56 protein-coding genes and 2 tRNA genes (2 of these 58 running past the window's edge) are annotated in these 56353 nt (G+C 62.0%); 31 read left to right on the top strand and 27 right to left on the bottom strand.

The window, feature by feature from the left end; translation table 11 throughout:
* Window positions 1-695, top strand: partial view of a primosomal protein N' gene (locus AB8A23_RS05680; protein ID WP_439060181.1) — the end only. Its footprint begins 1504 nt before the window's first position; 695 of the gene's 2199 nt are visible here — the last part of the coding sequence; its start codon lies off the left edge, out of view; its stop codon occupies window positions 693-695.
* 192 nt (window positions 696-887) lie between these two features.
* Here the strand turns inward: AB8A23_RS05680 and AB8A23_RS05675 are convergent, their stop codons facing one another.
* Window positions 888-1379, bottom strand: coding sequence for a septal ring lytic transglycosylase RlpA family protein (locus tag AB8A23_RS05675; RefSeq protein ID WP_175369293.1), 492 nt, complete (start codon window positions 1377-1379; stop codon window positions 888-890).
* Between the two features lie 694 nt (window positions 1380-2073).
* Here AB8A23_RS05675 and AB8A23_RS05670 point away from each other — a divergent pair.
* From AB8A23_RS05670 to AB8A23_RS05650, 5 genes are all read left to right on the top strand, one after another.
* Window positions 2074-2634, top strand: a complete 561-nt coding sequence (locus AB8A23_RS05670) for a F0F1 ATP synthase subunit delta (protein ID WP_089263247.1) — start codon at window positions 2074-2076, stop codon at window positions 2632-2634.
* A complete protein-coding gene (gene atpA, locus AB8A23_RS05665) occupies window positions 2634-4169 on the top strand; it encodes a F0F1 ATP synthase subunit alpha (RefSeq protein ID WP_068730144.1) in 1536 nt (511 codons plus the stop codon). Before AB8A23_RS05670 ends, atpA begins: the two co-directional genes overlap by 1 nt.
* Window positions 4170-4290: 121 nt before the next feature.
* Complete coding sequence (locus AB8A23_RS05660) at window positions 4291-5166, top strand: F0F1 ATP synthase subunit gamma (protein WP_068730146.1); 876 nt, start codon at window positions 4291-4293, stop codon at window positions 5164-5166.
* A gap of 76 nt (window positions 5167-5242) precedes the next feature.
* Window positions 5243-6685, top strand: a complete 1443-nt coding sequence (gene atpD / locus AB8A23_RS05655; protein ID WP_439060183.1) for a F0F1 ATP synthase subunit beta — start codon at window positions 5243-5245, stop codon at window positions 6683-6685.
* 120 nt (window positions 6686-6805) lie between these two features.
* Window positions 6806-7213: a F0F1 ATP synthase subunit epsilon gene (locus tag AB8A23_RS05650; RefSeq protein WP_120287630.1), complete on the top strand. Its 408-nt coding sequence runs from the start codon at window positions 6806-6808 to the stop codon at window positions 7211-7213.
* Window positions 7214-7256: 43 nt separating this feature from the next.
* Here the strand turns inward: AB8A23_RS05650 and AB8A23_RS05645 are convergent, their stop codons facing one another.
* The 10 genes from AB8A23_RS05645 to AB8A23_RS05600 form a co-directional block, all read right to left on the bottom strand.
* On the bottom strand, window positions 7257-7751 hold the full coding sequence (locus AB8A23_RS05645) for an RNA pyrophosphohydrolase (RefSeq protein WP_439060185.1): 495 nt from the start codon (window positions 7749-7751) through the stop codon (window positions 7257-7259).
* A 7-nt stretch (window positions 7752-7758) separates the two neighbouring features.
* Window positions 7759-8262, bottom strand: a complete 504-nt coding sequence (locus AB8A23_RS05640) for an RNA pyrophosphohydrolase (RefSeq protein ID WP_068730156.1) — start codon at window positions 8260-8262, stop codon at window positions 7759-7761.
* A 105-nt stretch (window positions 8263-8367) separates the two neighbouring features.
* Window positions 8368-9576 (bottom strand): divergent polysaccharide deacetylase family protein, encoded by a 1209-nt coding sequence (locus AB8A23_RS05635; protein WP_439060186.1) that lies wholly within the window; start codon window positions 9574-9576, stop codon window positions 8368-8370.
* Between the two features lie 145 nt (window positions 9577-9721).
* Window positions 9722-11098 carry a S41 family peptidase gene (locus AB8A23_RS05630; protein ID WP_120287632.1) on the bottom strand — a complete coding sequence of 459 codons (1377 nt, stop codon included), beginning with the start codon at window positions 11096-11098 and terminating at the stop codon, window positions 9722-9724.
* Window positions 11095-12399 (bottom strand): murein hydrolase activator EnvC family protein, encoded by a 1305-nt coding sequence (locus AB8A23_RS05625; protein WP_439060187.1) that lies wholly within the window; start codon window positions 12397-12399, stop codon window positions 11095-11097. The genes AB8A23_RS05630 and AB8A23_RS05625 overlap by 4 nt, the downstream gene beginning before the upstream one ends.
* A 126-nt stretch (window positions 12400-12525) precedes the next feature.
* A complete protein-coding gene (gene rlmH / locus AB8A23_RS05620; protein ID WP_439060188.1) occupies window positions 12526-13008 on the bottom strand; it encodes a 23S rRNA (pseudouridine(1915)-N(3))-methyltransferase RlmH in 483 nt (160 codons plus the stop codon).
* A gap of 46 nt (window positions 13009-13054) precedes the next feature.
* Complete coding sequence (gene rsfS / locus AB8A23_RS05615) at window positions 13055-13456, bottom strand: ribosome silencing factor (protein WP_420882365.1); 402 nt, start codon at window positions 13454-13456, stop codon at window positions 13055-13057.
* A gap of 324 nt (window positions 13457-13780) precedes the next feature.
* The gene (locus AB8A23_RS05610; RefSeq protein WP_256461223.1) at window positions 13781-14410 is read right to left on the bottom strand and encodes a nicotinate-nucleotide adenylyltransferase; all 630 of its coding nucleotides are present in this window, start codon (window positions 14408-14410) and stop codon (window positions 13781-13783) included.
* 30 nt (window positions 14411-14440) lie between these two features.
* The gene (locus tag AB8A23_RS05605; protein WP_439060189.1) at window positions 14441-15733 is read right to left on the bottom strand and encodes a glutamate-5-semialdehyde dehydrogenase; all 1293 of its coding nucleotides are present in this window, start codon (window positions 15731-15733) and stop codon (window positions 14441-14443) included.
* A 77-nt stretch (window positions 15734-15810) separates the two neighbouring features.
* The gene (locus AB8A23_RS05600) at window positions 15811-16785 is read right to left on the bottom strand and encodes a LysR family transcriptional regulator (protein WP_439060191.1); all 975 of its coding nucleotides are present in this window, start codon (window positions 16783-16785) and stop codon (window positions 15811-15813) included.
* A gap of 82 nt (window positions 16786-16867) precedes the next feature.
* On the opposite strand from AB8A23_RS05600, the gene AB8A23_RS05595 reads away from it, so the two are divergent.
* From AB8A23_RS05595 to AB8A23_RS05570, 6 genes are read left to right on the top strand one after another with little or no spacing between them, the layout of a single operon-like run.
* A complete protein-coding gene (locus tag AB8A23_RS05595) occupies window positions 16868-17881 on the top strand; it encodes an ABC transporter substrate-binding protein (RefSeq protein WP_231078678.1) in 1014 nt (337 codons plus the stop codon).
* Window positions 17881-18609 (top strand): pyrimidine utilization protein B, encoded by a 729-nt coding sequence (gene rutB / locus AB8A23_RS05590; protein WP_089263220.1) that lies wholly within the window; start codon window positions 17881-17883, stop codon window positions 18607-18609. Before AB8A23_RS05595 ends, rutB begins: the two co-directional genes overlap by 1 nt.
* Window positions 18610-18616: 7 nt before the next feature.
* Window positions 18617-19003, top strand: coding sequence for a pyrimidine utilization protein C (rutC, locus tag AB8A23_RS05585; protein ID WP_093757765.1), 387 nt, complete (start codon window positions 18617-18619; stop codon window positions 19001-19003).
* 1 nt (window position 19004) lies between these two features.
* On the top strand, window positions 19005-19796 hold the full coding sequence (locus tag AB8A23_RS05580; RefSeq protein ID WP_439060194.1) for an ABC transporter permease: 792 nt from the start codon (window positions 19005-19007) through the stop codon (window positions 19794-19796).
* A 31-nt stretch (window positions 19797-19827) separates the two neighbouring features.
* Window positions 19828-20628, top strand: coding sequence for a pyrimidine utilization protein D (rutD, locus tag AB8A23_RS05575; protein WP_093757766.1), 801 nt, complete (start codon window positions 19828-19830; stop codon window positions 20626-20628).
* Window positions 20625-21440: an ABC transporter ATP-binding protein gene (locus AB8A23_RS05570; protein WP_439060196.1), complete on the top strand. Its 816-nt coding sequence runs from the start codon at window positions 20625-20627 to the stop codon at window positions 21438-21440. The genes rutD and AB8A23_RS05570 overlap by 4 nt, the downstream gene beginning before the upstream one ends.
* A 56-nt stretch (window positions 21441-21496) precedes the next feature.
* On the opposite strand, the gene AB8A23_RS05565 is transcribed toward AB8A23_RS05570, so the two are convergent.
* From AB8A23_RS05565 to AB8A23_RS05550, 4 genes are all read right to left on the bottom strand, one after another.
* Window positions 21497-21572, bottom strand: a tRNA-Thr gene (locus tag AB8A23_RS05565).
* Between the two features lie 154 nt (window positions 21573-21726).
* Window positions 21727-23442, bottom strand: a complete 1716-nt coding sequence (locus tag AB8A23_RS05560) for a heme biosynthesis protein HemY (RefSeq protein WP_439060197.1) — start codon at window positions 23440-23442, stop codon at window positions 21727-21729.
* A gap of 7 nt (window positions 23443-23449) precedes the next feature.
* Window positions 23450-24613: a COG4223 family protein gene (locus tag AB8A23_RS05555; protein WP_439060199.1), complete on the bottom strand. Its 1164-nt coding sequence runs from the start codon at window positions 24611-24613 to the stop codon at window positions 23450-23452.
* Between the two features lie 56 nt (window positions 24614-24669).
* Window positions 24670-25416, bottom strand: a complete 747-nt coding sequence (locus tag AB8A23_RS05550) for a uroporphyrinogen-III synthase (RefSeq protein WP_439060201.1) — start codon at window positions 25414-25416, stop codon at window positions 24670-24672.
* Between the two features lie 145 nt (window positions 25417-25561).
* Here AB8A23_RS05550 and tsaD point away from each other — a divergent pair, with 145 nt between their 5' ends.
* The 4 genes from tsaD to AB8A23_RS05530 are packed head-to-tail and all read left to right on the top strand — an operon-like array spanning window position 25562 to window position 28721.
* On the top strand, window positions 25562-26635 hold the full coding sequence (gene tsaD / locus AB8A23_RS05545) for a tRNA (adenosine(37)-N6)-threonylcarbamoyltransferase complex transferase subunit TsaD (RefSeq protein WP_439060570.1): 1074 nt from the start codon (window positions 25562-25564) through the stop codon (window positions 26633-26635).
* A gap of 10 nt (window positions 26636-26645) precedes the next feature.
* Window positions 26646-27626 carry an NAD(P)H-dependent glycerol-3-phosphate dehydrogenase gene (locus AB8A23_RS05540; protein ID WP_439060203.1) on the top strand — a complete coding sequence of 327 codons (981 nt, stop codon included), beginning with the start codon at window positions 26646-26648 and terminating at the stop codon, window positions 27624-27626.
* Window positions 27627-27633: 7 nt separating this feature from the next.
* The gene (locus tag AB8A23_RS05535; RefSeq protein WP_093757772.1) at window positions 27634-28047 is read left to right on the top strand and encodes an EVE domain-containing protein; all 414 of its coding nucleotides are present in this window, start codon (window positions 27634-27636) and stop codon (window positions 28045-28047) included.
* On the top strand, window positions 28044-28721 hold the full coding sequence (locus tag AB8A23_RS05530; RefSeq protein WP_439060205.1) for a class I SAM-dependent methyltransferase: 678 nt from the start codon (window positions 28044-28046) through the stop codon (window positions 28719-28721). The genes AB8A23_RS05535 and AB8A23_RS05530 overlap by 4 nt, the downstream gene beginning before the upstream one ends.
* Here AB8A23_RS05530 and AB8A23_RS05525 read toward each other — a convergent pair whose 3' ends face one another.
* A complete protein-coding gene (locus AB8A23_RS05525) occupies window positions 28722-29828 on the bottom strand; it encodes a DNA topoisomerase IB (protein WP_439060207.1) in 1107 nt (368 codons plus the stop codon).
* A 351-nt stretch (window positions 29829-30179) separates the two neighbouring features.
* On the opposite strand from AB8A23_RS05525, the gene acs reads away from it, so the two are divergent.
* From acs to AB8A23_RS05510, 3 genes are all read left to right on the top strand, one after another.
* Complete coding sequence (gene acs, locus AB8A23_RS05520; RefSeq protein ID WP_439060208.1) at window positions 30180-32129, top strand: acetate--CoA ligase; 1950 nt, start codon at window positions 30180-30182, stop codon at window positions 32127-32129.
* A gap of 40 nt (window positions 32130-32169) precedes the next feature.
* The gene (locus AB8A23_RS05515) at window positions 32170-33291 is read left to right on the top strand and encodes a Kelch repeat-containing protein (protein ID WP_439060210.1); all 1122 of its coding nucleotides are present in this window, start codon (window positions 32170-32172) and stop codon (window positions 33289-33291) included.
* 273 nt (window positions 33292-33564) lie between these two features.
* A complete protein-coding gene (locus AB8A23_RS05510; protein ID WP_175369311.1) occupies window positions 33565-34080 on the top strand; it encodes a L,D-transpeptidase in 516 nt (171 codons plus the stop codon).
* 62 nt (window positions 34081-34142) lie between these two features.
* On the opposite strand, the gene AB8A23_RS05505 is transcribed toward AB8A23_RS05510, so the two are convergent.
* Both AB8A23_RS05505 and AB8A23_RS05500 read right to left on the bottom strand, forming a co-directional pair.
* Entirely contained in the window at window positions 34143-34658 is a 516-nt protein-coding gene (locus AB8A23_RS05505; RefSeq protein ID WP_244628355.1) for a thermonuclease family protein, read from the bottom strand.
* Window positions 34659-34769: 111 nt separating this feature from the next.
* Window positions 34770-35000 (bottom strand): DUF1674 domain-containing protein, encoded by a 231-nt coding sequence (locus AB8A23_RS05500; RefSeq protein ID WP_115033144.1) that lies wholly within the window; start codon window positions 34998-35000, stop codon window positions 34770-34772.
* A 195-nt stretch (window positions 35001-35195) separates the two neighbouring features.
* Between AB8A23_RS05500 and AB8A23_RS05495 the strand changes: the two genes are divergently transcribed.
* The 3 genes from AB8A23_RS05495 (at window position 35196) to purH (ending at window position 40104) form a co-directional block, all read left to right on the top strand.
* Window positions 35196-36536 carry an RsmB/NOP family class I SAM-dependent RNA methyltransferase gene (locus tag AB8A23_RS05495; protein ID WP_184512479.1) on the top strand — a complete coding sequence of 447 codons (1341 nt, stop codon included), beginning with the start codon at window positions 35196-35198 and terminating at the stop codon, window positions 36534-36536.
* Window positions 36537-36719: 183 nt separating this feature from the next.
* A complete protein-coding gene (locus AB8A23_RS05490; RefSeq protein WP_439060571.1) occupies window positions 36720-38411 on the top strand; it encodes a heparinase II/III family protein in 1692 nt (563 codons plus the stop codon).
* A 100-nt stretch (window positions 38412-38511) separates the two neighbouring features.
* The gene (gene purH / locus AB8A23_RS05485) at window positions 38512-40104 is read left to right on the top strand and encodes a bifunctional phosphoribosylaminoimidazolecarboxamide formyltransferase/IMP cyclohydrolase (protein ID WP_092141028.1); all 1593 of its coding nucleotides are present in this window, start codon (window positions 38512-38514) and stop codon (window positions 40102-40104) included.
* Window positions 40105-40207: 103 nt separating this feature from the next.
* Here the strand turns inward: purH and AB8A23_RS05480 are convergent, their stop codons facing one another.
* The 3 genes from AB8A23_RS05480 to AB8A23_RS05470 form a co-directional block, all read right to left on the bottom strand.
* Window positions 40208-40603 (bottom strand): nuclear transport factor 2 family protein, encoded by a 396-nt coding sequence (locus AB8A23_RS05480; RefSeq protein ID WP_439060213.1) that lies wholly within the window; start codon window positions 40601-40603, stop codon window positions 40208-40210.
* A gap of 1 nt (window position 40604) precedes the next feature.
* Window positions 40605-41501 carry an MBL fold metallo-hydrolase gene (locus AB8A23_RS05475; RefSeq protein WP_439060214.1) on the bottom strand — a complete coding sequence of 299 codons (897 nt, stop codon included), beginning with the start codon at window positions 41499-41501 and terminating at the stop codon, window positions 40605-40607.
* Window positions 41502-41573: 72 nt separating this feature from the next.
* On the bottom strand, window positions 41574-42218 hold the full coding sequence (locus AB8A23_RS05470; protein ID WP_439060216.1) for a DsbA family protein: 645 nt from the start codon (window positions 42216-42218) through the stop codon (window positions 41574-41576).
* A 116-nt stretch (window positions 42219-42334) separates the two neighbouring features.
* On the opposite strand from AB8A23_RS05470, the gene AB8A23_RS05465 reads away from it, so the two are divergent.
* Window positions 42335-43255 carry a LysR family transcriptional regulator gene (locus AB8A23_RS05465; protein ID WP_175369319.1) on the top strand — a complete coding sequence of 307 codons (921 nt, stop codon included), beginning with the start codon at window positions 42335-42337 and terminating at the stop codon, window positions 43253-43255.
* Here AB8A23_RS05465 and AB8A23_RS05460 read toward each other — a convergent pair.
* Window positions 43252-44643 carry an MFS transporter gene (locus AB8A23_RS05460; protein ID WP_439060218.1) on the bottom strand — a complete coding sequence of 464 codons (1392 nt, stop codon included), beginning with the start codon at window positions 44641-44643 and terminating at the stop codon, window positions 43252-43254. The genes AB8A23_RS05465 and AB8A23_RS05460 overlap by 4 nt on opposite strands.
* Before the next feature lie 106 nt (window positions 44644-44749).
* Between AB8A23_RS05460 and ggt the strand changes: the two genes are divergently transcribed.
* Window positions 44750-46495 carry a gamma-glutamyltransferase gene (ggt, locus tag AB8A23_RS05455; protein ID WP_439060220.1) on the top strand — a complete coding sequence of 582 codons (1746 nt, stop codon included), beginning with the start codon at window positions 44750-44752 and terminating at the stop codon, window positions 46493-46495.
* 7 nt (window positions 46496-46502) lie between these two features.
* Here the strand turns inward: ggt and AB8A23_RS05450 are convergent, their stop codons facing one another.
* A complete protein-coding gene (locus tag AB8A23_RS05450; protein ID WP_439060221.1) occupies window positions 46503-47168 on the bottom strand; it encodes a glutathione S-transferase family protein in 666 nt (221 codons plus the stop codon).
* 107 nt (window positions 47169-47275) lie between these two features.
* On the opposite strand from AB8A23_RS05450, the gene AB8A23_RS05445 reads away from it, so the two are divergent.
* The 5 genes from AB8A23_RS05445 to panE all read left to right on the top strand — a co-directional run bounded on the left by AB8A23_RS05445 (window position 47276) and on the right by panE (window position 51877).
* On the top strand, window positions 47276-47881 hold the full coding sequence (locus AB8A23_RS05445) for a DUF2239 family protein (RefSeq protein WP_439060223.1): 606 nt from the start codon (window positions 47276-47278) through the stop codon (window positions 47879-47881).
* 88 nt (window positions 47882-47969) lie between these two features.
* The gene (locus tag AB8A23_RS05440; RefSeq protein WP_439060225.1) at window positions 47970-49334 is read left to right on the top strand and encodes an MATE family efflux transporter; all 1365 of its coding nucleotides are present in this window, start codon (window positions 47970-47972) and stop codon (window positions 49332-49334) included.
* 103 nt (window positions 49335-49437) lie between these two features.
* Window positions 49438-50052, top strand: coding sequence for a 2-hydroxychromene-2-carboxylate isomerase (locus AB8A23_RS05435; protein ID WP_309941617.1), 615 nt, complete (start codon window positions 49438-49440; stop codon window positions 50050-50052).
* 12 nt (window positions 50053-50064) lie between these two features.
* A complete protein-coding gene (locus AB8A23_RS05430) occupies window positions 50065-50802 on the top strand; it encodes an SDR family oxidoreductase (RefSeq protein WP_184512486.1) in 738 nt (245 codons plus the stop codon).
* Between the two features lie 151 nt (window positions 50803-50953).
* Window positions 50954-51877, top strand: coding sequence for a 2-dehydropantoate 2-reductase (gene panE, locus AB8A23_RS05425; protein ID WP_439060227.1), 924 nt, complete (start codon window positions 50954-50956; stop codon window positions 51875-51877).
* A gap of 55 nt (window positions 51878-51932) precedes the next feature.
* On the opposite strand, the gene AB8A23_RS05420 is transcribed toward panE, so the two are convergent.
* The 4 genes from AB8A23_RS05420 to AB8A23_RS05405 all read right to left on the bottom strand — a co-directional run bounded on the left by AB8A23_RS05420 (window position 51933) and on the right by AB8A23_RS05405 (window position 54811).
* Window positions 51933-52523 (bottom strand): c-type cytochrome, encoded by a 591-nt coding sequence (locus tag AB8A23_RS05420; RefSeq protein WP_175369328.1) that lies wholly within the window; start codon window positions 52521-52523, stop codon window positions 51933-51935.
* A 76-nt stretch (window positions 52524-52599) separates the two neighbouring features.
* Complete coding sequence (locus tag AB8A23_RS05415) at window positions 52600-53868, bottom strand: PQQ-dependent sugar dehydrogenase (protein WP_184512489.1); 1269 nt, start codon at window positions 53866-53868, stop codon at window positions 52600-52602.
* A gap of 258 nt (window positions 53869-54126) precedes the next feature.
* On the bottom strand, window positions 54127-54576 hold the full coding sequence (locus AB8A23_RS05410) for a hypothetical protein (protein ID WP_170849625.1): 450 nt from the start codon (window positions 54574-54576) through the stop codon (window positions 54127-54129).
* 160 nt (window positions 54577-54736) lie between these two features.
* Window positions 54737-54811: transfer RNA gene (locus tag AB8A23_RS05405), tRNA-Gly, on the bottom strand.
* 298 nt (window positions 54812-55109) lie between these two features.
* Between AB8A23_RS05405 and trxA the strand changes: the two genes are divergently transcribed.
* Both trxA and AB8A23_RS05395 read left to right on the top strand, forming a co-directional pair.
* Window positions 55110-56048 (top strand): thioredoxin, encoded by a 939-nt coding sequence (gene trxA / locus AB8A23_RS05400; RefSeq protein ID WP_439060229.1) that lies wholly within the window; start codon window positions 55110-55112, stop codon window positions 56046-56048.
* A gap of 30 nt (window positions 56049-56078) precedes the next feature.
* Window positions 56079-56353 carry the 5' portion of an LON peptidase substrate-binding domain-containing protein gene (locus AB8A23_RS05395; RefSeq protein WP_068730203.1) on the top strand. 400 nt of this gene lie beyond the right edge of the window, so the window shows 275 of its 675 coding nt (coding positions 1-275); its start codon is at window positions 56079-56081; its stop codon lies beyond the right edge, outside the window.

The raw sequence follows: 56353 nt of genomic DNA, 5'->3' as shown, positions 1-56353 counted from the left end.
AAGCGGCGAGCCTGTTCCCGGACGCGCGCACCATGGTGCTGTCGAGCGATCTTATTACGTCGATCGATGCGATGCGCACGGAGCTGGCCGAGATCGCAGAGGGCCGTGTCGATGTCATCATCGGCACGCAACTCGTGGCCAAGGGCCATAACTTCCCGCGGCTCAATCTGGTTGGCGTCATCGACGCCGATCTGGGCCTCGGCAATGGCGATCCGCGCGCCGCGGAACGCACCTATCAGATGCTCAATCAGGTCATCGGCCGCGCCGGACGTGAACAGGGCCGCGGCGTCGGCTATCTGCAGACCCATCAGCCGGAACATCCGGTGATGAAGGCGCTGATCGCAAACGACCGCGAAGCGTTTTACGCCAGCGAGATCGAGGCCCGCGAGCGCGCGGGCTATCCACCCTTCGGACGGCTGGCGAGCCTGATCATCTCAGGCGGGGACCGGCCAACCACGGAGGGCTATGCGCGCAAGCTCGCCGCCGTAGCACCGATCGACGAGCGCATCATGGTGCTCGGCCCCGCCGAAGCACCGCTCGCCGTGATCAAAGGTCGCTATCGCTTCCGACTGCTGGTGAAGTCGGCGCGCAATGTCGACCTGTCGCACTATCTCCGCGACTGGCTCGCGCATGGGCCAAAGACGACCGGCAATCTCAAGCTCGAAGTGGATGTCGATCCGCAAAGCTTTCTTTGAGCTTCGTCATTCCGGAAGGCTCACTGTTGCGAGCGAACCTGGAATGACGGTGTGAACTGACAACGCAAAAACAAAAAAAAAGCCTGCTGTCTTTTGATGACAGCAGGCTCTTTTACTCAACGCTTACTCTACTCAATACACACACAACGCTACTGAACTTGGAAGATCAGGGACGCGACGCGCTTGTCTTGCTTACATGACTTCCGCAACGACTCGGCCGACACCACGGCCGGTCAGACCGATCGCGCTCGCTGCGCCCTTGGACAGGTCGAGCACCCGGCCACGGATGAACGGGCCGCGATCGTTGACGGTGACGACAACGCTGCGACCGCCATGGGTAACGCGCAGCTTGGTGCCGAACGGCAGCGAACGATGCGCGGCGGTCATCGCATTCTGATTGAAGCGCTGACCCGACGCAGTGCGGCTGCCGGACTCATTGCCGTAATAGGACGCAACACCCGAGAAGCTACGGCCGCCGGTGGTCGGCGCGATCGACGCATTGGCATCGAACAGCGACGGCGAAGCCTTGGCGACGTGATGGTGCTTGTGGTGATGGCGATGGTGCCGGGATTTGGCCGAAGCCTCAGAAACCGTTCCCCCGAGAACAAGAGCGGCAGTCATGACAGCGATTGCCGTACGCGGCCGGGCGATAGCACCCAGCGTCGATTTTCCGTAACGCAGCATAAGTTGTTGTCCCTCAGACAGTATTGCCACAAATGTGGCAAGTGGACCCCCGTCCCAATTTCACTGGCTGAGCGTTTGACGACGTAATGAGGCGTAAAATAGGCAACGCAATCGTTCCATGACCAGATGAAATATCTTGTGATGGAACAGAACATGCCTAATGAGCCGCTTTAATGAATTTTTAACTATTAAGTATACTGCACATTACATAACTATACTGAATAGCTAAGTGATCGCCGTGCATGGATAGCATTCGGTAAGTAAATGTTAAGAAGCCCGAAACGGTGACATGAAACGCGCACGCCGCGCTGCCCGCCGCGATTTCAATTGCCGGCTCACCGTACTCGACGTTGCGTGATTCAAAAGAATCGGCACCGTGTACCGTCATGCGGAATAAGAAATTCCGCCTCGGAGATGGACGATGAAACACTCCGTCAGCGACCCGATTGGCGCGTCACATCTCCCTGAAATGATTCTTTGCGAGGGCCTGCGACAAGGCATCATCAAACGCTTTCGTCGCGTTGCACCAGCGCGCGGGCTATGTTAGCAAAGCCGCGATTTGAACGGGTCACGACATTTTGTTGTGACCTCAAAATCGAAGTCCCGCTTGAATTCCAAGGACTTGGATCGCTAGGCGCCACATTCAGGCGATAGTTATTCCCTTGCGAGTTTGACAGCCTGAAGAGCGCAATTCGTGGCAACACAAGATCCGTCGGTTTCGGGAATGTCCGGTCGTTATGCAACGGCTCTGTTTGAGCTGGCGCGTGACGAAAAGTCCGTCGATGCGGTGAAGGCCGATCTCGACAAATTCGCAGCGATGCTGGCCGACAGCGCCGACCTGGCGCGACTGGTTCGCAGTCCGGTGTTCTCTGCAGAGATTCAGGGCAAGGCCCTCGCTTCGGTTCTGGAGAAAGCCGGAATTACCGGCATCACCGCCAACTTTCTCAAGGTTCTCACCGCCAACCGCCGCCTGTTCGCCATTGGCGACGTGGCCCGCGGCTTCAATGCGCTGGTAGCCAAGTTTAAGGGCGAAGCCACGGCTGACGTCACCGTCGCCGAGCCGCTCAGTGACAAGAATCTCGACGCTCTCAAGACCGCGCTGAAGTCAGTGACGGGCAAGGACGTCGCGCTCAACGTGAAAGTCGATCCGTCCATCATCGGCGGGCTTGTCGTCAAGCTCGGCAGCCGCATGGTGGACAGCTCGCTTCGCACCAAACTCAACTCGATCAAGCACTCGATGAAAGAGGCAGGCTGATGGACATCCGCGCCGCAGAAATTTCCGCGATCCTCAAAGACCAGATCAAGAATTTCGGCCAGGAAGCTGAAGTTTCTGAAGTCGGACAGGTGTTGTCCGTCGGCGACGGCATTGCCCGCGTCTACGGCCTCGACAACGTCCAGGCTGGTGAAATGGTCGAATTCGAGAACGGCACCCGCGGCATGGCGCTGAACCTCGAAACCGACAACGTCGGCGTCGTTATTTTCGGCGCTGACCGCGAAATTAAGGAAGGCCAGACTGTTAAGCGCACCCGCTCGATCGTGGACGCGCCGGTTGGCAAGGGTCTCCTCGGCCGCGTGGTCGACGCGCTCGGCAATCCGATCGATGGCAAGGGTCCGATCCAGGCCGACAAGCGTATGCGCGTCGACGTCAAGGCACCGGGCATCATTCCGCGCAAGTCGGTCAACGAGCCGATGGCAACCGGCCTGAAGTCGGTCGACGCTCTGATCCCGGTCGGCCGTGGCCAGCGCGAGCTGATCATCGGTGACCGTCAGACCGGCAAGACCGCAATCGCGCTCGACACCATCCTGAATCAGAAGTCGCTGAACGTTGCTGGCGCTCCCGAGAGCCAGAAGCTGTACTGCGTGTACGTCGCCGTCGGTCAGAAGCGTTCGACCGTCGCTCAGTTCGTGAAGGTGCTCGAAGAGCAGGGTGCGATGGAATACTCCGTCGTCGTCGCTGCGACCGCTTCCGATCCGGCTCCGATGCAGTACATCGCGCCGTTCACCGGCTGCACGATCGGCGAATTCTTCCGCGACAACGGCATGCACGCCGTCATCATCTATGACGATCTCTCGAAGCAGGCCGTCGCTTACCGTCAGATGTCGCTGCTGCTGCGCCGTCCGCCGGGCCGCGAAGCCTATCCGGGCGACGTGTTCTATCTTCACTCGCGTCTGCTCGAACGCGCTGCGAAGCTCAATGATTCCCAGGGCAATGGTTCGCTGACGGCGCTGCCGGTCATCGAAACCCAGGCCAACGACGTGTCCGCCTACATTCCGACCAACGTGATTTCGATCACTGACGGTCAGATCTTCCTTGAAACTGATCTGTTCTTCCAGGGCATCCGTCCTGCCGTGAACGTCGGTCTGTCCGTGTCGCGCGTCGGCTCCGCCGCGCAGACCAAGGCGATGAAGAAGGTCGCCGGCAAGATCAAGGGTGAGCTCGCGCAGTACCGTGAAATGGCGGCCTTTGCGCAGTTCGGCTCGGACCTCGACGCTTCGACCCAGCGCCTGCTGAACCGAGGCGCACGTCTGACCGAACTCCTGAAGCAGCCGCAGTTCTCGCCGCTGAAGATGGAAGAGCAGGTTTGCGTGATCTGGGCCGGCACCAACGGCTATCTCGACACTCTGCCGATCGCCAAGGTTCGGGGCTTCGAAGACGGTCTTCTGTCGCTGCTGCGCGGCAAGAACGTTGAGATCCTCAACGCGATCCGCGACAGCCGCGATCTCAAGGATGACGTCGCCGCCCAGCTCAAGGCCGTCGTCGAAGGCTTCGCGAAGACCTACGCTGCTTAATACTGTCAATGAATGGCCGGCTCCCGCCGGCCATTCGCGTTGATGTCCGGCACGAGGTCGGGCGTTTCGAACGAGAGGTTCGCGATCGGCCAAACGGCCAGATCGCCGGGGTGGACTGAGAATGGCCTCACTTAAAGACATGCGCGTCCGCATCGCCTCGACCAAGGCGACGCAGAAGATCACCAAGGCGATGCAGATGGTCGCAGCGTCGAAGCTGCGTCGTGCGCAGACCGCTGCCGAAGCTGCACGACCTTACGCCGAGAAGATGGATACCGTGATCGCCAGCATTGCCGGCGCTACAACGGCAGGCTCCGGTCCGGCGCTGCTCGTCGGCACCGGCAAGGATCAGGTTCATCTGCTGCTGGTCTGCACCGGCGAGCGTGGCCTGTGCGGCGCTTTCAATTCCTCGATCGTCCGTCTGGCGCGCGAACGCGCACTGGCGCTGATGAACCAGGGCAAGACGGTCAAATTCTTCTGCGTTGGTCGCAAGGGCTACGAGCAACTGCGCCGTAATTTCGACAAGCAGATCGTCGGTCATCTCGAATTGCGTTCGGTGCGTCAGCTCGGCTTCGTCAATGCCAACGACATCGCCAAGAAGGTTCTCGAACTCTTCAACACTGGCGAATTCGACGTCTGCACGCTGTTCTATTCCCGCTTCAAGTCGGTGATCGCGCAAATCCCGACCGCCCAGCAGATCATTCCCCTGGTGGTCGAGGCGCCTAAAGCCGATGCCGGCCCAACGCCGAGCTACGACTACGAGCCCGCCGAGGATGAGATCCTCGACGGCCTGCTGCCGCGCAATCTTGCGGTGCAGATCTTCCGCGCTCTGCTCGAGAACAACGCTTCGTTCTACGGCGCGCAGATGAGCTCGATGGACAACGCTACGCGCAACGCCGGCGACATGATCCGCAAGCAGACATTGATCTACAACCGCACCCGCCAGGCGATGATTACGAAGGAGCTGATCGAAATCATCTCCGGCGCCGAGGCGATCTAACAACAACCTTCCGGCCTCATGGGCCGCCGTTCAAGTTTCGGACTTCCGAGTCCTTGAAGTTTATGGAGAAGTTTTCATGGCCGCATCCGCCAACCAGACCGGACGTATCACCCAGGTCATCGGCGCCGTCGTCGACGTGCAGTTCGAAGGCTACCTGCCCGCAATTCTGAACGCGATCGAAACCAAGAACGGTGGCAACCGCCTGGTTCTCGAAGTCGCCCAGCATCTCGGCGAATCGACGGTCCGCACCATCGCGATGGACACCACCGAAGGTCTGGTCCGTGGTCAGGAAGTCACCGACACTGGCTCGCCGATCCAGGTTCCTGTTGGCGTCGGCACCCTCGGCCGTATCATGAACGTGATCGGGGAGCCGATCGATGAAGGCGGTCCGATCGCTTCGGAAGGCAACCGCGCTATCCATCAGGAAGCGCCGATGTATACCGAGCAGTCCACCGAGGCTGAAATTCTCGTCACCGGCATCAAGGTCGTCGATCTGCTCGCGCCTTACGCCAAGGGCGGCAAGATCGGCCTGTTCGGCGGCGCCGGCGTCGGCAAGACGGTTCTCATTCAGGAACTGATCAACAACGTCGCGAAGGCGCACGGCGGCAACTCGGTGTTCGCCGGCGTCGGCGAGCGTACCCGCGAAGGTAACGATCTCTATCACGAGTTCATCGAGTCCAAGGTGAACGCCGATCCGCACAATCCGGATCCGACCGTGAAGTCGAAGTGCGCTCTCGTGTTCGGCCAGATGAACGAGCCTCCGGGCGCCCGCATGCGCGTTGCTCTGTCCGGTCTGACCGTCGCCGAGCACTTCCGCGATCAGGGCCAGGACGTGCTGTTCTTTATCGACAACATCTTCCGCTTCACCCAGGCAGGTTCGGAAGTGTCGGCGCTGCTCGGCCGTATTCCTTCGGCGGTGGGTTATCAGCCAACGCTCGCGACTGACATGGGCGCGCTGCAGGAGCGTATCACCACCACGCATAAGGGTTCGATCACCTCGGTGCAGGCCATCTACGTTCCGGCCGACGACTTGACCGATCCGGCGCCTGCTACCTCGTTCGCCCATTTGGACGCGACGACCGTGCTCAACCGTGCGATTTCGGAAAAGGGCATCTACCCCGCAGTGGATCCGCTCGACTCCACCTCGCGCATGCTGTCCCCGCTGATCGTCGGCCAGGAGCACTACGAGACCGCGCGTATGGTTCAGCAGGTGCTGCAGAAGTACAAGTCGCTGCAGGACATCATCGCCATTCTCGGCATGGACGAACTGTCGGAAGAGGACAAGCTGGCCGTGGCCCGCGCCCGCAAGATCGAGCGCTTCCTGTCGCAGCCGTTCTTCGTCGCTGAAATCTTCACGGGTTCGCCGGGCAAGTTCGTCGAGCTCGCCGACACCATCAAGGGTTTCCGCGCGATCTGCGAAGGCAAGTACGATCATCTGCCGGAAGCCGCCTTCTACATGGTCGGCGCGATCGAAGAAGCCGTCGAGAAGGGCAAGAAGCTGGCTGCGGAAGCCGCTTGATCAAAGAAGATTGCCGCTGTCGGGCTCTGCCCGGCAGCGAATTGAATTGTTCCGACTGCAGATTCTGACTGATAGACCGCGGACCGTGTTCGCGGGTGACAGCCAAGAGAGTAGCTACCGATGGCCACGTTCCACTTCGATCTCGTCTCACCGGAAAAGCTCGCTTTCACGGGTGAAGTCGAGCAGGTCGATATTCCCGGCGCCGAGGGCGATGTCGGCGTGATGGCCGGCCACGCGCCTGTGGTAGTCGCGTTGCGCCCGGGCATCATGACTGTCACCACCGGTGGCAAGCATGAGAAGATCATTGTGCTCGGTGGCCTTGCCGAAGTCTCGGACAAGGGCTTGACGGTTCTTGCTGACGTCGCAACCTCAATCGCCGAGCTGGACCGCGAAGCTTTCGCCAAGGACATCGCCGAGATGGAAGAGAAGCTGGCCGAGAAGGAAGGCTCCGCTCTGGACCGCGCTATCGAGCGCCTCGACCACTTCAAGGTCATCCAGCAGCACATCACCTCGACGGCGATGCACTAAGCGCTATAGCCCGGGTAGCGCTTCGTTTCGTCAGGGCTTCGCCTCAGACAAATTTCGCAAAACTCTCGGCCACGGCGCGATAGACCTCCCGCCGGAACGGCACCGCGAGATCCGCGACGCGATCCAGCCGCTCCCAACGCCAGGCGTCGAATTCAGGCGGTTGACCGTTGCGCGGCGTGAGCGGATCGACTTCGGCATCATCCCCGGTGAATTTCAGTGCAAACCACTTCTGCCGTTGCCCGCGGAACTGCGCAAAGCGATGGCTGGGGTTCTCGAACGGGATGAAGTCATAGGTCATCCAGCCGGTCTCGCCGAGATAGTCGGCATGACTGACGCCAGTCTCTTCCCATAATTCGCGCATCACGGCGACGCGGGGATCTTCGTCGGGATCGATACCACCCTGAGGCATCTGCCATTCCAGGCCCGGCAGAATGATCTCCGGCCCGTCATCCTTGAAGCGGCGGCCGATCAGAACTTTGCCGTCGGCATTGAACAGTGCGACGCCCACATTGGGGCGGTAGGGCCGGTTGTCCGTCATTCCAGTACTAGCCGTCCGCCAGACCGGCAAATTCCTTCACCACCCGCTCATAGACGGGGCGCTTGAACGGCACGATCAGCTCCGGAAGGTTCTTCATCGGCTCCCAGCGCCAATTGATGAACTCGGCCTTATGGCCACCCGGGGGGTGCGTGACGTTGATTTCCTTGTCATCGCCGGTGAAGCGTACGGCGAACCATTTCTGCCGCTGGCCGCGATAGCGACCCTTCCAGGCCCGCCCGGCCACCGTGCGGGGAATGTCGTAGATCAACCAGTCCGGCACTTCGCCGAGCTTCTCGACCGATTGGACACTGGTTTCTTCATAGAGCTCGCGCTTGGCTGCCTCCCAGGTGTCCTCACCGGGATCGACGCCGCCCTGCGGCATCTGCCAGACATGCATGTCATCGACGTGCTCGATACCGCCGGCACGTCGGCCGATAAAGACGAGCCCTTGCGGGTTGATCAGCATCATTCCGACGCAAGTTCGATAGGGCAGGTCTTCGTAGCGCGCCATTCCGTCAATGCCTCTCGCGTCCGTTCGAGCACTCTTTACGCAGCGATTCGACCTTGCTGAATCGCAGCGATTCGGCCGTGCCGAATTCACCCTAGCCCAAAGACGCTAGCTTGATTTTGATTTCAGCATCGCGGTTGTCAATGGCACCAGCATGACCCCGCGGCTTTCAAGGGTTTTCGCCCAGGCGCTGATACGTTCGATCGAGATCGGCAGCGCCGAAGCGACGCCGACAGCCACACCCCGCTCCTTGGCCAGCCCCTCGAGCCGCGCTAGCGCCTTGTCGATGTCTGCGGAGGTCGGCACCGCGTCGATGGCAACATCGGAGCGTGCGAAGGGCATGCCCTGCCCTTCGGCGGCTGCGGCGGCAACGCTGCGCGGCGTCGAGCCATCGTCGAACAATGCAAGCCCGCGTTTGCTGGCCTCACGCGCAATGGGTTGCATCGCCGTGTCAGTGGCGATGAAGCGCGCGCCCATGAAATTGGCGACGCCGACATAGCCCTGGAAGCGGCTCATATGCCACATCATGCGATCGAGGTTCTGCTCGGCCGTAGCCGAGGACAACAGCGTCTGCGGGCCGGGATCGTTGTCGGGATAGTCGAACGGTTCCATCGGCAGCTGCAGCAGCACCTCGTGGCGCTGCGCACGGGCGCGCTCGACCAGTTTGCCGGGATCCGAGCCATAGGGCGTGAAGCCCAGCGTCACGGCCGGCGGCAGCTTCATGATGGCATCGGTGGTCTTGGCTGCACCGACGCCGAGGCCGCCAATAACGATGGAAATGCTCGGCATCTTCATCGCCCTGGCGCGCTCGGCCTCGGAGCCCGCGGCATAGGCCGTGACCGGCTTCAGCGCGCCGATGGCGATGGGCACCATGCCGTGGCGGGATTTCTCCAGCAGTTTCTGATCGATCCCCGTCATGACCGGCGGCGACACATCGGCCGCAGCGTTGTCCGACCCCTCGCTCGACACCACGACATCCTTACGGGCGCCGCTGGAGCCGTCGATGATGGTAATGGTCTTCTGGCCGGGAACCTCGGGTGCCTTGGCCGTCTCGGGCGTACCGTGCTTGACCTCGACCGGCGGCTTGGCGGCGACCTTCTGATCATCAGTCGCGGCAGGTGCCTTTATCGCTACGCGCGCTACCGGCTCGCCGCCCATCGGGTTATTATTGAAGATGGCAACACCGAGAAAACCGAGCAGCAGCAAGGCGAGGATCGTGGCAAGCGCCTGCGTTCCGGAAAAAGGCAGCCGGAACCGCCGCTTACGCGTCGATTTTTGTCCAAGCGGGGCGCTCAGATCGTCCGCCGACACTGCCATGGATCTCCCGAATCAGCCGACCGGACAATAACACGCCCGGTCGCGGCCACGGCACCCGGAAGGGCGCGGGATCACCTGGAAGGATTGCAACAAAAAGAGCGACCCGAAGGCCGCCCTTTCCGCAGAATTGATGCGTATTCGCAGATCAGTTCGGCTTGGCGGCCGCCTTATCGTCTGCTGGCTTGTCCGCAGCAGCAGCGGCTCCCGGCGGCGGCGTGATGATTGCGTTCGACGTCACCTTGATGCCGTGGAGCAAATCGGCAGCGGCCTTCAGCGCCTTGTCATTCTTGGCATCCGGCGGCACATAGGACTGCGAACCGGTCTTCTCGTCGCCATCGTTCTTCAGATGGCCACGGAGCGAAGCCTCGCCCTTGATGTCGCGGGACTTCAGCTCATCCGGCACGTCCTGCACGATTTCGATGTCCGGGACGATGCCCTTGGCCTGGATCGACTTGCCCGACGGCGTGAAGTAACGCGCCGTGGTCAGACGCAGCGCACCGTTGCCGGAGCCCAGCGGGATGATGGTCTGCACCGAGCCCTTGCCGAACGAACGCGTACCGATGGTGGTCGCACGCTTGTGATCCTGCAGAGCGCCGGCGACGATTTCCGATGCCGAAGCCGAACCGCCATTGATCAGCACGACCACCGGCTTGCCCTTGGTCAGATCGCCAGCATGCGCCGTGCGGCGCTGGGTTTCTTCAGCGTTACGACCGCGGGTCGAGACGATCTCGCCACGCTCGAGGAACGCGTCGGAAACGGTGACGGCTTCTTCGAGCAGACCGCCGGGATTGTTGCGGAGGTCGATGATGTAGCCCTTGACCTTGTCCGCGCCGATTGCCGCGGTCTGAGCCGCGATCTCGCGCTTCAGGCCTTCGGTGGTCTGTTCGTTGAAGGTCGTAATGCGGATGTAAGCGATATCGTCGCTTTCAACGCGAGCACGCACCGAGCGAACACGGATGTTGTCGCGCACGAGGGTGACGTCGAGCGGATTGTCCTGACCCTTGCGGATGATCTTCAGCTTGATCTTCGTATTGACCGGACCGCGCATCTTCTCGACGGCCTGGTTCAGGGTGAGACCCTGCACGGCTTCTTCGTCGAGACTGGTGATGATGTCGTTGGCCATGATGCCGGCCTTCGATGCCGGGGTATCGTCGATCGGCGACACCACCTTTATCAGACCGTCTTCCATGGTGACTTCAATGCCGAGCCCACCGAACTCACCGCGGGTCTGCACCTGCATGTCGCGGAAGCTCTTGGCGTCCATGTAGCTGGAATGCGGATCGAGACCGGTGAGCATGCCGGAGATCGCCGACTCGACCAGCTTGCTGTCGTCGGGCTTCTCGACATAGTCGCTGCGGACGCGCTCAAACACGTCGCCGAACAGGTTGAGCTGGCGGTAGGTATCCGAGGTCGCTGCGCGGGCACTGGTGCCCATGAACACGGCGCGTGGCTGAGTCACGAAGAGCGTCAAGGCGGCGCCAGTGGCAGCACTCAGCAGAATTATGGAAGTCTTGCGCATCATCCGCGAACCTTTTCGCCTTCGTTAGCGGCCCACCATGGGCCTGGATCAATGGGAGTCCCGTCTTTCCGGAACTCGATATAAAGCACAGGCTGGCTGGCATTGGCCGCAAGGACGGATGCTACCCGGGATGTTGATCCCATGACAGCGATCGGTTCCCCGGTAAGGACGAACTGACCAATGTTCACCGAAATACGCTCCATCCCGGCGATCAAGACATGATACCCGCCCCCGGCATTGAGGATCAAGAGTTGTCCATAGCTACGGAACGGACCGGAATAAACAACCCAGCCGTCACACGGTGTTGTGACCTGCGCACCCGACCGTGCGGCTAGTGACATGCCCTTTTCGACGCCACCGACACCGTCGGAACCGCCGAAATTGCGAATTTTAACCCCGTTGACCGGAAGTGCGAGCATGCCCTTTGCCGATGCAAAGGCGATCGCCGGACTGAGTCTGCCGGGGTCCTTGAAGGCGCCGATATTCGGCTTGCCGTTGCTGAGCGCCGCCGGCGTGCCCTGCAGACTGGCTGTGGCTGCTGCCTTCGCTGCCGCCTTGGAATCCTGCTCCATCTTCGCGATCAGGCCCTGCAGACTGTCGACCTGACGGGACAACGTCAGCGCACGCGCGGCTTCCGCTTCCATGTCCTTTTCAGCAGCCGACTGCTGCTTCTGGCGCTCCTCGGTAAAGGACGCGAGGCGTGTCTGTTCTTCCTTGAGCTTGTCGCGATCGCCGGCAAGCTGATCGCGCTCGGTCGAGATCGCCTTGCGCAAATTCACGAGTTCGCTGAGGTCAGCCACCAGTTGCTCGGCGCGCGCGCGCATCTCGGGCACAACGGAGCCGAGCAGCATCGCGGTGCGCAGCGACTTCAGCGCATCTTCGGGACGCACCAGCAAAGCCGGCGGCGCACGGCGGCCGGCGCGCTGCAAGGCGGACAACACTTCGACGATTTCGCCGCGGCGCGATTCCAGCGTGCCGCGGATCTTCTGCTCGCGCGCATCCAGCGGCCGCAATCGTACTTCGGCATCGTCGATCCGGGTTTCGACGCTGCGGACGCGGGCGGCAATATCGATGAGCTGCTGACTGAGCTTGCCGCGATCCTGTCCGATCGCCGCGATATCGGCTTTCAATTTCGCCTGCAGCTCCGCAGCGCTCTTCTGCTGCGCGCGGACCGCTTCAAGCTCCTGCTCGCGTTGACGAATGATATCGGGTGACGGCGCATTCGCTTGCTGGATCGGCGCAGCGGTTTGCGCACGGACTGACGTCGTCATCAAACCTGCAAGAGTCGCTGATACCAGCATCATGGATAACGACGATGCGTTCGACATCCCGCGGCGAACGGCGTCGTGTTCAGATGGAATGGACCGCGGTGACAGCATCGTGGTTTCGACAGCGCCTTCTTTCAAACGCGATACGCTCAATATAGCGAGCTAAACGCGGTGATACGGGTGGCCAGCTAAAATTGTAGCGGCCCGGTAAATCTGTTCCAGAAGCATGACGCGAACCATTTGATGCGGCCAGGTCGCCGAGCCGAATGCAATGCTCAGTTTGGCTTTGCGCCGCAATTCGGGCGAAAGTCCGTCCGCCCCGCCGATGACAAAAACATTATGTGGCACCGATTCGTCCCGCCACTTCCCGATATGGCGAGCAAAACTGGCGCTGTCGACGCTGCTGCCACGCTCGTCGAGCGCTACTAATACAGCCTTTTCCGGAATCAGCGCCGAAATCGCCGCTGCTTCCTCATTGATCCGGGTCACCGCATCGCGTGCGCGGCTTTCCGAAATTTCATGAATCGCAAGGCCGCGAAACCCGAGCTTGCGGCCAATATCGTCGAAACGATCACGGTACCGTTCCGCGAGCTCGCGTTCCGGACCCTGCTTGAGCTTGCCGATGGAAATCACAAGAAGATGCATCAGCGCAGACTAGCACGCGTCGCGCCGTTGCCGAATTCCCGCTGGCTCAAACAGCCTTCAGATCGATCCGCGGTTCATCCGACGGGCTCTGCGTCCACAAACGTTCCAGATTGTAGAATTCGCGAACTTCAGGCCGGAAGACATGCAGGATGACTTCGCCGGTATCGATCAGCACCCAATCGCAATTGGACAGGCCTTCGACATGCAGCTTCTTCTGACCGGCTTCCTTGAGACCTTTGGCGACATTTTCGGCCACCGCGCCGACATGGCGGTTCGACCGGCCGGTGGTCACAACCATGTAATCGGAGAAAGCCGACTTGCCGCGCAGGTCGATGGTCACCGTTTCCTCGGCCTTCATGTCGTCAAGGCGGGCGAGAACGAGATTGAGCGTTTCGGTCGCGCTATCGCGCACTGCCGCAGCTGATTTCTTCGCCTTGGGCGAAGCAATCTTCTTCGGAATGACAGCCTTCGGTGCAGCTTTTGCAGCAGCGGGTGTCTTGGCTGCAGCCTTCGGCTTTGCGGTTTTGGTTGCGGCAGCCTTTTTAGGCGCGGCAGCCTTCTTTACCGAAGCGGACTTCTTGGGTGGGGCAACCTTTGACGGGGCTTTCTTGGCGCCCGTCTTGGACAATACAGAAGTGGCCAGAGGACCATTCCTTTCACTGTATTGGGACGCCGAATCCGACGCCCGGTGAGATCAATTATGCATGTGGGAATGCCGGATTCAATATTCCAGCGCCCGCCCTATAACACTTATCGGGCGAGTGTTGTGGAATTACGTCTTCCAGCTGCCATCCGGGTTCCGCAGCCGGGTGGAGGACAGATTCAGCTTCAAACCGGTCAAAAATACCCATGCGGGGGGCTTCAGGTCGGCCAATGACCCAGCGTCCTGCTCCGGTATCCGGTAACGGCCGAGGGCCTGGGCGGCGGTCGATGCCAGTCCCTGGAAGCTCTGCGGCGGTCGGTCGATGACCGCAAAGGGAACCTCTCCGGCAATCACCTGCCAGCTCTCCCAGCGATGAAACTGGGCGAGATTGTCGGCACCCATGATCCAGACAAATCGTGCTTGCGAACATCGACGTCGGAGGTAGCTGATGGTGTCGACGGTATAGCGCGTACCAATGACACTCTCGAGACAGGTGATATCGATGCGCGGGTGATCGGCCATCGCCTTCGCAGCCGCCGCGCGCTCGGCGAGATCGTGCAGATTGCGTTGATCCTTCAGCGGATTGCCCGGCGACACCAGCCACCAGACGCGATCCAGCTGCAGCCGTTTCATCGCGAACAGGCTGATAGCCCGATGCGCGGCATGCGGCGGATTGAACGATCCGCCAAGCAGACCGATCCGCATACCGGGACTATGTGGGGGTATGCCCTGCGCCGGCGGGACTGAATGCAAATCCAATTCAGTCTCCACGCGCCGAAACGCACATCATCACGGCCTGGTCTGTCCGGTGCCGTGAATGCGATATTTGAAACTGGTGAGCTGCTCGGCACCGACCGGGCCGCGCGCATGGAATTTGCCGGTGGCGATTCCGATTTCGGCACCGAAGCCGAATTCACCGCCGTCGGCGAACTGCGTCGAGGCGTTATGCAGCACGATCGCCGAATCCACCTCGTTGAGAAACTTCGTGGCCACCGCGACGTCCTCGGTCACGATCGCATCGGTGTGATGCGAGCCGTGATCGCGAATATGCGCGAGCGCATCATCGACACCATCGACGACCCTGGCCGAGATGATCGCATCTTCGTATTCGGTGTCCCAGTCCTCGTCCGTTGCAGGCTTGACGCGCGCATCGGCCTGCTGCACGGCAGCGTCACCGCGCACCTCGCAGCCGGCATCAATCAGCATTTCCACCAGCGGCTTGAGATGCGTACCCACGACTGCGCGGTCAATCAGCAACGTTTCCGTCGCGCCGCAGACACCGGGCCGGCGCATCTTCGCGTTCAGCACGATCGACTTCGCCATATCGAGCCTCGCGGCGTGATCGACATAGACGTGATTGACGCCTTCGAGATGCGCGAACACCGGCACGCGCGCTTCAGCCTCGACGCGCGCGACCAGACTCTTGCCGCCGCGCGGCACGATCACATCGACCCCGCCATTGAGTCCGGTCAGTAGCAACCCCACCGCCGCACGATCGCGGGTTGGCACCAGCGTAATCGCAGCCTCAGGCAGACCGGCTTCGCGCAGGCCCCGCACCAGACATTCGTGAATCGCACGACAAGACCGGAAACTGTCGGAGCCGCCGCGCAAGATCACGGCATTGCCGGACTTCAGGCACAGTACGCCGGCATCCGCCGCAACATTCGGACGGCTTTCGAAAATCACCGCAACGACGCCGAGCGGTACGCGCACGCGCTCGATGGTCATGCCATTCGGCCGCTGCCAGCTTTCGGTGACGGCGCCGACGGGATCGGCGATGTCATGGATCACACGGATGCCATCGGCCATCGCATGCACGCGGGCTTCGGTCAGGGTCAGCCGATCGATAAAGGCCGATGTGGCGCCATTGGCGCGCACCTCGGCGACATCCTCGGCATTGGCCGCCAGAATCGCAGGCACACCGGCACGGATAGCGCGCTCCATGGCCGCAAGCGCCCGGTTCTTCTGTTCCGTTGGGGCCACCGCCAACGCACGCGCAGCCGCACGGGCGCTCCGGGCGAGGTCGTTCATCAGGACAGGCAGATCAGCCGATCCGTCGATGGCTTTCAGCGAGGCGGTCATGGCGGGCTCAAATGGGCGGAATGGGAATTCACGACCCCAAAATAGGGATTCACGGGAGCAAGGTCAAAGCGTGTTCGCTACCATCCTGCCGCTGTGCGCTCGCGGATCGATTGCGCCACGAGCTGGATGCCGCGGTAAAGCGCGCGACCGGCCGGCGACAGGTCACGCCCGACGCGACGGATCAGATACAGATCGCGCTCGATGACCGGATCAAGCAGCCTGCGGAAGGTCAGCACGGGGTGGTCCGTCGCCGGCAACGCCAGACCTGGCAATGGCGCCACGCCGACGCCGGCCTCGACCATGGCGAGCAGGGTCGCCGGGTGTTCGGCCTCATGCAGCGGGTTGCTACGCCCCAGTTCCTGCAGGCCGCGTTCCATTTCCAGCCGGATCCCGGTGCCGGTCGCCATTGCGATCACGCCTGCAGCGACGCCGTCCATCCAGTTCACGGTGCTTTGTGACGCCAGCTGATGATCCCGCCGCATTACCAGCGCAAAACGATCCGTCAGCAGCTTCGTCGCGTCAAGATCCGCATCCTCACCCGGCACATTGGCGATGCCGAGCTCGGCGTCGCCGCTGCGCAGCCCGGCAATGATCTGATGCCGTGACACTTCCTTGAGCGTCACGCTCACCATGGGATATTCGCGCTGGAAGTTCGCCAACACCACCGGCATCAGACGCAACGCCACCGACGGCACGCAGGCCACCGTAACATGGCCGCGGCGATGCTCGCGCAGATCGCGTAAATCCTGAATTTGGTGATCGAGATCCGCCAGCAGGCGTTGGATCCCCGGCAGGAATTCGGCACCGACCTTGCTGAGTTGAACGCTGCGCGTCGTCCGGTCCAGCAGCCGGACCTGCAGCTCGTCCTCGAGCTGGCGAACGGCCTGGCTGAGGGCGGACTGGGAGACGCCAAGTTTCCGCGCAGCCCGGCTGAAGCTGCCGGCCTGAACCACCTCGGCGAAGGCACGGAGTTGCCGGAGGTCAATATTCATAAGCATTACAGATAAATATATCTGTTTTTCCCGACTTGTTAATGAAATTAACGGGTGCAAGAATTTTATGCTAAAACCAGCTGCGGCTAAAAACTATGCAGCACACCATCTGACATCGGCAATGGCGGCGAGGGACAGAGGCATGATCGACAGGCGCAACCTACTCAAATATTCGCTCATTGGCGCCGCAGCGGCCCCGTTTGCTGGCCTGGGAGGCCCGGCCTTTGCCGCCGGCCGCAAGGTGCTGGTGTCGGAAGCCATCCGGCTCGGCATGTATGCCTCGCTCTATGTCGCAACCGACAAAGGCTTGTTCACCAAGCACGGCCTCGACACCGACCTGTCGACCGCGGGCGGCATCGCCCTGCCGGTGCCGATCCTGCTGTCCGGCCGCGGCCAGATCGGCGTCACCAGCCCTGGCATGTCGGTCAACGCCACGCGTGAAGGCGGCAAGCTCAAGAATATCGCCAAGATCGTCGGCGGCGTATCGATGTGGGGAATGACCCGCCCGGACACCAAGATCACCACCATCGATGATCTCCGCGGCAAGACCATCGCGACGCTGAAATTTCCGTCCTCGACGATCCAGGTCCCGACTTACGCGATGAAGACGGTTGGCAAGTTCGACCCCAAGGAAGCGGGCGTCACCTTCCTGGAATTGCCACCGGGCGCCCAGGCCGCAGCCGTCAAGGATGGCCGTGCCGACATCGCCACCGCATTCGAATGGGACATCAGCATCGGCGCCGAACAGTTTGGCCTCGTACCGTCGCTATCATTCGCCGATCTGCTTGGTCCGCTGTGTTTCACGACGGCCATGGCCACCGAAGACGTGATCGCCTCCAACCCGGAGGCGGTGCAAGGCTTCTGTAACGCCATCGCCGAGGCGCAGAAGATGATGCACGAGAACAATGCTGTCTTCACCGAGGTCGCAGAGAAGTACTTTCCGAAAGTCTCGCCGTCGGTGGTCGGAAATGCGACGAAGAACTTCTTTGGCAGCAAGACGGCTATCCCGAAAAACCCCACCATCTCCGCCGAGGAATGGGATCGCGCGATGTTGCTGGAACAAGGCGGCGGCGCAGTCTCAACGACGCTTCCCTATGCACAAATGGTCGACAATCGCTTCGCCGAGAAAGCGACCAAAGAATTCGGATTGGCGTGATGTCGGTCTCAACCAGCTTTCCGCCTGAACGGCGCTACGTCACCTTGCCCGCACGCCCCGAGCCGTTGCGGCTCGCGGTCGAGGAGACCGCAGTCATCGTGGTCGACATGCAGAACGCCTACGCGTCGCCGAACGGCTATCTGGATCTCGCGGGCTTCGACGTGACCGGCGCCAAGGCAGCGATCGTGGCCGTCAAGGAGACGCTGGAGGTCGCGCGCGAGGCCGGCGTCACTGTGATCTATTTCCAGAACGGCTGGGACGCCGACTATGTCGAGGCCGGCGGTCCGGGCTCCCCGAACTGGCACAAATCGAACGCACTCAAGACCATGCGCGCGCGCCCGGAATTGCAAGGCAGCCTGCTCGCCAAGGGTGGCTGGGACTACGCGCTCGTCGATGAACTCCAGCCGCAGCCCGGCGACATCGTGGTACCGAAGCCGCGCTACAGCGGCTTCTTCAACAGCCAGTTCGACAGCATCCTGCGCGCGCGCGGCATCCGCAATCTCGTCTTCTGCGGAGTTGCCACCAATGTTTGCGTGGAATCGACTCTGCGCGACGGCTTCCATCTCGAATATTTCGGCGTGATGCTCGAAGACGCGACGCATCAGGCCGGCCCCGACTACGTCCAGAAGGCGGCTGTCTTCAACATCGAAACCTTCTTCGGCTGGGTTTCCAGCACAGCCGATTTCCGCCGCGCATTCGCGCAGACTGAAACCTCCACGAAAGCCTGAGGATCCCATGACAGATCGCGCGATTATTCCGCCCGGCACTCATCCGCCGCTCGCACCTTACTCGCCCGGCATGATGGCCGACGGCGTGATCTATGTGTCCGGCACGCTGGCCTTCGACAAGAACAACGACGTCGTTCATGTCGGCGATGCGGCGGCGCAGACCCGGCACATCCTTGAGACGATCAAGAGCGTGCTGACTGCCGCAGGCGCCACGATGGCCGATGTCACCTTCAACTCCATCTTCGTAACCGATTGGGCCAATTACGGCGCCGTCAATAAGGTCTATGCCGAATACTTCCCCGGCGAGAAGCCGGCTCGCTACTGCATCCAGTGCGGACTGGTGAAACCGGATTGCCTCGTCGAGATCGCGTCGATCGCACACAAGCGAGCTTGATGTGACGACCATCGAAGCCACCCAAGCCAATGTCGCGCGGCGGCTGATACCGCCGGTCCTGCGGATCGCGCTGCTGCAAGTGGCACTGCTAGCTCTGTTACTTGCTGCCTGGGAAATTGCGATCAGCTTCAAATGGATCGCGGTCTATCTCTACGGACGGCCAAGCGGCATCTTCGCCAAGGCCTCTATTCTGATCGCCAACGGAGAACTCCTGCGCGATGCTGCGCTGACTGCCTGGGAAGCCATCGCCGGATTCCTGATCGGCACTATTGCCGGCAGCGCCGTCGGGCTGCTGCTCTGGCTGTTTCCCACCAGCGCGGCGGTGCTGCGCCCCTATCTCATCGCGCTCAACGGCTTGCCGAAGATCGCACTCGCACCCTTGATTATCGTGTGGTTCGGAATCGGCATCTCGTCGAAGATCGCCATCGCCGCCATCATTACCTTCATCGTCGCGGTGATCACCGCGCAACAGGGCGCCAAGGAAGTCGATAGCGACCTGATCAAGTTGATGCGCTCGCTCGGTGCCAGCCGATGGAAGACCTGGCGTACTGTCGTCATTCCGGGCGCCATGCCGTGGATCGTGTCCGCCTTCCGTCTCAATGTCGGCTTCGCGCTGATCGGCGCAGTCGTCGGCGAATACATCGCCTCGAAAGAGGGCCTCGGCTACATGATCTATTATGCCGGCGTGCTCTACGATTTGAACGCCGTGTGGGTCGGCATCGCCGCGCTCATGGCCGTGGCGCTACTGATGTACGGCGCGATCGACATTCTCGAACGCCGCCTGCGCTTCTGACTTTCCATCGCTCGAACCCGCAAGACAACCCATGCCCTATGCAAGCGGCGGTGACGCCGACATCTATTACGAAACTCATGGACACGGAACGGCGATCCTCATGTCGGCCGGCATGGGCGGCAGCGGATCGTTCTGGGCGCCGCAGGTCGCAGCACTCGCGCAGCGCCACCAGGTCATCCTCTACGACCACGTCGGCACCGGCCGCAGCGCTGATAACACCGCGCCGCCACGATCAATCTCGGGCATGGCCGACGACATCGCGCATGTGCTCGACCATGCCGGTGTCAGCAATGCACATGTGGTGGGCCATGCCATCGGCGGCATCGTCGGAATTGAACTTGCCCTGCGCGACCCCGCGCGCTTGCGCAGCCTGGTGGTGGTGAACGGCTGGGGTCGCGCCGATCCGTTCCTGCGGCGCTGTTTCGAAGTGCGCAAACAGATCCTGAATCAGTCCGGCCCGAAAGCCTATGTGCGTGCGCAGCCACTGTTTCTCTATCCGCCGCGATGGATTTCCGACAATGCCGCGCAGCTCGACGCGGAAGAAGAGCGCATCCTCGCGCACTTCCCGACAGCGGCGACGATGAATGCGCGGATCGACATGTTTCTCGCCTTCGACCCCGGCGACGCTCTCGCGACCATTGCAACGCCGACACTGCTGGCCTCATCGCGGGACGACAGCCTAGTGCCGGCCTATCTCTCGCAACAACTGGCTGCCGCCATTCCCGGCGCGCGCGTTCACGAAGTGGAATGGGGCGCCCATGCCTTCACCGCCGTGACCCCCGATGTTTTCAATAACATGCTACTCGGCTTCTGCAGTGAGGTGGACGCATGAACGCCATGACACCAATCGCCACGTCGTCGTCGTCCACATCCGCTGTGCTCAAGGCCGAACAGGTCGGCGCATCCTTCGGAAGCGGCAAGCAGTATGTTGAAGCCATCCGCGACGTCAGCTTTGAACTGCGACAAGGCGAAACCTTGGCCATCGTCGGCCCGTCCGGCTGTGGCAAGTCCACATTGTTCAATGTCATCGCCGGTTTGCTGAAACCGACCCGCGGCCATGTGGAGGTCGCAGGCATCCGCGTCGACGATGCTGCAGGACATGTCGGCTACATGCTTCAGAAGGATCTGTTGCTGCCGTGGCGTTCCGTCATCGACAATGTGATGCTCGGCTTGGAGGTACGCGGCGTGCCGCGGCAGACGTCGCGCGACATCGCCATGAAATTGATCCGCGCCTACGGCCTAGCCGGTTTCGAGAACGCCAAGCCCGCAACCTTGTCAGGCGGCATGCGCCAGCGCGTGGCCATCATGCGCACGCTGGCATTCGATCCGCAGGTGATCCTGCTGGATGAGCCGTTCTCGGCGCTGGATTTCCAGACCCGGCTGCTGCTGCAGGCCGACGTATCACGCATCATCGCCGAAAACGGCAAGAGCGCCATTCTGGTCACCCATGACATCGGCGAAGCCATCGCCATGGCCGACCGCGTTCTGGTGCTCAGCGCACGCCCGGCGACCGTGCGGGCGCTGCATGTCATCGATCTGCCCAAAGCAGGCCGCGATCCCGTAGCGCTGCGCACCGACGCTGCCTTCCAGGCCTATTTCGCCAAGATCTGGGCCGACCTGGAAATGCCTGCCACCGCCGCGTAAGGCACCAAAGCTGCGACTGACTGTTGCGACTGAAACGGATCGCGCCGGAGCGCAATTGGTGCCGCAAACAGGACTCGAACCTGTGACCCCGTCATTACGAATGACGTGCTCTACCAACTGAGCTATTGCGGCGAACCAAGCGGCGATTCGGCTTTTCGGCCGAAAACGCTGGGGCATCTGATATCGCCCGGGGCGTTGCTTTGCAAGAAGCGGCGGCGAATCTGGCGACCGAAAAGCGCGACCAACCACCCACTGAAACCGGCCATTTGGGCCTGAATCGGGGCTGTTATCCGCCCCAGCGCCGTAGAAACCCGCGCCAACCGCCCTGTTGCTGGCCTGCATTCAGCTCGGCGAATTCATCGCGATAATCGTCCGCCTCGTCCACGCCCGGATCGTCCGGGGGCCTGACGATGGGAATGACGGCCGGAATAGCCACCGCGGGCTTCGCGGCGCTGGCGATATCGCTGCGGTCGCGGAACAGCGGTGGCGGCGCGGGGGCCGGTTTCGGGAGCGGCGGCGGCGCTTCGGCGGGCTCGGGCGCGGCATCGGCCACCGGCTCGGGCTGTGCTGGTACTTCAGGTTCCACCGCGAGGTCCTGAGCCGGCGCGGAGGGTGTGACTTCGACCGGCACGGGCACCACGGGTTTTGGCATCGCGGGCGGCGGAGCCAGCACGGTTTCGCGCAAAATCTCGGTCTCGATCGTCGAGGCCCTGTCCGACGGCAGTGCGGCCAGCGGCGTCTGCCACTGGAACGCATCAATTCGGCCGGTAACCGGCGACACCGGCCGCCAGCGATCCGACACATAGCCGTCCGCCGTCCAGACCGGATCATGCAACGCGCGCACGGCACGCAATGTCCAGGCGCGGGCGCGGCCGCTGTCGCCATGTTCGGTACGTTCGATTTCCGCCATCAGCATCGCAACGCGCTGGGTGGAGTCGGTCGTGAACGGCGCCAGTGTTTCGCGGGCGCGCGTGAATTCGGCGGCATCGATGGCCGCACGGGCGATCGCCAGCGCGCCTTCGATATGGCCTGGCGCTTTGGACGCCAGCGTCTCGACACGCACCAGCCGCTGCCGCGCGGAATCGCCGAGCTTCACATGAGCATAGGCGTCGGCGAGATCCGGATGCGGCTGCGCCAGCCACGCTGTCTCGATGATCTTCATTGCCCGACGGGTCTGATGCGCCTCGCTCTGAAATCGGCTGGCGAGAACGGCGGCCGGCACCAAAGTTGGCGCAAGCTTGATCGCCTCGGTCACGCTGTCGCGGGACAGATCGCGATCTTGTGTCTCAAGCTCCAGCGCACGCGCGGTGAGCAGCACGCCGCGCTGCCGACGAAACGCCGCGCGATCGATCAGGCCAGAGGCAAAATTGTTGTCGAGGATTTTCAGCGCGCCGGTCCAATCGCTCTGCGCGCAGCGGAAGCCAAGAACGGCTTGCGACGCCCATGTCGATGCCGGCGATAATTTAAGCGCTTCTTCGGCAATCGTTACGGCGGCAACGGGATCGTCGCTGCGCTGCGCTTCGATGAACAGACCGCGCAGACCCAGCAGCCGCGTATCGCCACGCTCAGCCATCGCCTGAAACGCACGATGCGCACCGGCGCGATCGCCATCGAGCTGGGCGGACTGGGCATGCAGCAACAGAGCGAGCGGATCGTCAGTCGTCAAACGTTTGGCGATATCGGCATGACGCCGCGCGGCGTGGCCATCGCCCTGCCCGATCGCCAGCAGACCATGCGTGATGGCCTGACGTCCGCGCGCCTGACGCTTTTCATGGCGACGACGGCGCATTCGCTTCGGCGCGCCCCACAAACCACGCAGGAGCGACCAGGCGAACACCACCGCGACGATTGTCAGGCCGAGCACCAGCACAAACACCGGCACCGACGGCGAAGCGCGCCAGACGCCCCAGGATATAACGACATCGCCGGGCTGATCGGCGACCCAGGCGGCGCCAGCGGCCGCAAGTGCTATCAACACAAGAAACAGAATGATGCGGAACATCGGATTCCTATGGCGCTGGTTTGGAAAGCGCCGCCATCGCGTCGGCTGCGAATTGACGTGAAGCCGCCAGCGCTGCATCGCGCATATCGACTCTATCGAGCCAGGGCTGAACCACGGCACGATCCGCTGGCGACAGCGTCAGCAATTCACGCCTGGCCGTGGCGATATCGTTGCTGCGCGCAGCCGCGGACGCGCGTGACACGGCGCCGCTGTTGCTACCTGCGCCGACAGCATCGGTGCGCTCGATGCGCACCAGCTTGGCCGCGCCGGCCTGCAGACGATCCATGAAACCTGCGCCTACCGCAGGCGTGTCCGCCGGAGCGGGTGTGAGCTTCGGTAACACTGCAAGCAGTTCACGGCTGAGCGCGACTGCGTTTGGTACGCCCGTCGTTGCAAACGCATCGAGCGGCTTCAGCTGATTGGCATTGCCGGCAAGCGGTTTGACCACCGCAAGCGCCGCCGCAAAGGGTTCACCTTGACGCACCGACGTATCGAGCAGTGATGCCGCAACGACACGGCGCAAGACCGTGTCATCGAAAGGTTTGGTATTCTGTTGGGCGGCCGAAGACTTCAACTCGCCGGCTGCACGTTCGATCTGCCCGAGCCGCTCATTGATCGGCCCGAGATCGACCACACCGGTCGCGGTGCGCGGCGCGGATTTGAGTTGATTGATGTCGGCGACGACACGATCCGATTGTGTCTTCGCGGCAGTGAGATCGCCGCGCAATCCCGCGATGGATTTCTCGAGCGTATCGATCCGCGTTGCCAGCCCCGTATCCGGCGCAGCGACCGGGCGCGCTTCGATCTGCGCAATGCGAGAGGTCAGCGCATCGACATCTGCCTTATCGCTCGATGCAATGCCGCTCAGGCCGAACCATGCAATTCCGGCGACAAGCGCACCGGCAACCGCGCCAACGGCGACGGGAACCAGGACAGGTGCACGCGCAGGCGAGACGGGCGTCTGCTTTTCAACCGCAGCCTCCGCGGCGGGCTCGGACGGCGGCATGTCCGACGGTGCGGTATCGACGGACTCCGATGCTGTTTCCGGTACCGCAGGCTCCGCTGCAGCCGGACGCTCGGTGACCTCGGCAGCCGTCAATTCGATGGTTGGCGGCGGCCGCTTGGGCCGACCGGCATCCGGAGACGATCCCGTCTCATTATCGTCGGCCATGGCGTCGGTTCCCTCGTGACATGCCCGATCCCTACCGGGATTTGGTCACAGCAGTCTTAACGCGATAATGGCGCGATGGCACGGTCCAGCGCCGCGAGCAGGGCATTTTCGTCCGGGGTCTGCGCCACCACGACCTGGCTGGCTCCGGCGTCATGCGCAATCGTACCGACCGCCGCTGAAAGGCAATAGTGTGGAACTGCGAGGGCAGCGATCTCGACGCCCGATAAGCCCACCGCCTGGAAGAATGCCCGCGCGCTCCGCCGCGAATAATGCAGCACAGCCTCGATTCTGCCGGCCACGAAGGCCGCAGCAACATCATCCGGCAGATCGGCCACCGGCATCATCCGGTAGGTGGTTTGTGTCACCACCGTGAAACCACGCGCACCGAGTTCGCCAGCGAGATCCCGCGCAAGATCGGCGCCGGCCAGATAAAGGAGCGGGCGGGTCTTGTTCAGCAGCTTGCTCTTGCTGCTCTCCGTCAATAGGTCCCGCAGCGCCGCAGCATCACCTTCGGCGGACATGACCTGGGCAAAGCCGAGATTGCGCGCCGCCTCTGCGGTCCGGTCGCCGACCGCGAACAGCGGCAGGTGAAGCAGGGTTGCCTGCACCGGCTGATCGGCGAGTGCGCGTAGCGCATTGGCCGACGTCACGATCACCGCGCCGAAATCCGCGTCCGAATCGATGGACAGCATCACCTTTTCGAAGCGCAGCATCGGCGCCGCCAGCACCTCGAAGCCCCGCGCGCGCAAGACGGTGGCGGTGCGGGTAGTGTCCGGCTGCGGGCGAGTGACGAGAATAGCCATGTCTGAGGTCCGGTTTCGGGGGTCTCGCATGCCACGCAGGGCATCGAGTGATTGCACCTTGCGACCCCGCAATGCTACGCCGGGGACAGGAAAAGCCCGGATTTGGCTGATTTAGCAAGGACCGATAGTGACCACCGACCAACCGATGCTGGTGCTGGGAATCGAGACGACCTGCGATGAGACCGCGGCCGCCGTCATCGAACGCCAGCCCGACGGCAGCGGCAAGATCCTGTCCAATATCGTCCATTCGCAGATCAGCGACCATGCGCCCTATGGCGGCGTGGTGCCCGAGATCGCCGCGCGCGCCCATATCGACCTGCTCGATGGCATCGTCGGCCGCGCCATGAAGGACGCCGACGTCAATTTCGCGCAACTGAGCGGTGTGGCCGCAGCCGCCGGACCCGGCCTGATTGGCGGCGTCATTGTTGGTCTCACCACCGCAAAAGCCATAGCCATGGTGCATGACACCCCGCTGGTGGCCGTGAACCATCTCGAAGCCCATGCGCTGACGCCGCGGCTGACCACTGCGCTGGCGTTTCCGTATTGCCTGTTTCTCGTTTCCGGCGGTCATACCCAGATCGTCGCGGTGCTCGGCGTCGGCCACTATGTCCGGCTCGGCACCACCGTCGATGACGCCATGGGCGAAGCCTTCGACAAGGTCGCCAAGATGCTCGGCCTGCCGTATCCCGGCGGGCCGCAAGTGGAGCGGGCCGCTGCCGGTGGCGATCCCAAGCGCTTTGCCTTTCCGCGGCCGATGCTTGGCCGGCCCGATGCGAATTTTTCGCTCTCCGGTCTCAAGACTGCGGTCCGTAACGAAGCCAGCCGTCTCATTCCTTTGGAAGAGCAGGACATCGCGGATCTCTGCGCCAGCTTCCAGGCGGCGGCGCTGGAATCGACGGCGGATCGATTGAGCGTCGGCCTCAGATTGTTCGAAGACCAATTCGGCCCGCCGCATGCACTGGTCGCGGCAGGGGGTGTCGCCTCCAACCAGGCGATCCGCGGTGCGCTGCAGGCCGTCGCCGCAAAAGCGCAGACCACGCTGATCATCCCGCCGCCGGCACTGTGCACCGACAACGGCGCGATGATCGCCTGGGCCGGCGCAGAGCGCCTTGCGCTGGGACTCACCGACACGATGGAAGCACCGCCCCGCGCGCGCTGGCTGCTCGACGCTGACGCCAAGGCGCCGGCAGGCCATTCCAAATCCCGCGCGGCTTACTGACGGGAACATCATGGCCGACTTAAACTCTGTGGCGGTGATCGGCGCTGGTGCTTACGGCACGGCGCTGGCCGATGTCGCGGCGCGCGCCGGCCGCGAAACCGTGCTTTATGCACGCTCGACTGCAGCCGCCGAACTGATGCAGGTATCGCGCGCCAATCCGCGACTGCCCAGCGCTGCCATCGATGACTCTGTCTTCGTCACCGCCGATCTTTCGCTGGCAGCGCGCGCCGATATCATTCTGCTCGCCGTCCCGTCGCAGCAGTTGCGCGAGGCATTGACGGCGCTCGCGCCGCTATTGCCGGCAGGCATTCCAGTGGTCGCCTGCGCCAAAGGCATCGAGCGCGGCAGTCACAAATTCATGACGGAAGTCATCACCGACGTCGCACCGCATGTGATCCCCGCCATTCTGTCGGGACCGAATTTCGCTGACGATGTTGCCGCCGGCCTCCCGACAGCAGTGACGCTGGCCTGCGCCGACGAGGATATCGCTGTCGCACTCGTGCAGGCCTTGGGTTCGGCGACGTTCCGTCCCTATCACTCCACCGATGTGCGCGGCGTCGAGATCGGCGGCGCGGCGAAGAACGTGCTGGCTATTGCTGCCGGCATTGTCGCGGGCAAACAGCTCGGCGCCTCCGCGCTTGCGGCGCTGACAACACGGGGCTTCAGTGAACTGCTGCGGCTTGGTCTCGCTTGCGGCGCACGAGCCGAGACGCTATCGGGACTGTCAGGTCTTGGCGATCTGATCCTGAGTTGTTCCAGCGCACAGTCGCGCAATTTTTCACTCGGCGTGGCGCTCGGCCGTGGCGAGCAACCGACGCCTGGCAAACTTGCCGAAGGTGAGTTCACGGCGCCGGTGCTGATCGAGCTTGCGGCATCGAAGGGCGTCGATATGCCCGTGGCGAAAGCCGTGGCAGCGATCTTGGCCGGCAAAGCGACCATCGATCAGGTCATCGAAGGCCTGCTGACGCGGCCATTCAAGGCAGAAGGTTAGAGACGGGATGAAATACTGGCTGGTGAAATCCGAACCTTCAGTGTGGTCGTGGGACCAGCAGGTCGCGAAGGGCAAAAAGGGCGAAGCCTGGACCGGCGTGCGCAACCACAGCGCCAAGCTCAACATGATGGCCATGAAGAAAGGTGATCGCGCCTTCTTCTATCATTCCAACGAAGGCAAGGAAGTTGTCGGGATCGTCGAGATCGTGAAAGAGCATTATCCCGACCCGACCGACGAATCCGGCAAGTTCGTCTGCGTCGACATTGCCGCCGACAAGCCTTTGAAGACGCCGGTGACGCTCGTTGCCGTGAAGGCCGAGCCAAAGCTCGGCGAGATGGCGCTGCTGAAACTGTCGCGGCTCTCGGTGCAGCCGGTGACCGCGGAGGAGTGGAAGCTCGTCTGCAAAATGGGCGGATTGTGAGCGCCGACGGCGCGGCCAATCTTGCAATCACTGATCCCGTAGCTTTCATCCGCGCCAATACGCGCCTGCGACCGGTGCCACTGGTGCCGAACATTGTGCTGCACACAGCCGACGAGGCCGTACCGCTGTGGAGCAAGACTGAGGAAGAACTCGAAGAAGCCGGACTACCGCCTCCATTCTGGGCTTTTGCCTGGGCCGGCGGACAGGCACTGGCGCGCTTTGTTATCGATCATCCCGGGCATGTTGCTGAAAAGACCATCATCGATTTCGCAACAGGATCGGGGCTGGTGGCTATCGCCGCGATGAAAGCCGGGGCAAGCAGCGTCTTCGCCTATGACATCGACGCCTTTGCGCGCACGGCCATCGCACTGAACGCGGCTGAAAATGGCGTTACGATCAATGCTCGCGGTGACGATCTGCTCGGCGGCTCATCTGTCCCCACCGCACAAACGATTCTGGCAGGCGATATTTTCTATGAACGCGACACCGCAGAGCGCGCCTTTGCATTTCTTTCAGAGCAAGCGGCGCGCGGTGCAACGATCCTGATCGGCGACCCCGGCCGCAGCTATCTGCCGAAAGACAAGTTGCGCAAGCTCGCGGAATACAGAGTGCCCGTGACGCGCGATCTTGAAGATGCAGAGATCAAGAACACGGCGGTGTGGACGCTGGCCTAACTACCCCGCCTCTGCCACCACCTGCGCCAAAAGCTGCTCCCGCTTCGATTGCGAGCGATAGCCCGTTTGCGTCGCGGCGATGCGCGCGAGGACGCCGTCCTCGAAGGCGGTGACGATGGTATCGTGCACATAGCTCTTGCGGCAGATCGCCGCCGTGTTCTGCAATTCGTCCGCCGCCGACCGCACGGCTTCGAGCACCTGCTTCCTGCGTCCGCGCTCACTGGCTGCCGGCTCTATCCGTGACAGGGTTTCAGCCACCGTCGCCGACGCCATCAGAGTGCGGAAATCCTTCAGTGAAATCTTGATGCCGGCGATATCGCGCAGGAAGGCGTTCACTGCTGCCGTGTTGACCTTGTGAATGCGGCCAGCATTGTCGCGATACTGGAACAGGCGCTTGCCCGGGACGTCGTGCAGGATACCAATCGCGCGGACGAGCTTCGACGCATTGGACTCCTTGCGCACTGCCTTGCCGCCCTTGGCCTTGAAGGTGAGCACGATGCAATCGTCTTCGAGCTGCACGTTCGACTTCATCAGCGTTGTAGCGCCGCGGGTGCCCGACAGCTTCATATAGCTCTCATTGCCGGCACGGATCGCGGTGCGCGTGACGAGTTCGATGACAGCGGCGAGCGCGAACTCACGCGTCGGCTCGTCGCCTGCCAAAAGCGCCGAGACGTTACGGCGGATCTTCGGCAGTGCCGCCACCAGCTTCGCCAGCCGATGCGCCTTGCGCTGCTCGCGGACCTTCTCCCAATCCGAGTGATAGCGGTATTGCAGGCGGCCGGCCGCGTCGCGGCCTACGGCCTGCAAATGCGACGTAGGATCAGCAGCATAGCGGACCTCGGCATAGGCCGGGGGCACTGCCATGGAGTTCAGCCGCTTGATCGTCCCGATATGCTTGATCGGGGTGCCGTTGGCCCTGACGAAGGAATAAGATTTTCCGCGCTTGAGCCGGCGGATCGTCAGCTCAGACTGATCTCCGAGCTTCAGGCCCATTTCACGGGCCAAAACCTCCACACTCGCGGGGCTTGGCTTGGCCATACGGGCTAGCCGCGCGACGAAACGGGCGGAAACGGCCCGCGAAGGCGCGAAATTCTGCTGTTCCATCATAGTGTTATCTGCCTCGTCGGCCCTGTGTCTCTGCTAATGCCGTTTATTGATTTTTGGTTCCGGGCCGCTTGGCCGTCCCTGCGAGGGCGATTTAGGGGCTTCCCGCAACTATTGCGAGTCCACAGGTACGCAATTTCGGTTACTGGTTACCGTTTAGCGCCTGAATTGGCTTTATGATGAAGTTTCCGGGCCGTCAAAACGCGAACGTGATCGGGGCTGCGACCTTGCGGACCGACCAAAGGCCTAGTCCGGCCCCGCTTGTCCAGCTATCTCGCGCCGGCGCATATTGCGCGCAACGAGAACCGGCTGGCGGCGAATTCGCGCAGCGGTCGCACGGTGGTGGAGGGGACGATGTCCGACAAGATTTACGACGTACCGGCTGAGTGGACGACGCGCGCCTTCGTCGATGACGCAAAATACAACGAGATGTATGCGCGCTCGATCAGCGATTCCAACGGCTTCTGGGCCGAGCAGGCCAAGCGCCTCAACTGGAGCCACGCCCCCACCAAGATCGAAAACACGTCCTTTGCCCCAGGCAAGATCTCGATCAAGTGGTTCGAGGATGGCGTATTGAACGCCGCCTATAATTGCATCGACCGCCATCTACCGAAGCGCGCCAACCAGACCGCGATCATCTGGGAAGGCGACGACCCCTCGCAGTCGAAGCACATCAGCTATCAGGAACTGCACGACGAAGTTTGCAAGATGGCCAACGTGTTGCGCAATCGCAATGTCGGCAAAGGCGACCGCGTCACGATTTATCTGCCGATGATTCCGGAAGCCGCTTACGCGATGCTGGCCTGCGCGCGCATCGGCGCGGTCCATTCAGTGGTCTTCGCCGGCTTCTCGCCGGACTCGCTAGCGCAGCGCATCACTGACTGCCGGTCTAAGATCATCATCACCGCCGATGAAGGCCTGCGCGGCGGCAAGAAGGTGCCGCTAAAGAACAATGTCGATGCCGCGGTCGCCAAGGCCGGCGGTGTCGACTGGGTCGTCGTCGTCAAGCACACCGGCACACCGGTGAACATGGATCCCGCCCGTGACTTCTGGTACCGCGAAGCCGCCGAAGTCGTCACCACCGAATGCCCGTGCGAGCCGATGAATGCGGAAGATCCGCTGTTCATCCTTTATACGTCGGGCTCCACCGGCCAGCCCAAGGGCGTGCTGCACACCACCGGCGGCTATCTGCTGTTCGCGTCGATGACGCATCAATATGTGTTCGACTATCACGAGGGTGACATCTACTGGTGCACCGCCGACGTCGGCTGGGTGACCGGTCACAGCTACATTCTCTACGGGCCGCTGGCCAACGGCGCGACCACGCTGATGTTCGAAGGCGTGCCGAACTATCCGTCGATGTCGCGGTTCTGGGAAGTGATCGACAAGCATCAGGTCAATATTTTCTACACCGCACCGACCGCGATCCGTGCGCTGATGCAGGCCGGCGACGAGCCGGTAAAGAAGACCTCGCGCAAGAGCCTGCGATTGCTCGGCTCGGTCGGCGAGCCGATCAACCCGGAAGCCTGGGAGTGGTACTATCACGTCGTCGGTGAGGCGCGTGCGCCGATCGTCGATACCTGGTGGCAGACCGAGACCGGCGGCATTCTCATCACGCCGCTGCCCGGCGCGACGAAGCTCAAGCCCGGCTCGGCGACGCGGCCGTTCTTTGGCGTCGTGCCCGAGATCGTCGATGCTGACGGCAAGGTGCTGGAGGGCGAGACCTCGGGCAATCTCTGCATCGCCAAGTCATGGCCTGGCCAGATGCGGACGGTCTATGGCGATCACGCCCGTTTCGAACAGACCTATTTCTCGACCTACAAAAACAAGTACTTCACCGGCGACGGCTGCCGCCGCGATGCCGACGGTTATTACTGGATCACCGGCCGCGTCGACGACGTCATCAATGTCTCCGGCCACCGCATGGGCACCGCGGAAGTGGAATCGTCGCTGGTCGCACATGAGAAAGTGTCGGAAGCCGCCGTGGTCGGCTATCCGCACGACATCAAGGGCCAGGGCATCTACGCTTACGTCACGCTGATGAACGGCGTCGAGCCGACTGAAGAGCTCCGCAAGGAGCTGGTGGCCTGGGTTCGCAAGGACATCGGCCCGATCGCCTCGCCGGACCTGATCCAGTTCGCACCGGGTCTACCAAAGACCCGCTCCGGCAAGATCATGCGCCGCATCCTGCGCAAGATCGCCGAAGACGAACCGTCATCTCTGGGTGATACATCGACACTGGCCGATCCCGCCGTGGTCACCGACCTCGTCGAGCATCGGCAGAACAAGAAGCCGGGGGCGTAACAACTCACCCCTAGTCTATCGGCAGGCGCGGAGTGATGTGATGGATCGTCGGTCATTCGTGTTGGGAAGTGTTGCAGTTGTCGCGGGCGGAGCCTCCGCCCGTGCGCAACATGCCGGTCATCCCGCATTGCCTGGGGCGCCGTCGTCGAAAGAGCCCTACGCCAAATTGCAAGGCGGTGTGCCACATCACATGACGCCTGAGCAGGAAGCACAGCGCGTCACTGAGAGTCCCGCACCGAAGGGACCGCAGGGCAAGTGGATATCGCGCGCTGCATTGCCATTACCGCGCAGCGAGATGGCTTGGGCGACGTCATGGGCCGATCGCATGCATATCGTCGGCGGCTACGGCGAAGGCCGTGTCGACCGCCCCTATCACCATGTCTACGATCCCGCTTCAGATCAGTGGCTCGACGCAGCGCCCCTGCCGCGCGGCGCCAACCATGTCTCGGTCGCTGCCGATGCCGGCCGCGTCTATGCGCTCGGCGGTTTCATGCAGCAGAACCGCGGCTCGGACCAGAACGCCTATGCCTATGATGTCGCTGCCAATCGCTGGGATACGATCGCGCCGTTGCCGAGACCGCGCGGTGCCGGCGCTGCGGTCGCGCTGAACGGCAAGATCCATCTGATCGGCGGCGCGTCGGAACCGGCGGCTGAGCGCGCCAGTGTCAGTTGGCACGAAGTCTATGATCCCAAGACCGACAAATGGGAGACCCGCAAGGCACTGCCCGGTGCGCGCGACCATGTCGGCTGCGTCGCCACGCGCGGCGTGATCCATGTGATCGGCGGGCGTTTCAATACGTTCGAGTACAATACCGATCTGCACCATGTGTATCTGCCCGAGCGCGACACATGGGAGCTGCGCGCCGCACTGCCGACGACCCGTTCGGGCCATGGCCTTGTGGTGTATCGCGACCGGCTGTTTGCCATGGGCGGAGAATCCGGCGTGGTGCAGAACGGCCAGCTCACCCAGGGCAAGGTGTACGGACAGATGGAAAGCTACGATCCGGCCTCCGACACTTGGCAGAGCCACGCGCCGATGCTGACCCCGCGCCATGCGGTCGGCGCCACAGTTATTGGTGACTGGATCTATGTGGCCGGTGGCGGCGCTGTCCTCGGCGGCGCGGTACAATCCGCCGTCCATGAGGCCTTTACGCTGGCCTAGTGACCTCCAACGCATTGCATCTGGCTGGCCTCACGCGATTGTCAGGGCCGGATGGCCACCCCCGGCCAATTTAGAGCGAGTGTTGTTTTCCGGGCATTTACTTTGTTCAGCGGATTTCCTCTTTAGACGCTCGTTGGCGCACTCCCCCGCGCTGGCAGAGACCGGTTGTTTACGCGACTGGTTGAGAATTTCCCGTGTGCAATTGTTTTCGTCGCCTTGAGAGGCGGCACGACCTCGTCGGCCGCTACCGGCCGGGCCGAACTGGAGAGATCGATGTCCTTGAAGATTGCTAGTGCGCTGGCAGCCACCGTTGTCGTTGGCGCCCTAATGTCCCCCACCGCGCAGGCAGCGCCCAATGTGGTCGGCTTCCACGGCGACTATGCCCCCGGCACCATCGTCGTGAAGACCAATGAGCGTAAGCTGTATCTCGTGCTCGAACAGGGTCAGGCCGTGCGCTATCCCGTCGGTGTCGGCAAGCCCGGCAAACAGTGGGCCGGCGCCACCAAGATCGACGGCAAGTACCGCCAGCCGGCCTGGGCTCCGCCCGCCGACGTCAAGCGTGACAATCCGAATATCCCCGATGTGATTGCGGGCGGTTCGCCAGCTAATCCGATGGGCGTTGCTGCGATGACCCTCGCCGGCGGCGAATATGCCATCCACGGCACCAACCGCCCCAATTCGATCGGCGGCTATGTCTCTTACGGTTGCGTCCGCATGTACAACGAAGACATCACCGACCTCTATTCGCGCGTCTCGGTCGGCACGCCGGTGATCGTCACCCAGCGCTGATCGCTGGCAGCTTCACTATTCTGAAAGCCGCGCATGATGCGCGGCTTTTTGTTTTGCTGATCTCATCGGCTATCGCACCAGCCGTTGCGATGACCGCCACCATACGGGCGCGCGTGCCCTGCGTTGAGCATTGCTGCAGACACGTTGGGCGTTTGCCTGGTCGCGACATCGGCGACCACGCGGCCGGGATATTTGTCAGGCCCGATATTGTAGATCGTGAGACTTCCCTCGCGGAGCAACTTGGTCAGTGCAGCCGTCGCAGTTTCTGCTTTCTGGATCTCGCGCGCGCATTGCCCCTTCAGCTCCGGCGCATCGATGCCACGCAAACGAATGCGCACGCTGACGTCTTCACCCGACCCAAGATGCACGCGCGCGCCAAAAGTATCGCCGTCGATGGCATAGCGCATCTCGATCGGGTAGCGCGCCTCAGCATTGCCGGCGCGCCTGACGATCGCCTCGGAATCGCGGGCGGCCTCGGTCTGATCCGCGCCGGGCAGGAACGGCAGCCAACGCTTCACCGGCAGCATGGTGCCGGCGGCCAGGCCAAGCACGAATACCCACGGCATCGCCGCGGACATGCGGGATCGCCACGGCGACGCACGGTGAATGCGCGATGCTGGGGTCATCGTCCTGCGATAATGTGAGTCGAAACAACCAGCCAGAAGAATCTGGCTCATTGATCCGAAGGGTTAGAAGTCGGACGCAATGCCCTTACGCTCCCAGTCGCCAAAGCGCGTGGGCTCCGGGCCTTCAGGTCCCTGGAACTCTTTCGCTTTCGCCGCAGTATGTGCTGCTGCAGCTGCAGCCCGACGTTCTTCTGCCTCGGCCAGCGCACGCTGCGCGGCGGGCGTCAAAACTTTCTTCGGTGCCGGCTCAGGCTCCGGCAAAGACGTTGCGGACTCGGAAGGAATGTCGTTCATCTCAGGTTTCCTGCTGAACCGGCAAGGGCGGCACGCGTTACATAAATCAATGTCGAACAGTTGCCGTTCGACTGTGAGCATATAAGGGCGATTCTTACATTTGGCATATTCGCATGCGACAGAATCGCTCCCATCCAATGGCCGCATGCTGAGCCTGCCCGCGCCATTGCCCGCCCTCCGTCGTGATGTTTTCGCATGTCGCAAGTAAGATACGCACCGCCAACCGAGGTCCCCGGCCTCGCCGCGCGACGGATTGCGGCGGATATTCTCGACGGCGTATTGCACAAGCATCGGACCCTCGACGACCAGCTCGAAGGCGCCGCAGCCCATCCCGGCCTGAAAACGCTGTCCGACCGCGACCGCGCGCTGATGCGACGTCTGGTTGCGACGATCCTGCGCAGACTGGGCACGCTCGGGCATATTCTCTCCCGCCTGCTCGACCGTGGTGTTCCCACCGATGCCCCGCGTGCGCAAAGTGCGCTCCTGATCGGCGCTGCCCAGATCCTCTGGATGGACGTGCCGGATCACGCTGCCGTCGACCTGTCGGTCCGCATGGTGCAATCCGACCGTAAGGCCGCGAAATATGCGGGGCTGGTCAATGCCGTATTGCGGCGCTGCGCGCGAGAAGGCCAGCCGCTGATCGACGAAGTGGCCGCCCAGACTCTCGACATCCCGCCATGGTTGATGGCGCGCTGGACGACGCATTACGGCGAGACGGCCGCGAAGGAAATGGCCGTGGCGCTGAGCTATGAGCCGTCACTCGATCTCACCGTCAAATCCGAAGCCGATGCCTGGGCCACGCGCCTGCACGGCGAGGTACTCCCCACAGGCTCCGTCCGAACCCTGCTGCAGGGCTCGGTGACCATGTTGCCGGGCTTCGATGACGGCCAGTGGTGGGTACAGGACGCGGCGGCGGCATTGCCGGCGCGGCTGTTCGGCGACCTCAAGGGTAAGCGCATCGTCGATCTTTGCGCCGCGCCGGGCGGCAAGACAGCACAGCTGGTTCATGGCGGCGCTCAGGTGACGGCCGTAGACCGCTCGCCAAACCGCGTCGCGCGATTGCGCGAGAATCTGGCTCGTCTGTCGCTGGAGGCCGAAACCGTCGTCGTCGACGGCACCGAATATCCCGGCGAGGGCTTTGACGGCGTGTTGCTGGACGCGCCCTGCTCCTCGACTGGCACTATCCGGCGGCATCCCGACGTCGCCTGGCTGAAACAGGACTCCGATATCGTCATGCTGACGGCGCTGCAACGGCGCCTGCTGCAGAAGGCGGCTTCCATCCTGAGGCCCGGCGGAACCCTGGTCTATTGCACCTGTTCGCTGGAGCCAGAAGAAGGCGAACAAGCCATCGCCGACCTGCTGGCCAAGGATTCCAGCATGCGCCGCGCCCCCGCCGACGCCAGTGAAGTTGCCGGCCTGGCCGAGATCGTCACCCCCGAGGGCGATCTGCGCACTTTGCCGAGCCATCTGCCCCATGCCGATCCTCGGCTCGGCGGGCTCGACGGCTTCTATGCGGCGCGACTCATTAAATCCTGATATTCACAGAGTAATCTCCCGATTCGCGAGGCTTCCACAGGGGGCTTCCTTGTACTGTGTGCGGATCGCGTTTCCGGCTAAAAGGATTCGCAACAACCCTTTCTCTTCCAGTTCAAGGCGCGCGTGGTCGCACATCGCAGACGTATCTCGGGGCTGATCCTCGGCCGCTTCGCGCGGAGCGCGATGTCGCGCGCGTCCGGCGGATCGGCGGCGCTGGCCCGGCTCTGGCCCGGACGCACAGATCGCCTGATCATCGCGCCGCATGATCTGCGCACCACGGACGCCACCCGCGCCGCCGAAATCTATGCCGGGCGCTTCGTCTTTGCCGGCAAGATCGTCACCTGTCACGGCCGCTCGATCTTCGATCTGGAACCGCCGTCGGAAGACTGGGAAGTTTCACTGCTCGGCTTCGGCTGGCTCCGCCATCTGCGCGCCGCCGACACCGCCATCACCCGCGCCAATGCGCGCTCGCTGATCGACGACTGGATGTCGAATACGTCGCGCAAGCGCCCGGTCGGACGCCGCGCCGACGTCATCGCCCGCCGTGTGATCTCGCTGCTATCGCAGGCGCCGCTGGTACTCGGCGATACCGACGGCAAATTCTATCGCCGCTATCTGCGCTCGCTCAGCCGCGAGATTCGCTCGCTACGCTACGCGCTGTCTCACGCTCCCGACGGCGTGCCGAAGCTGCAGGTACTGATCGCGCTGTGCTACGCCTCGCTATGTCTCGCCAATCAGGCGCGCCACATCCGTACCGCCACACGCAAACTCTCCGACGAATTGCAGCGCCAGATCCTGCCCGATGGCGGACATATCTCGCGCAACCCCGGCGCGCTGATCGAATTGCTGATCGATCTGCTGCCGCTGCGGCAGACCTTTGCCGCCCGCAATATCGCGCCACCGCCGGCGCTACTGAATGCGATCGATCGCATGATGCCGATGCTGCGATTCTTCCGTCATGGCGACGGCTCGTTCGCACTGTTCAACGGTATGAGCAATGCGCCATCGCATCTGCTGGCAACGCTGCTGGCCTATGACGACACGCATGGCGTGCCGATGGCGCATATGCCGCATACCGGCTTCCAGCGTCTCGAAGCCGGCCAGATGACCGTGATCATCGATACCGGCCCGCCGCCGCCTCCGAGCGTCAGTCATGACGCACATGCCGGCACGTTGTCGTTCGAACTGTCGTCCGGCCCGAGCCGCATCGTCATCAATTGCGGCATGCCGTCGACCGGGCGCGACAACTGGCGCGCTTTCGCGCGCGGTACGCCGGCGCATTCGACGATGACCTATCACAACACCTCGTCGTGCCAGTTCGTCGAACGCAGCGCGATGAAGAAGTTTCTGCAGGGCGCACCGATCGTCAACGGCCCGCATGTGGTGGAGAGCTATCGCGAGATCACCTCTAACGGCACCATCCTGACCACCGCGCATGACGGCTATCACCCACGCTTCGGTGTCACGCATCGGCGCGTGCTGATGATCTCCGAGGACGGTTCGAAACTCGAGGGCGAGGACATTGTCGCGGCGGCGCCCGGCGCGCGGCTGAAAGGCAGTAATACCGACTACGCCTTGCGCTTCCATCTGCACCCGTCGGTAAAGGCCAGCCGGCTCAGCGACGCCCGCGGTGTCATGCTGGTATTGCCGAACCGCGACGTCTGGACCTTCGAAGCCCTCGACGACAAGGTCGAACTGGAGGACAGCGTGTTCCTGGCCGGCAATGACGGACCGCGTCGGACCGCCCAGATCGTGATCCACCAGAACGCGCAGCAGACCTCCAGCATCCGCTGGAGTTTTGCCCGCTCGGCCTCCTCGCCGTCGCAGACCACGGCCCGCCGCAACGCCCGCCGCGAGCCGGAATTGCCGTTGTAAATCAGGCCTTCACGACGAAATTGCTGGCATGCAAGCCCTTGCAGTTTCTTGCACCGCGAAACCATGCTACGCGGCGTCCTTCTCCCACGGGATACGCATCATGACCGACCATCCGCGCAAGGTTACTCGCGCTCTATTGTCCGTTTCCGACAAGTCCGGGCTGATCGAATTTGCTCGCGCGCTGTCTGCTCACGGCATCGACCTCGTCTCCACCGGCGGTACCGCCAAGGCGATCGCTGCGGCGGGCCTGAAGGTCTCGGACGTGTCCGACCTCACCGGCTTCCCGGAAATGATGGATGGCCGGGTCAAGACGCTGCATCCCAAGGTTCATGGCGGCCTGCTCGCGATCCGTGACAATGCCGAACATGCCAAGGCAATGAAGGATCACGGAATTTCGCAGATCGATCTGCTCGTCGTGAACCTCTACCCGTTCGAGGAGACCGTTGCGAAGAACGCCTCCTATGAGGATTGTATCGAGAATATCGACATCGGCGGTCCGGCAATGATCCGCGCGGCCTCCAAGAACCACGACGACGTCACCGTGGTCGTCGAGCCGTCGGACTATCAGTCGGTGCTCGACGAACTCGCCACCAACAAGGGCGCGACCACGCTAACGCTGCGCCGCCGTCTGGCAGCCAAGGCTTATGCCCGCACTGCGGCCTATGACGCCGCGATCTCGAACTGGTTTGCCGATCAGTTGAAAATCGATGCGCCGGATTTCCGGGCTGTTGGCGGCAAGCTCGTCGAAGCGCTGCGTTACGGCGAGAACCCGCACCAGACCGCTGCATTCTATCGCACACCCGAACTCCGCCCCGGCGTATCCTCGGCGCGGCAGGTGCAGGGCAAGCAACTGTCCTACAACAATATCAACGACACCGATGCGGCCTATGAATGCATCGCCGAGTTCGATCCAAAGCGCACCGCAGCCTGCGTCATCGTCAAGCACGCCAACCCCTGCGGCGTGGCCGAAGGCAGCAACCTGATCGACGCCTATCGCAAGGCACTGGCCTGCGATTCTACTTCGGCCTTCGGCGGCATCATTGCCATGAACCGCACGCTGGACGCGGAGACCGCGCAGACCATCACCGAGATCCTGACCGAGGTGATCATCGCGCCGGACGCCACCGAAGAAGCAATCGCCATCATCGCCAAACGACGGAATATCCGCCTGCTGCTGGCAGGCAGCTTGCCTAATCCCCGCGCGCCGGGCCTGACCTACAAGACGGTGGCCGGCGGCCTACTGGTGCAGAGCCGTGACAACGCGGTGGTCGATGACATGATCCTGAAGCCGGTTACCAAACGGCAGCCGACGGAAGCTGAATTGCGCGATCTCAAATTTGCATTCCGTGTGGCCAAGCATGTCAAATCGAACACGATCATTTACGCGAAGGACCTTGCCACCGTCGGTATCGGTGCAGGCCAGATGAGCCGGGTCGATTCCGCTCGGATTGCCGCACGTAAGGCGCAGGATGCTGCTGCCGAACTGAAACTCGCCGAGCCTATGACCAAAGGATCGGTCGTCGCATCAGATGCGTTCTTCCCCTTCGCCGACGGACTATTGGTGGCGATCGAGGCCGGAGCCACGGCCGTGATTCAGCCAGGCGGTTCGATCCGCGACGATGAAGTGATCAAGGCGGCGGATGACGCCGGAATCGCAATGGTGTTCACCGGCGTCCGCCACTTCAAGCACTAGTTGCGGCCATAAGGAGCCCCGGCTGCTAGCCAGCGGCCCACGGCCAACCGATAGACCAAGATGATCGATCTTCTCAGTCGGCGCATCGAGCGGCGTGATCGGGCTACAAAGCCAAGGCCTGTTGGACCATGAGCGTATCGACATATTGCGTCATGCGCGCGATCTTGCCGCCCCTCACTAGGTAGAGGTGTGCGAAGGCGGCCAGCATCGACTTGCCCGTCGTCTTGTAGGTCCCAGAGTAAACGCCGAAGGCGGCGACGCGGTCGCCATCTTCGAGATAGGTGTGAACATCGGCGCGGTAACCCACCCACTCGGTGGCGAGGCGCCGAAACACACCCGCCGCAATCGCTTCCGGCCCCACGTAAGTTCCTGCGTAAGGGAAACCATCAGCTTCGGTCCACACGGCATCAGGAGCGAGAGCGGCCAGCAGGTTATGGCCGTTCTCTTCCGATGATGATCCCTCATAGGTAGCCCGGATCAGATCGAGATTGGCTCCCATCTCAGCCCCACTTCATCTCGCCGGTGGCGACCTTGGAGCCGATGTCGAGGGCAACCCCCATGCCGAGACCGGGGAAGCGGGCTTCCATGGCTCTCTTGAGCGTTATTGAGTCCTTGGCCTTGGCCAGCTCTTCCTCGAAGGCAACAAGGTAAGCCTTGGTGTGCGCAACACCCGAGAGGTCAGTGGGAGCGTCCGGCGTCATGTGACCGGGCACAACGATTACCGGCTTGCGGGCGGTAATCTTATCGAGATTGGCGATCCATGCAGCGCGCTGTTCCTTGGTCGGTGAATCGGCGGTCCAGACATACACACCCGCAAAGATCATTACCCCGCCAAACACCGCGTTCAACGACGGCACGAAGAGATAGCGCCGACTGGCCAGCCCTTCTGCATCGACGATCTCAATGGTCTCCCCATCGACGATGAGCTTCTTGTCGTCGAAAGCCTTGGGAATGACGACATCGGCAAGCGTCTGCGGGCCGTTTTCCTTAAGCTGCGGCCCCCAGACTGCGAGTTTCTTTTCCACATTGCCGTTGATGGCGGCCACCGTATCGGATGCTGCAATCACCCGAGCTTCGGGGAAAGCTTCCTTAATTGGCTTGAGGCTGAAGTAGTAATCCGGGTCGGCTTGGCTGACATAGATGGTGGTGAGCTTCTTGCCCGTCGCCTTGATTGCGTCGGCTACAGCCCGACCGTCGGAGTAAGTGAAGCCGCCATCGATCAGAACAGCCTCGGACGCGCCAGTAATGAGCACGGGGGCGCGAAAGAACCCCTTTGGGCCGGCGGGGAAGTGCTTCCACGAAAGCCCACCAGCCGCGTAGCCCGTTCCCTCTGGAGCGAACACAGCGACTGCACCGGCGGCAAGAGTTGTTTTCATGATGGTTCTCCTGGTGAACATGGGCATCTCCTCGTGAGAGTGGGTAGTGTAGAATTCAGGCGTGGCTCGCCTGTCGCTGTTGATCAGTAAAACTCAGGCTGCCTTCAGTCCCTCGACGAGCGTCTCCATGCTGCCGAACAGGCTACTCGCGCTGACAAGACGTCGGCTCTCCCCGTTGCCCACAATGAGGGATGGGACGCCATTGGCGCCAAATCGGCGCATCTCGACGCGTGCTGTATCGAGGCGCGTACGGTTAGCAGCGATCAACGCGTCATCAGGAGCGACCAGGCGATCGGCGATCTCCGGCAACTGCAACACGCGCAGCACATGCGAGAGAACCGAGATGTCCGTGTTGTCGCGGCCCTCGACATAGCGTGCATTCTGAATGGCCTTGAGAGCATCGAACTCCCGGTCCGGGGCAGTGAGTGCGACCGCGGTGATCGCCAGCGTCGCCGGGCCAGAGTCGAAGGGGCCCGTGTGATCCCCGAGGACATTGCGGCGATAGGCTTCGCTGAAGGGCTGACCACTCAGGCGGGAAATGCGCTGGTCATTGGCCCAGGCGAATGCAGCGAAACCGTTGTCCATCGGTCTGGCACCAGACCCGGCAAAATGCCCGGTCGGAGCTAACGCGAAGGAAAAGTCCGGCAGAGCGGCAAGCTTTTCGAGAATTGCAGAAGCGCCGTAGCACCAGCCGCAGAGCGGATCGAAGAGATAGGCGATGTGCGTGGTAGCGGCCATATCGGTCTCCTTGGACGCGATTTATGGCACACGGCAAATGCTCGAATAAGACAGACAAACCAGACAGAACGTATGCTATTAACTGACAATCTATCCCGTTCCTCACGGTCATAGCGATGAACCTGAACCGGCTGGCTTATTTCGCTGCTGTCGTTGACACAGGCTCCTTCACGCGCGCGGCAGAGCGGCTCGGCATCACCAAGGCCGTGGTGAGCCAGCAGGTGACGCAGCTCGAACAGGAGTTGCGGACGAGCCTTCTCGTCCGGACCACGCGGCGCGTCCATCCGACCGAGGCCGGCCGCATGTTTCATGCACGTTGCGTCATGATCTTGCGGGAAGCGGAGGATGCGTTCAACGAACTCACCCAAGCGGCCGCCGAGCCGACCGGCACCCTGCGCATCACCGCGCCCAACGACTACGGTATCGCAGTGGTCGTTCCGGTGGTCACGGCCTTCACAAAGCGCTATCCCGGCTGCCGCGTGGAGCAGACGCTAAGCGACCAGACGATGGATCTCACCTCCGGCAAGATAGACATGGCGATCCGGGTCGGCTGGCTTGCAGATTCCAGCCTGCAGGCGCGCAAGATCGGATCCTTCCGACAATTGCTGGTCGGTGCCCCTGCATTCGCGGATCGAATCGCGGCCACCTACGATCCAAAGGATCTCGCTGCGCTGCCGTTCATTGCCAACATGGCACTGCGCGAACCGCTACTGTGTCAGTTCTCGCGCAGCGACCTCGAACGACGGACCGTGCGCATGCAGGCGAGCATGGGCATCGACACGACGCCAGGGGTACTCGCGGCAGTCAGAGCCGGTGGCGGCCTTTCGGTTTTGCCGGATTTCCTGGTGGCCGAAGATCTAGCCTCGGGGCGGCTGAGCCATGCCCTCCCGGAATGGCAGCTGCCGTCCGGCGGCATCTACACGGTTTACCCTGCAGCACAATTCCGGCCGCGCAAGGTGACCGCCTTTGTCGAAATGCTCATCGCTGCTGAGCGAAATAAGGATTCGATCGGAGATATCCCGGGACGCGCACCCTAGTCTTCCCGCACCCGTGCGAGCAGACCGAGGCCACCGACAAAGAACAGCACCAGCACCGCCATGCCAGCCTTCTGGCTGGCGGTGACCGCGGTGACGAGGCCGATCAATAGCGGCCCCATAAAGGACGTCACCTTTCCGGTCAGCGCGAACAGACCGAAGAACTGCGCGATGCGATCTTGCGGTGCCAACCGGATCAACAGCGTGCGCGATGCCGCCTGCAGCGGACCGCCCGCCATGCCGATCAGGCAACCCAGCGCGAGATAGGCCTTCTCCGCAGGCGCCGCGAACAGGCCGCCACCGGGCACCGGCGGCGCGACCTTGATGAAGAAGATGGTTTCGCGATCAATCAGCAGGATCGCGATGATCGAGATCAGCAGCAGCAGGATGCTGCCGGTGATTACACGCTTTGGTCCGAACGCATCGTCGAGCTTGCCGCCGACGAAGGCGCCGAACGTTCCGGCAATGGCCAGGATGATACCGAATGTGCCGATCTGAATCGTATTCCAACCGAACGTGCCGGCCGCATAGATGCCACCGAAAGCAAACAGCGACACCAGCCCGTCCGTGTAGATCATGTTGGCAATCAGGAATGCCATCATCGAGCGATGCTTCGGCAGATCACTTAGCGTGTGCCTGAGATCGGTCAGACCTGCACGCACGGCGTGAGCGGGCGAAACCTTTGCAGGAAAATCCGGCGTCAGCAGAAACATCGGCAGCACGAAGACGACGAACCACAGGCCCGACAGCGGCGCCGAAATGCGATCGCCCTGGAACGTCGCGGGGTCGAGACCGAGGATCGGGACCAGACCGAACAATGTGCGCCCCGTGGTCGGGTTCGCAGCCATGAAGCCGAGCACGATGATTAGGCTGAGAATGCCGCCGACATAGCCGAGCGCCCAGCCCGAACCGGACAGGCGGCCGATTTTATCCGGCGGCACCAACGTCGGCATCATCGCATTGTTGAACACGGTGGCAAACTCCACGCCGATGGTCGCCAAGCCATAGGCAATCAGCAGCGGCAGGATGATAGCGGGATCGCCGGGCTTGCCGATCCACATGATGCAGGCGCCGATCACGAAGATCGCACCGAAGCTTGCGATCCAAGGCTTGCGGCGGCCGCTCGCATCGGCGATCGCGCCAAGCATCGGCGATGCCAGCGCGATGACCAACCCGGCCGCAGCGGTGGCGAAGCCCCACAGGGATTGCCCGGTGGCGGCGTCGGATGCCACGCGCGTGGCGAAATACGGCGCGAAAACGAAGGTTGTGATGAGACTGAAGTAAGGCTGGGCCGCCCAGTCGAAAAACATCCAGCTGATCACCGCAGAGCGCGGTGGATAGGTCTTTGGCGCCGCTGTCACAGAGGCTGATGAAGCGGCGGCGACCGCCATGCGTGGTATCCCCCGCGAATCACAGAGTGTTGTCTCGTACGTTTCACAAGCCATATAGCATTCGAGACGGCGATGCGATCATGTCCGCTGTCAGCCGGAGTGATCGATGGCACCGTTTGCTTTCCTGCGTTGTACGTACGTCGCAGCACTCGCATTTATACTCGTCGTCCCGGCATCGACAAACGCGCAGCAGGCGCGTGACATCTATACCCCCGCACCGCCAGGCACGCTCAAACCCATCGCTGCCAAGCATGGCATGGTCGTCGCCCAGGAGAAAATATCCGCCAAGGTCGGTGCGGATGTCATGGCGCGCGGTGGCAATGCGATCGATGCGGCTGTTGCGAGCGGTTTCGCCATGGCCGTGACCTATCCCCGCGCCGGTAATATCGGTGGCGGCGGTTTCATGGTGATCCACACAGCCTCCGGCGAAGACGTCACCATCGACTATCGCGAGACCGCACCGGCCGCTGCCACCCGCACCATGTTTCTCGGCAGCGACGGCAAGCCGGACACCGCGAAATCCCGCGATTCCGCTTTGGGCATCGGCATCCCCGGCACGGTGGCGGGACTTGCGCTGGCGCTGGAGAAATACGGCTCGGGCAAGTTCACATTGTCGGATCTGTTACAGCCCGCGATTGCGCTGGCGCGCGACGGCTTCATCCTGACTGACGATGGCGCAGATACGCTGCCGGATTGGCACAGACGCCTGGCGCGCTGGCCCGCGACGAAGAAGATCTTTTCGCGTGACGATGGCACGTCGCTGCGCGAGGGCGACCGGTTGATCCAGACAGACCTCGCAACAACGCTCACGGCGATTGCCGCACAGGGACCGCGCGGCTTCTATGAGGGGCCCATCGCCGAGAAGTTGGTCAGCGGCATCAATGCGGCAGGCGGCATTTTCACGGCAGACGACCTCAGGACCTATCAGCCCGTCGTTCGCACGCCAGTCCGCGGCAGCTATCGCGGCTACGACATCATCTCAATGCCGCTGCCGTCATCCGGCGGAACGGTGCTGCTGGAGACACTGAATATTCTCGAAGGCTTTCCGATGGGCGAGATGCGGCAGGCCTCCGCACCGTCGTTGCATCTGCTGGTCGAAGCCATGAAGCGTGCTTATGCGGATCGCGCGCGCTATCTGGGCGATCCCGCTTTTGTCAACGCGCCGATCACGACGCTGACGTCGAAGGACTACGCCACCGGACAGCGCGCCTCAATCGATCCCAACAAGGCAACGCCGTGGACCGATGCCCTCTCGGCCGTACCGCCGCGCGAAGGACAGAATACGACCCACTATTCAGTGGTCGACAGCGCCGGCAATGCCGTGAGCAACACTTATACGCTGAACTTCAGCTATGGTGTTGGCCTGATCGCCGACGGCACCGGCGTATTGCTCAACAACGAGCTCGACGACTTCACCGCCGCACCCGGCGCATCCAATGCCTATGGACTTGTCGGCTTCGAAGCCAACCTGCCGGGTCCTGGCAAGCGACCGTTGTCATCGATGTCGCCGACCATTGTCCTGAAGGACGGCAAGCCGGTACTCGTCACCGGTTCGCCCGGCGGCAGCCGCATCATCTCGACAGTGCTGCAGGTGATCGTCAATGTGATCGACTACAGAATGGATGTGATGTCGGCCGTCGCGACCTCTCGCCTGCATCACCAGTGGTTGCCTGATGAAGTGCGCATCGAACGCGGCTTCAGCGAAGAGACCCTCAATGCCCTGCGTGCCATGGGCCACAAGGTGGTCGAGCCGATGGGCCAGACTTCGGCCAATTCGATTCTCGTGACGCCAGACGGCTTGCTTGGTGCCCCTGATCCGCGTACGCGTGGCGCTGAGGCCGCTGGCTACTGAAGCTCGATTACTTGCCCACCGAATACGGCCCGCCCTTCTCCAGCGCACGCTGATAGGCGGGCCGCGCGTGGATCGTCGCGAGCCACGCCATCGCCTTGGGATGTCCTTGCTCCAGCCCGGCGCGCGCGGACGCTGCTTCGAGCGGGAAGCTCATCTGGATATCGGCGGCGGTGAACTCGCTGCCCGCGAACCATTCGCTCTTCGACAGTTCGCCTTCCCAGAACGCCATGTGCTGTTTGAGTTGCGGATCGACCAGCGTGTTCAGCGCTTTCGCCGCGATGGCATTGACCACCGGACGCATCAGCAGCGGCGCGCGCTTCGGCAGCATCAGGAAGATCAGTTTCAACAGGAGCGGCGGCATCGCCGATCCCTCGGCATAGTGCAGCCAGTAGGTGAAGCGCAGACGCTCCGGGGTATTGTCGGCGGGGATCAGCCGGCCATTGCCATAGATTTTGACGAGATATTCGACGATCGCACCGGACTCGGCGATCGTGTTGCCATTGTCGGTGATGACAGGCGACTTGCCGAGCGGATGGATCGCCCGCAGCTCCGGCGGCGCCAGCATGTTGGGCTGCCGATGGTACCTGATGATCTCATAGGGAGTGCCGAGCTCCTCGAGCAGCCACAGGACGCGCTGGGAGCGCGAGTTATTCAGGTGATGAACGGTGAGCATGGCGATCCTTTGGGCTGGCGCGCTCAATTATTGCCCGGGTAATATTGACAGATATATTATCCGGGTATAATTAGCATCGATCTTGATGATGAGACGGGCTTATTCCCATGACTGAAATGTGTGTTCCTCCGTTTAGCGCCTTTGCCGGTCCGAAGCTGCTGGCTTCTGGGCCATTGGCCGAGGTCGCGATCGCAATCAAGATCGCGACCGGCGCAATCGCCGATCCGATCGTCATTTTCGACAATGCCACCGGCAAGTCACTCGATATCGATTTGCGCGGCAGCCATCGCGAGGTCGTCGCCCGTCTGCCCCAGCTATCCGCGGTCGAGCCCCACGTCGAGGCGTCGACCGAGCCCCGTGGCCGTGGCCGGCCGAAGCTTGGCGTTGTCGCCCGCGAGGTAACGCTGTTGCCGCGCCATTGGGAGTGGCTTAGCGCACAGCCGGGCGGTGCCTCAGTCGCGCTACGCAAGCTGGTAGAAAATGCCCGCCGCGCGAGTGGCGACAGGGATCGTCAACGCGCCGCGCGCGATGCGGCCTATCACTTCATGTCGACCATGGCCGGAGATCGGCCGGGCTTTGAGGAAGCGTCGCGCGCGCTGTTTGCCGGCGATCAACGGCGCTTCACCGAACTCATCGCGAACTGGCCAGTCGATATCCGCGATCACATCGTAATACTCGCATTTCGTGATCAGGCCGCCGCCCCACTGGCCTGATCACCCGGCCCCATCGACCACCACAACACCGTGCGCATCAACGCGCGCTAACGGACCGTTATGTCTTCGTGCCAACCGAGAACCCGCTATGTCTGAGCCTTTGCCGATGACACCGCGTCCTTTGTGGAGGACGTTTCTCACCTTCCTTACACCGATGATGCTGAGCAATATTCTGCAATCGCTGTTCGGCACCATCAACAGCATCTATGTCGGCCAGATGATCGGCGTCGATGCGCTCGCGGCGGCATCGGTGTTCTTTCCGATAATGTTCTTCTTCATCTCCTTCGTCGTGGGATTGGGAGCGGGCGCGTCGGTGCTGATTGGCCAGGCCTGGGGCGCGGGCGAGCGCCACAAGGTAAAGGCGGTGGCCGGCACGACCCTCGCTGTCGCCCTTCTGCTAGCGGTCATCATTGCGGTGTTCGGCGCCCTGTTGAGCCGACCAATGATGGTTGCGCTTGCGACACCGGCGGATGTTCTCGACCAGGCCAGCGCCTATGCCCGGATCATGATGCTGGCGATGCCGGCGACCTTCATCTTCATTCTGATGACATCGATGATGCGCGGCGTCGGCGACACCGTGACGCCGCTATGGGCGCTGGCACTATCCACATTCATAGGCCTCACCGTCACACCGGCGCTGATCCAGGGCTGGTTCGGCCTGCCGCGGCTTGGCGTGGCCAGTGCTGCCTGCGCCGCGGCCGCGTCGAGCGCGTTCACGCTGCTCTGGCTCGCCATGTACCTGCGCCGCAAGAAACACGCGCTCGCGCCCGACACGGAGCTCCTGCGCAGAATACGGCTTGACCCCGCGCTGCTGCGCAAGGTGTTGCGGATCGGTATCCCTTCCGCGATCGGCATGGCCGTAATGTCGGTGGCCGAACTTGTGCTGCTCGGCCTCGTCAACGGCTTCGGCTCCAACGCGACCGCCGCTTATGGCGCGGTCAACCAGATCTTGAGCTATGTGCAGTTTCCGGCCATTTCGATCTCGATTACGGTCTCGATCTTCGGCGCGCAGGCCATCGGCCGCGGCCAGGCCGACCGGCTCGGCGCCATCGTCCGCACCGGATTGCTGATGAACCTCGTCCTAACCGGCGGACTGGTGGCGATCGCCTACCTGTTCTCCCGCACCCTCATGAGCTTTTTCATTGTCGATCCCGCGGTCCTCGAACTCGCACAGCGATCGCTTCACATTGTACTGTGGAGTTCGGTCCTGTTCGGCATGGCCACAACCTTCTCCGGAATGATGCGTGCCAGCGGAACGGTATTCGCACCATTGGCGCTTCTGGTTTTCGCCATCGTTGCCATCGAGGTGCCCTCGGCCGTCATCCTCAGCCGCACTATCGGTCTCGATGGCGTCTGGGCCGCCTACCCCATCACCTTCTGCGCCATGTTTGTTCTGCAGATGAGCTATTACATGCTGGTGTGGCGCAAACGGACCGTACAGCGTCTGATCTGACACTGTGCGCCGTCAAGCCATAGCATTACGGTCATCATAAAAGATGTGGACGCATCGCACGTGCTGCGCCACACTGCACCCAATAAAAATTCGGGAGACCGCCTTGACCAAGACGTCGCCACAATTCCTGTTCGATTTCGGCAGCCCCAACGCCTATCTCAGCCATCTGGCGATCCCGGCGATCGAAGCGCGCACCGGCGTGACATTCGAATACGTCCCGGTCCTGCTGGGGGGCATCTTCAAGGCGACCAATAATCGCTCACCGGCGGAGACCTATGCCGGCGTCAAGAACAAACGTGAATTTCATCAAATCGAGACCGAGCGGTTCGTGAAGCGCTTCAGCGTCAAGCCCTACACGATGAATCCGTTCTTCCCGGTCAACACGCTGAACCTGATGCGCGTCGCCATCGCGGCACAGCTTGACGGCGTGTTCGAGAAATACGTCGAGGCGGCATTCCATCATATGTGGGGTGAGCCAAAGAAGATGGATGACCCCGACGTGGCCATCAAAGCGCTGACCGAGTCGGGTCTCGATGGCGCAAGACTGTTCGCACGCGGACAGGAGCCCGAGGTGAAGGCAGTACTGGTGGCGAACACACAGACCGCCGTCGAGCGCGGCGCCTTCGGCTCGCCGACCTTCTTCGTGGGTAACGAGATGTTCTTCGGCAAGGAGCAACTGCGCGAAGTCGAGGAACTGATCACCGGCGCCAGCAAGTAACGGGAGAGTTTCATGCAGAAGCGCAACGCGACTGTCGCGGTCATCGGAGCTGGAGACTATATCGGCGCCGAGATCGCCAAGAAGTTTGCCTCAGAAGGTTTCACAGTGTTCGCCGGGCGCCGCAACGGCGACAAGCTGGCGCCTTTGGTGGCAGAGATCGAGGCCATGGGTGGCACGATCGTGGCGCGCTCGCTCGATGCCCGCAAGGAAGACGAGATCGCCGCCTTCCTCAATGACGCCGATGCGCATGCGCCATTGGAGGTCTGCATCTTCAATGTCGGCGCCAATGTGAATTTCCCGATCCTGGAAACGACCGAGCGGGTATTTCGCAAAGTCTGGGAGATGGCCTGCTATTCCGGCTTCCTGGCCGGGCGCGAAGCTGCACGGCTGATGATGCCGCGTGGCCAGGGCAACATCTTCTTCACAGGCGCCACCGCGAGCTTGCGTGGCGGCAGTGGTTTTGCCGCTTTTGCATCGGCCAAATTCGGGTTGCGTGCAGTAGCTCAGGCGATGGCCCGCGAGCTCGGCCCGAAAAACATCCATGTTGCCCATCTGATTATCGACAGCGGCGTCGACACCGCCTGGGTGCGCGAACGCCGCGAGCAGATGTGGGGCAAGGAGGCGCTCAACAATCCCGATTTGTTGATGCCGCCTGCGTCGGTCGCCCAGTCATACTGGCAGCTCTATCAGCAGTCGCGTAGCGCCTGGACGTTCGAGCTGGAGATCCGCCCGTTCGGAGAGAAGTGGTAGTCCGCTCACACCACAGCCGTCATTGCGAGGAGCCCTTGCGACGAAGCAATCCAGCCCTGCATCGACAAGGAACTGGATTGCTTCGCTTCGCTCGCAATGACGGGCTACTGTTTGACAGCTTCGCGTTCCAATCCAACATGGACTCATCCCAATGCGTATTCTCGTGGTCGGCGCCGGTGCCATCGGCGGCTATTTCGGCGGCAGGCTGTTGCAGGCCGGCAATGACATCACTTTCCTGGTTCGCCCGAAGCGCGCCGGTGAGCTGGCAAGCGCCGGCCTTGTCATCAAGAGCCCGCACGGCGACGTGATCCTGAAGAATCCGCCGACGGTGCAGGCAGATGCGATCAAGGAGAAATTCGATGTCGTGCTGCTGAGCTGCAAGGCCTTCGACCTCGACGACGCCATCGCGTCTTTTGCACCCGCGGTTGGGCCGAACACGGCGATCATTCCGCTGCTCAACGGCATGAAGCATCTCGACGTACTGGAGAAGAAGTTCGGCGCCGAGAATGTCATGGGCGGCCAATGCCAGATCGCAGCGACGCTCAACGAGGCGCGCGAGGTCGTCCAGATGGCGCCGATGCAGGTGCTCAGCTTCGGCGAACGCAAGGGCGGCAGTTCAGATCGCGTGAAGGCGATCGCTGCGATCATGGCGACCGGCAACTTTGGAGGCGCGGCCTCCGAGAATATCATGCAGGATATGTGGGAGAAGTGGGTGTTCCTGGCGACGATCGCCGGCTCCACCAGCGCGATGCGCGGCGCTGTCGGCGACATCGTCGCGGCACCTGGCGGCCGGGACTTCATCCTCGGCGTGCGGGATGAGATGAGTGGCGTCGCCAAGGCCAACGGCTTCGCACCGCGGGCAGCCTTCCTCGAACGCACCGAGGGCATGCTGACGGCAGAGGGTTCGAAGATGACCGCCTCGATGTATCGCGACATCCTCAACAAGGCGCAGATCGAGGCCGACCAGATCGTCGGCGACGTCATCGCCCGCGCCGATGCCGCCAAGGTTGCCGTGCCGCGACTGCGGATGATCTATACGCATCTCAAGGCGTATGAGCATCAGCGGGTAGCGTAAGCATCGCAACGTAGCCCGGATCAGGCCAGTCGCAATCCGGGCTACGGATTTCCCTTCATAGATGCGCCAGATAATGCGCCAGCGCAGTGATCTCTTCTTCACTGAGCGAATAGGCAACCTCAGCCATCGCTGCCATGCCGCCACCGGCGCGGACGCCGGACTTGTAATCGCGCAGCGCCTTGACGAGATAGTCCTCGCGCTGTCCGGCGATACGCGACACCGCCTTCGTGCCACCATAACTTTCCGTGTGACACGACGCACACCGACGGCCGACCGCCGCTTGCGCGCCCTTGGCCGACAGATCCGGATTGTCATCGGGCTTTTTGCCCTCCGGCGGCTTCAGCGAGGCGAAATAGGCGCCGAGATTACGGATGTCGTTGTTGTCGATCTGCTCCAAGATCGGCTGCATCTGTTCGTTCTTGCGGGTGCCCGAGCGGAAGAACACCAGCTGCCACTGGATAAACAGATCCGGCTGTGCGGCGAGCGAAGGGATGTTCTCCATTTGCGAGATGCCGTTTTCGCCGTGACAGCCGCTGCAGAGCTCGGCTTTCTCCTTGCCCGCGGCGATATCGGCGGCATCAGCCGGACTGGACCCAGAACCAAGAACTAGAAAGACAAGAACAGCCGCGATTGCAGAACGATGCATGAGCCACATTCCCATTCCAGAATACATGAGGCTGGAGCTGCGGATGACGCAACTCCAGCCTCACGCAATTCGCGACTTACTTCGCGTAGCTGATGCGATAGATTGCGCCTGCCCAATCGTCGGCAATCAGCAGCGATCCATCCTTGGCCAGAACGATATCGGCAGGGCGGCCGAGATAACCCTGGTCACCCTCGATCCAGCCGGAGGCAAAGATCTCCTGCTTGGCGTTCTTCCCATCCGGCCCGGCGATCACACGCTTGATACGTGCGCCCTGATACTTGTGCCGGTTCCACGAGCCATGCTCCGCAATGAAGATGTTGTTCTTGTATTCGGCAGGAAACATGTTGCCGGTATAGAACTTCATCCCCAACGGAGCGACATGGGCGCCGAGATTCAACACCGGCGGCGTGAACTCCGAACACTTGTGCCCCATGGCGAATTTCGGATCCGGCATGTTGCCTTGATGGCAATGCGGATAGCCGAAATGCTCACCAAGCTTCGAGATCATATTGAGCTTGTCGCTCGGCATATCGTCGCTGATCCAGTCGCGCGCATTTTCGGTGAACCAGTATTTGCCGGTGCGCGGATCGACGTCGCCGCCCACCGAATTGCGAACGCCCAGCGCAACGATTTCGGCATTGCCGGTCTTGGGATCGACACGGCGGATCTGCGAGAGGCTGGTCGGCGGAATGCCGATGTTGAAGGGAGGTCCAAACGGAACGTAGAACCAGCCGTCCTTGTCCGGCGCGAGATACTTCCAGCCATGTGCCGCGAATGACGGCATATCGTCATAGACCACCTTGCCGTCACCGAGCTTGTCGATATTTGCCTCAGCATTCTCGTATTTGATCAGCTTGTTGATATCGATCACATAGAGCGCACCGTCCTGAAAGGCGATGCCCGTCGGCATCTTCATGCCCTTGATGACGGTCTTGACCTCTTTCTTGCCGCCCTTGTCGGTGATCGCATAGACGTTGCCGAGGCCGAACGATCCGACAAAGAGTGTGCCTTTATCGCCCCAGGCCATCTGCCGCGCCGCCAGCACGCCGGATGCATAGACCTCGATCTTGAACCCGGCAGGCAGCTTGATCTTCTTCATCATGGCTGCGAGTTCGGCATCGGACGCACCGGTCGGCGGGCCCGACGGCGGCGCGAGGCCCTTTTGCGCTTCAGTTTCGTCGCCGAGGAACCAGTCGTCTGGCGGATTGGTCCAGAATTCCTTGGTATCGGATTTGTAGCTCTTGAGCTTTTGCTGTGCGCTCGCTTGATTGAGCGAGGCCATGCCGATCGCCGTAGCGAGGATGGCGGCGCACGCAACAACGGATCGACCAGTCATCGATTTCATCGCGTCACTCCCTGTGCAGCTTGTTGCGGCTGCTATGTCTTATTGAACGTTCGAGACGAACTTTATTGGTCTGTGATTTTCTCAGACAGTGAGATGCTAGCACAAATGTCGCAGGTGAAAAGCGCAACTAACGCTCGCGCAAATGAAAGACGTCGCCATCACGACGACATCTTGAAAAAAATTTTGAAAGTTAGTTCCATTAGCCTGATGCAATTGGCGCATCGCACCGCATCATCGCGCGATCACTGCTACGTTTTTTTAAAGGCTACCCTTGGTGAGATAGCGCCAGGCCACGGCCAGCAAGATCAACCCGATGAAGATCAACGCGACCGGCAGCTTCTTCTTTTCGCGCGGGGGCGGTGGCGTGTTGGGCTTGATCCGGCGAAAAGGCGTGACGTTGTTATTGTTGTCGTCGGGCATTGGTCTTGATCTCGAAGCCGTCTTGATGATGGGCGCGATGCCGGTGCCGCCCATGCGGGAATAATAGCTGCGGTAGACAGTCTGGATGGTGGCTTCGGCCGCGGCTGGCTCGGATTGTTTGCCACGCGCCAGCAGCGCGAGATAGCCCGCATAGAATGTCTGGGCTTCCTGCGGCAGCGCGTCGAGGCTTTTCAGCTTCGCCATCATCACCCAGGTCGCAAAATCCGCCCGCGCCTCGTCATTGGCACGCTTGGCAATTTCCAGGTTGGAATCAGTGGTCGACGGCATCGTCAGTCTCGTACCCGCTTCGCCCGTGGATTGTCTGCCCAACGCCCGATGATTTCAAGCGATGCGGGGCGGATCTACGTGCCTGCGGATCACAAACGACAAGGCCGCCGGACGGCGGCCTGTGATCGATAAAACTGATGCCAAAAAACCAGGAAAATTCTGGAGCGGGCGAAGGGATTCGAACCCTCGACCCCGACCTTGGCAAGGTCGTGCTCTACCACTGAGCTACACCCGCATCCGAGAAGACAGGCGGCGATTGCTCGCCGCCGACGCGCAGACCTATGCCAAATGCCGGTGGCGAATGCAACAGTTAGACTGCAACTCGGATCGCGGCGAGTTAATCGCGATTTATGGCCCTTTGAGCCCGATTCGGCCCGGAAAACGGTTCAAAACAGTCAAATGTCGCTTCTCGGGTGGAATCGGCCCCTGCCGGACCTATTTCACCGGATTGCAAATTACTGTCACGGACGCCATTTAATCGCTCAGGCCATGCTAGAAGCAGCCAAATTTTTCAGACATCGAGCGAGGTTCACGTGACCATCATGGATCAGGGCGGCGCACAGGCGCCGCAGGCAGGTTCGACGCCGCAGGCAGCAACCGCTCTCATCAAGGACACGACCACCCGCACCTTCGTGCAGGACGTCATCGAGGAATCCAAGCGCCAGCCGGTCCTGATCGACTTCTGGGCGCCGTGGTGTGGTCCGTGCCGCCAATTGACTCCCGTCATCGAGAAAGCCGTGACCGCCGCCAAGGGCAAGGTGAAGCTGGTCAAGATGAACATCGACGAGAATCCGGAGATTCCCGGCCAGATGGGCATCCAGTCGATCCCGGCCGTCATCGCCTTCGTCAACGGCCAGCCGGCTGATGGCTTCATGGGTGCGGTTCCGGAGAGCCAGGTCAACGCGTTCATCGACAAGCTGACAGCCGGCATGCCCGGTGCCGAACCCACGGCAGCAGAACTGCTTCAGGAAGCCGAAGCGATTCTGGCTGAGGGCGATCCGGCGACCGCCGCCTCGATCTATGGCGAGGTGATTGCCGCGGATGCCGGCAATATCGCCGCCATTGCTGGCCTTGCCCGCTGTTACGTCGAGACCGGCGCCATCGAGCAGGCCAAGCAGACCCTTGAGCTCGTCCCGGTCGCGAAGCGTGAGGACGCTGCGGTCAAGGCCCTGCAGGCCAAGATCGATCTGGTCGAACAGGCCAGTGCGCTCGGTCCGGTCACCGAACTGGAACAGAAGGTCGCCGCGAATCCGCTCGACCATCAGGCCCGCTTCGACCTTGCGATCGCACTCAATGCCGCCAACCAGCGTAGCGAGGCCACGGGTCATCTGCTTGAGATCGTCAAGCGCGACCGCAAATGGGATGACGACGGCGCCCGCAAGCAATTGATCCAATTCTTCGACGCCTGGGGACCGACGGATGAGGCCACGGTTGACGGTCGCAGGCGGTTATCGACTATCCTGTTCTCGTAATTCTTCTCGTGTGACGAATCGGAACCGGACATGCCCATCAATGCCGACTATCGCGGGCCTGCCGAACTTCCCGAGGTGATCCCGGTGTTTCCGCTGCCGGGCGCGCTGCTGCTGCCGCGCGGCCAGATGCCGCTGAACATTTTCGAACAGCGCTACCTCGCGATGATCGACGATTCGCTTCGCGACGGGCACCGGCTGATTGGCATGATCCAGCCCGATGCGGCGCATTCGCCGGATGAGGCCAAGCCGGCACTGTTCAAAGTCGGCTGTGTCGGGCGCATCACCCAGCTCGCCGAATCCGGCGA

Source organism: Tardiphaga sp. 619_E2_N8_4 (assembly GCF_051810905.1).
GTDB classification, from domain to species: domain Bacteria; phylum Pseudomonadota; class Alphaproteobacteria; order Rhizobiales; family Xanthobacteraceae; genus Tardiphaga; species Tardiphaga robiniae.
This window is presented reverse-complemented; position numbering and strand designations above follow the sequence as displayed.

Bases quoted from the DNA above. Each gene is read 5' to 3' on its own strand.
- AB8A23_RS05505 (WP_244628355.1), bottom strand. From the start codon at position 34,658: ATGTCCGCGGCGATGCCGTGGGTATTCGTGCTTGGCCTGGCCGCCGGC.
- AB8A23_RS05440 (WP_439060225.1), top strand. From the start codon at position 47,970: ATGTCTGAGCCTTTGCCGATGACACCGCGTCCTTTGTGGAGGACGTTT.
- AB8A23_RS05570 (WP_439060196.1), top strand. From the start codon at position 20,625: ATGAACGCCATGACACCAATCGCCACGTCGTCGTCGTCCACATCCGCT.
- AB8A23_RS05595 (WP_231078678.1), top strand. From the start codon at position 16,868: ATGATCGACAGGCGCAACCTACTCAAATATTCGCTCATTGGCGCCGCA.
- AB8A23_RS05675 (WP_175369293.1), bottom strand. From the start codon at position 1,379: ATGCTGCGTTACGGAAAATCGACGCTGGGTGCTATCGCCCGGCCGCGT.
- AB8A23_RS05445 (WP_439060223.1), top strand. From the start codon at position 47,276: ATGACTGAAATGTGTGTTCCTCCGTTTAGCGCCTTTGCCGGTCCGAAG.
- atpA (WP_068730144.1), top strand. From the start codon at position 2,634: ATGGACATCCGCGCCGCAGAAATTTCCGCGATCCTCAAAGACCAGATC.
- rutD (WP_093757766.1), top strand. From the start codon at position 19,828: ATGCCCTATGCAAGCGGCGGTGACGCCGACATCTATTACGAAACTCAT.
- AB8A23_RS05605 (WP_439060189.1), bottom strand. From the start codon at position 15,733: ATGACCGCCTCGCTGAAAGCCATCGACGGATCGGCTGATCTGCCTGTC.
- tsaD (WP_439060570.1), top strand. From the start codon at position 25,562: ATGCTGGTGCTGGGAATCGAGACGACCTGCGATGAGACCGCGGCCGCC.
- AB8A23_RS05540 (WP_439060203.1), top strand. From the start codon at position 26,646: ATGGCCGACTTAAACTCTGTGGCGGTGATCGGCGCTGGTGCTTACGGC.
- AB8A23_RS05560 (WP_439060197.1), bottom strand. From the start codon at position 23,442: ATGTTCCGCATCATTCTGTTTCTTGTGTTGATAGCACTTGCGGCCGCT.
- AB8A23_RS05460 (WP_439060218.1), bottom strand. From the start codon at position 44,643: ATGGCGGTCGCCGCCGCTTCATCAGCCTCTGTGACAGCGGCGCCAAAG.
- AB8A23_RS05625 (WP_439060187.1), bottom strand. From the start codon at position 12,399: ATGATGCTGGTATCAGCGACTCTTGCAGGTTTGATGACGACGTCAGTC.
- AB8A23_RS05640 (WP_068730156.1), bottom strand. From the start codon at position 8,262: ATGGCGCGCTACGAAGACCTGCCCTATCGAACTTGCGTCGGAATGATG.
- AB8A23_RS05630 (WP_120287632.1), bottom strand. From the start codon at position 11,098: ATGATGCGCAAGACTTCCATAATTCTGCTGAGTGCTGCCACTGGCGCC.
- acs (WP_439060208.1), top strand. From the start codon at position 30,180: ATGTCCGACAAGATTTACGACGTACCGGCTGAGTGGACGACGCGCGCC.
- panE (WP_439060227.1), top strand. From the start codon at position 50,954: ATGCGTATTCTCGTGGTCGGCGCCGGTGCCATCGGCGGCTATTTCGGC.
- AB8A23_RS05475 (WP_439060214.1), bottom strand. From the start codon at position 41,501: ATGTTCACCAGGAGAACCATCATGAAAACAACTCTTGCCGCCGGTGCA.
- AB8A23_RS05535 (WP_093757772.1), top strand. From the start codon at position 27,634: ATGAAATACTGGCTGGTGAAATCCGAACCTTCAGTGTGGTCGTGGGAC.
- atpD (WP_439060183.1), top strand. From the start codon at position 5,243: ATGGCCGCATCCGCCAACCAGACCGGACGTATCACCCAGGTCATCGGC.
- AB8A23_RS05490 (WP_439060571.1), top strand. From the start codon at position 36,720: ATGTCGCGCGCGTCCGGCGGATCGGCGGCGCTGGCCCGGCTCTGGCCC.
- AB8A23_RS05650 (WP_120287630.1), top strand. From the start codon at position 6,806: ATGGCCACGTTCCACTTCGATCTCGTCTCACCGGAAAAGCTCGCTTTC.
- AB8A23_RS05510 (WP_175369311.1), top strand. From the start codon at position 33,565: ATGTCCTTGAAGATTGCTAGTGCGCTGGCAGCCACCGTTGTCGTTGGC.
- AB8A23_RS05515 (WP_439060210.1), top strand. From the start codon at position 32,170: ATGGATCGTCGGTCATTCGTGTTGGGAAGTGTTGCAGTTGTCGCGGGC.
- rutC (WP_093757765.1), top strand. From the start codon at position 18,617: ATGACAGATCGCGCGATTATTCCGCCCGGCACTCATCCGCCGCTCGCA.
- AB8A23_RS05495 (WP_184512479.1), top strand. From the start codon at position 35,196: ATGTCGCAAGTAAGATACGCACCGCCAACCGAGGTCCCCGGCCTCGCC.
- rlmH (WP_439060188.1), bottom strand. From the start codon at position 13,008: ATGCATCTTCTTGTGATTTCCATCGGCAAGCTCAAGCAGGGTCCGGAA.
- rutB (WP_089263220.1), top strand. From the start codon at position 17,881: ATGTCGGTCTCAACCAGCTTTCCGCCTGAACGGCGCTACGTCACCTTG.
- AB8A23_RS05410 (WP_170849625.1), bottom strand. From the start codon at position 54,576: ATGCCGTCGACCACTGATTCCAACCTGGAAATTGCCAAGCGTGCCAAT.
- AB8A23_RS05465 (WP_175369319.1), top strand. From the start codon at position 42,335: ATGAACCTGAACCGGCTGGCTTATTTCGCTGCTGTCGTTGACACAGGC.
- AB8A23_RS05415 (WP_184512489.1), bottom strand. From the start codon at position 53,868: ATGAAATCGATGACTGGTCGATCCGTTGTTGCGTGCGCCGCCATCCTC.
- AB8A23_RS05645 (WP_439060185.1), bottom strand. From the start codon at position 7,751: ATGACGGACAACCGGCCCTACCGCCCCAATGTGGGCGTCGCACTGTTC.
- AB8A23_RS05420 (WP_175369328.1), bottom strand. From the start codon at position 52,523: ATGCATCGTTCTGCAATCGCGGCTGTTCTTGTCTTTCTAGTTCTTGGT.
- AB8A23_RS05470 (WP_439060216.1), bottom strand. From the start codon at position 42,218: ATGGCCGCTACCACGCACATCGCCTATCTCTTCGATCCGCTCTGCGGC.
- purH (WP_092141028.1), top strand. From the start codon at position 38,512: ATGACCGACCATCCGCGCAAGGTTACTCGCGCTCTATTGTCCGTTTCC.
- AB8A23_RS05480 (WP_439060213.1), bottom strand. From the start codon at position 40,603: ATGGGAGCCAATCTCGATCTGATCCGGGCTACCTATGAGGGATCATCA.
- AB8A23_RS05635 (WP_439060186.1), bottom strand. From the start codon at position 9,576: ATGGCAGTGTCGGCGGACGATCTGAGCGCCCCGCTTGGACAAAAATCG.
- AB8A23_RS05660 (WP_068730146.1), top strand. From the start codon at position 4,291: ATGGCCTCACTTAAAGACATGCGCGTCCGCATCGCCTCGACCAAGGCG.
- AB8A23_RS05500 (WP_115033144.1), bottom strand. From the start codon at position 35,000: ATGAACGACATTCCTTCCGAGTCCGCAACGTCTTTGCCGGAGCCTGAG.
- AB8A23_RS05550 (WP_439060201.1), bottom strand. From the start codon at position 25,416: ATGGCTATTCTCGTCACTCGCCCGCAGCCGGACACTACCCGCACCGCC.
- AB8A23_RS05525 (WP_439060207.1), bottom strand. From the start codon at position 29,828: ATGATGGAACAGCAGAATTTCGCGCCTTCGCGGGCCGTTTCCGCCCGT.
- AB8A23_RS05450 (WP_439060221.1), bottom strand. From the start codon at position 47,168: ATGCTCACCGTTCATCACCTGAATAACTCGCGCTCCCAGCGCGTCCTG.
- AB8A23_RS05430 (WP_184512486.1), top strand. From the start codon at position 50,065: ATGCAGAAGCGCAACGCGACTGTCGCGGTCATCGGAGCTGGAGACTAT.
- ggt (WP_439060220.1), top strand. From the start codon at position 44,750: ATGGCACCGTTTGCTTTCCTGCGTTGTACGTACGTCGCAGCACTCGCA.
- AB8A23_RS05555 (WP_439060199.1), bottom strand. From the start codon at position 24,613: ATGGCCGACGATAATGAGACGGGATCGTCTCCGGATGCCGGTCGGCCC.